The organism is Streptomyces sp. NBC_00075 (assembly GCF_045041225.1).
GTDB classification, from domain to species: domain Bacteria; phylum Actinomycetota; class Actinomycetes; order Streptomycetales; family Streptomycetaceae; genus Streptomyces; species Streptomyces adonidis.
Map to the genome: position 1 here is coordinate 4316954 of NZ_CP108243.1, position 56235 is coordinate 4373188.

The 56235-nt window shown below is 67.8% G+C and carries 56 protein-coding genes and 1 pseudogene (2 of these 57 only partly in view); 20 read left to right on the forward strand and 37 right to left on the reverse strand.

What is annotated here, in order from left to right:
• Positions 1–344: the beginning of a geranylgeranyl reductase family protein gene (locus OG787_RS18525; RefSeq protein WP_189151773.1), read on the reverse strand. It extends 940 nt beyond the left edge of the window; the window shows 344 of its 1284 coding nt (coding positions 1–344); its start codon is at positions 342–344; the stop codon falls past the left edge of the window.
• Positions 345–443: 99 nt separating this feature from the next.
• On the opposite strand from OG787_RS18525, the gene OG787_RS18530 reads away from it, so the two are divergent.
• Together OG787_RS18530 and OG787_RS18535 are read left to right on the forward strand one after the other, a co-directional pair.
• The gene (locus OG787_RS18530; RefSeq protein WP_369033584.1) at positions 444–950 is read left to right on the forward strand and encodes a GNAT family N-acetyltransferase; all 507 of its coding nucleotides are present in this window, start codon (positions 444–446) and stop codon (positions 948–950) included.
• A 128-nt stretch (positions 951–1078) separates the two neighbouring features.
• Positions 1079–1420 (forward strand): annotated as a pseudogene (locus tag OG787_RS18535) (PASTA domain-containing protein); the annotation flags it as partial.
• 36 nt (positions 1421–1456) lie between these two features.
• On the opposite strand, the gene OG787_RS18540 reads toward OG787_RS18535, so the two are convergent.
• The 4 genes from OG787_RS18540 to OG787_RS18555 form a co-directional block, all read right to left on the reverse strand.
• Positions 1457–2152, reverse strand: coding sequence for a demethylmenaquinone methyltransferase (locus OG787_RS18540; protein WP_369033585.1), 696 nt, complete (start codon positions 2150–2152; stop codon positions 1457–1459).
• Between the two features lie 68 nt (positions 2153–2220).
• The gene (locus OG787_RS18545) at positions 2221–3534 is read right to left on the reverse strand and encodes an acyltransferase (RefSeq protein WP_405535771.1); all 1314 of its coding nucleotides are present in this window, start codon (positions 3532–3534) and stop codon (positions 2221–2223) included.
• Positions 3534–6002, reverse strand: coding sequence for a bifunctional polysaccharide deacetylase/glycosyltransferase family 2 protein (locus OG787_RS18550; protein ID WP_405535772.1), 2469 nt, complete (start codon positions 6000–6002; stop codon positions 3534–3536). Before OG787_RS18550 ends, OG787_RS18545 begins: the two co-directional genes overlap by 1 nt.
• An 18-nt stretch (positions 6003–6020) precedes the next feature.
• Positions 6021–6383, reverse strand: coding sequence for a hypothetical protein (locus OG787_RS18555; RefSeq protein WP_405535773.1), 363 nt, complete (start codon positions 6381–6383; stop codon positions 6021–6023).
• 430 nt (positions 6384–6813) lie between these two features.
• Between OG787_RS18555 and OG787_RS18560 the strand changes: the two genes are divergently transcribed.
• A complete protein-coding gene (locus OG787_RS18560; RefSeq protein ID WP_369033589.1) occupies positions 6814–7875 on the forward strand; it encodes a chitinase in 1062 nt (353 codons plus the stop codon).
• Positions 7876–7951: 76 nt separating this feature from the next.
• Here OG787_RS18560 and OG787_RS18565 read toward each other — a convergent pair whose 3' ends face one another.
• From OG787_RS18565 to OG787_RS18580, 4 genes are all read right to left on the reverse strand, one after another.
• On the reverse strand, positions 7952–8401 hold the full coding sequence (locus OG787_RS18565; protein ID WP_369033590.1) for an imidazolonepropionase-like domain-containing protein: 450 nt from the start codon (positions 8399–8401) through the stop codon (positions 7952–7954).
• Positions 8402–8408: 7 nt separating this feature from the next.
• Entirely contained in the window at positions 8409–9623 is a 1215-nt protein-coding gene (gene mqnC, locus OG787_RS18570; protein WP_405535774.1) for a cyclic dehypoxanthinyl futalosine synthase, read from the reverse strand.
• Positions 9624–9691: 68 nt separating this feature from the next.
• Positions 9692–10495 carry a prepilin peptidase gene (locus tag OG787_RS18575; RefSeq protein ID WP_405535775.1) on the reverse strand — a complete coding sequence of 268 codons (804 nt, stop codon included), beginning with the start codon at positions 10493–10495 and terminating at the stop codon, positions 9692–9694.
• A complete protein-coding gene (locus tag OG787_RS18580; protein WP_405535776.1) occupies positions 10492–13548 on the reverse strand; it encodes a BTAD domain-containing putative transcriptional regulator in 3057 nt (1018 codons plus the stop codon). The genes OG787_RS18575 and OG787_RS18580 overlap by 4 nt, the downstream gene beginning before the upstream one ends.
• A 294-nt stretch (positions 13549–13842) precedes the next feature.
• Between OG787_RS18580 and OG787_RS18585 the strand changes: the two genes are divergently transcribed.
• Together OG787_RS18585 and OG787_RS18590 are read left to right on the forward strand one after the other, a co-directional pair.
• Complete coding sequence (locus tag OG787_RS18585; protein WP_405535777.1) at positions 13843–14499, forward strand: hypothetical protein; 657 nt, start codon at positions 13843–13845, stop codon at positions 14497–14499.
• Entirely contained in the window at positions 14499–15587 is a 1089-nt protein-coding gene (locus OG787_RS18590; protein WP_405535778.1) for a hypothetical protein, read from the forward strand. Before OG787_RS18585 ends, OG787_RS18590 begins: the two co-directional genes overlap by 1 nt.
• A gap of 6 nt (positions 15588–15593) precedes the next feature.
• Here OG787_RS18590 and OG787_RS18595 read toward each other — a convergent pair whose 3' ends face one another.
• Entirely contained in the window at positions 15594–16484 is an 891-nt protein-coding gene (locus tag OG787_RS18595) for a hypothetical protein (protein ID WP_405535779.1), read from the reverse strand.
• A 40-nt stretch (positions 16485–16524) separates the two neighbouring features.
• Positions 16525–16938: an ATP-binding protein gene (locus OG787_RS18600; RefSeq protein WP_369033597.1), complete on the reverse strand. Its 414-nt coding sequence runs from the start codon at positions 16936–16938 to the stop codon at positions 16525–16527.
• 190 nt (positions 16939–17128) lie between these two features.
• Between OG787_RS18600 and OG787_RS18605 the strand changes: the two genes are divergently transcribed.
• Together OG787_RS18605 and OG787_RS18610 are read left to right on the forward strand one after the other, a co-directional pair.
• Positions 17129–17980, forward strand: coding sequence for a helix-turn-helix domain-containing protein (locus tag OG787_RS18605; protein ID WP_369033598.1), 852 nt, complete (start codon positions 17129–17131; stop codon positions 17978–17980).
• An 8-nt stretch (positions 17981–17988) separates the two neighbouring features.
• A complete protein-coding gene (locus tag OG787_RS18610; RefSeq protein ID WP_369033599.1) occupies positions 17989–18192 on the forward strand; it encodes a DUF397 domain-containing protein in 204 nt (67 codons plus the stop codon).
• Positions 18193–18330: 138 nt separating this feature from the next.
• On the opposite strand, the gene OG787_RS18615 is transcribed toward OG787_RS18610, so the two are convergent.
• The 6 genes from OG787_RS18615 to OG787_RS18640 all read right to left on the reverse strand — a co-directional run bounded on the left by OG787_RS18615 (position 18331) and on the right by OG787_RS18640 (position 26045).
• Positions 18331–18537 (reverse strand): hypothetical protein, encoded by a 207-nt coding sequence (locus OG787_RS18615; RefSeq protein ID WP_405535780.1) that lies wholly within the window; start codon positions 18535–18537, stop codon positions 18331–18333.
• Between the two features lie 415 nt (positions 18538–18952).
• Positions 18953–19627, reverse strand: coding sequence for a hypothetical protein (locus OG787_RS18620; protein WP_369033600.1), 675 nt, complete (start codon positions 19625–19627; stop codon positions 18953–18955).
• Positions 19603–20052: a hypothetical protein gene (locus tag OG787_RS18625; RefSeq protein ID WP_405535781.1), complete on the reverse strand. Its 450-nt coding sequence runs from the start codon at positions 20050–20052 to the stop codon at positions 19603–19605. The genes OG787_RS18620 and OG787_RS18625 overlap by 25 nt, the downstream gene beginning before the upstream one ends.
• A 39-nt stretch (positions 20053–20091) precedes the next feature.
• Entirely contained in the window at positions 20092–20643 is a 552-nt protein-coding gene (locus tag OG787_RS18630) for a hypothetical protein (protein ID WP_405535782.1), read from the reverse strand.
• A 60-nt stretch (positions 20644–20703) separates the two neighbouring features.
• On the reverse strand, positions 20704–25308 hold the full coding sequence (locus OG787_RS18635; protein WP_405535783.1) for a DUF6531 domain-containing protein: 4605 nt from the start codon (positions 25306–25308) through the stop codon (positions 20704–20706).
• An 89-nt stretch (positions 25309–25397) separates the two neighbouring features.
• Positions 25398–26045, reverse strand: a complete 648-nt coding sequence (locus tag OG787_RS18640) for a hypothetical protein (protein ID WP_405535784.1) — start codon at positions 26043–26045, stop codon at positions 25398–25400.
• 106 nt (positions 26046–26151) lie between these two features.
• Between OG787_RS18640 and OG787_RS18645 the strand changes: the two genes are divergently transcribed.
• A complete protein-coding gene (locus tag OG787_RS18645) occupies positions 26152–26487 on the forward strand; it encodes a hypothetical protein (RefSeq protein ID WP_369033605.1) in 336 nt (111 codons plus the stop codon).
• A 66-nt stretch (positions 26488–26553) separates the two neighbouring features.
• Here the strand turns inward: OG787_RS18645 and OG787_RS18650 are convergent, their stop codons facing one another.
• The 9 genes from OG787_RS18650 to OG787_RS18690 all read right to left on the reverse strand — a co-directional run bounded on the left by OG787_RS18650 (position 26554) and on the right by OG787_RS18690 (position 33233).
• Positions 26554–27015 (reverse strand): pilus assembly protein TadG-related protein, encoded by a 462-nt coding sequence (locus OG787_RS18650; RefSeq protein WP_405535785.1) that lies wholly within the window; start codon positions 27013–27015, stop codon positions 26554–26556.
• A 2-nt stretch (positions 27016–27017) separates the two neighbouring features.
• Positions 27018–27452 (reverse strand): TadE/TadG family type IV pilus assembly protein, encoded by a 435-nt coding sequence (locus OG787_RS18655; RefSeq protein WP_405535786.1) that lies wholly within the window; start codon positions 27450–27452, stop codon positions 27018–27020.
• Positions 27452–27955, reverse strand: a complete 504-nt coding sequence (locus OG787_RS18660; protein ID WP_235475646.1) for a TadE family protein — start codon at positions 27953–27955, stop codon at positions 27452–27454. The genes OG787_RS18655 and OG787_RS18660 overlap by 1 nt, the downstream gene beginning before the upstream one ends.
• A gap of 55 nt (positions 27956–28010) precedes the next feature.
• Positions 28011–28262 carry a hypothetical protein gene (locus OG787_RS18665; RefSeq protein WP_235475647.1) on the reverse strand — a complete coding sequence of 84 codons (252 nt, stop codon included), beginning with the start codon at positions 28260–28262 and terminating at the stop codon, positions 28011–28013.
• A gap of 71 nt (positions 28263–28333) precedes the next feature.
• Complete coding sequence (locus OG787_RS18670) at positions 28334–29257, reverse strand: type II secretion system F family protein (RefSeq protein WP_369033606.1); 924 nt, start codon at positions 29255–29257, stop codon at positions 28334–28336.
• Positions 29254–30213: a type II secretion system F family protein gene (locus OG787_RS18675; RefSeq protein ID WP_369033631.1), complete on the reverse strand. Its 960-nt coding sequence runs from the start codon at positions 30211–30213 to the stop codon at positions 29254–29256. Before OG787_RS18675 ends, OG787_RS18670 begins: the two co-directional genes overlap by 4 nt.
• Before the next feature lie 68 nt (positions 30214–30281).
• Positions 30282–31592, reverse strand: coding sequence for a CpaF family protein (locus OG787_RS18680; RefSeq protein ID WP_235475650.1), 1311 nt, complete (start codon positions 31590–31592; stop codon positions 30282–30284).
• Positions 31589–32488 carry a hypothetical protein gene (locus OG787_RS18685; protein WP_405535787.1) on the reverse strand — a complete coding sequence of 300 codons (900 nt, stop codon included), beginning with the start codon at positions 32486–32488 and terminating at the stop codon, positions 31589–31591. The genes OG787_RS18680 and OG787_RS18685 overlap by 4 nt, the downstream gene beginning before the upstream one ends.
• Before the next feature lie 16 nt (positions 32489–32504).
• Positions 32505–33233, reverse strand: a complete 729-nt coding sequence (locus OG787_RS18690; RefSeq protein WP_405535788.1) for a hypothetical protein — start codon at positions 33231–33233, stop codon at positions 32505–32507.
• 510 nt (positions 33234–33743) lie between these two features.
• Here OG787_RS18690 and OG787_RS18695 point away from each other — a divergent pair.
• The 8 genes from OG787_RS18695 (at position 33744) to OG787_RS18730 (ending at position 39842) form a co-directional block, all read left to right on the forward strand.
• Complete coding sequence (locus OG787_RS18695; RefSeq protein WP_405535789.1) at positions 33744–34460, forward strand: hypothetical protein; 717 nt, start codon at positions 33744–33746, stop codon at positions 34458–34460.
• A gap of 249 nt (positions 34461–34709) precedes the next feature.
• The gene (locus tag OG787_RS18700; RefSeq protein ID WP_369033610.1) at positions 34710–35381 is read left to right on the forward strand and encodes a hypothetical protein; all 672 of its coding nucleotides are present in this window, start codon (positions 34710–34712) and stop codon (positions 35379–35381) included.
• Complete coding sequence (locus OG787_RS18705; protein ID WP_405535790.1) at positions 35378–36457, forward strand: hypothetical protein; 1080 nt, start codon at positions 35378–35380, stop codon at positions 36455–36457. Before OG787_RS18700 ends, OG787_RS18705 begins: the two co-directional genes overlap by 4 nt.
• A gap of 38 nt (positions 36458–36495) precedes the next feature.
• Positions 36496–36807: a hypothetical protein gene (locus tag OG787_RS18710; protein ID WP_369033612.1), complete on the forward strand. Its 312-nt coding sequence runs from the start codon at positions 36496–36498 to the stop codon at positions 36805–36807.
• Positions 36804–38012 (forward strand): putative T7SS-secreted protein, encoded by a 1209-nt coding sequence (locus OG787_RS18715; protein ID WP_369033613.1) that lies wholly within the window; start codon positions 36804–36806, stop codon positions 38010–38012. The genes OG787_RS18710 and OG787_RS18715 overlap by 4 nt, the downstream gene beginning before the upstream one ends.
• A gap of 36 nt (positions 38013–38048) precedes the next feature.
• Positions 38049–38627, forward strand: coding sequence for a hypothetical protein (locus OG787_RS18720; RefSeq protein WP_369033614.1), 579 nt, complete (start codon positions 38049–38051; stop codon positions 38625–38627).
• Complete coding sequence (locus tag OG787_RS18725) at positions 38624–39295, forward strand: hypothetical protein (RefSeq protein WP_405535791.1); 672 nt, start codon at positions 38624–38626, stop codon at positions 39293–39295. The genes OG787_RS18720 and OG787_RS18725 overlap by 4 nt, the downstream gene beginning before the upstream one ends.
• Complete coding sequence (locus OG787_RS18730) at positions 39288–39842, forward strand: hypothetical protein (RefSeq protein ID WP_369033616.1); 555 nt, start codon at positions 39288–39290, stop codon at positions 39840–39842. Before OG787_RS18725 ends, OG787_RS18730 begins: the two co-directional genes overlap by 8 nt.
• A 13-nt stretch (positions 39843–39855) precedes the next feature.
• On the opposite strand, the gene OG787_RS18735 is transcribed toward OG787_RS18730, so the two are convergent.
• Both OG787_RS18735 and OG787_RS18740 read right to left on the reverse strand, forming a co-directional pair.
• Complete coding sequence (locus OG787_RS18735) at positions 39856–40071, reverse strand: DUF397 domain-containing protein (RefSeq protein ID WP_405535792.1); 216 nt, start codon at positions 40069–40071, stop codon at positions 39856–39858.
• A complete protein-coding gene (locus tag OG787_RS18740) occupies positions 40068–40919 on the reverse strand; it encodes a helix-turn-helix domain-containing protein (protein WP_405535793.1) in 852 nt (283 codons plus the stop codon). The genes OG787_RS18735 and OG787_RS18740 overlap by 4 nt, the downstream gene beginning before the upstream one ends.
• 235 nt (positions 40920–41154) lie before the next feature.
• Here OG787_RS18740 and OG787_RS18745 point away from each other — a divergent pair, with 235 nt between their 5' ends.
• Positions 41155–41601, forward strand: a complete 447-nt coding sequence (locus OG787_RS18745) for an ATP-binding protein (protein ID WP_369033619.1) — start codon at positions 41155–41157, stop codon at positions 41599–41601.
• A 19-nt stretch (positions 41602–41620) separates the two neighbouring features.
• Here the strand turns inward: OG787_RS18745 and OG787_RS18750 are convergent, their stop codons facing one another.
• The 6 genes from OG787_RS18750 to OG787_RS18775 form a co-directional block, all read right to left on the reverse strand.
• Entirely contained in the window at positions 41621–42298 is a 678-nt protein-coding gene (locus OG787_RS18750; RefSeq protein ID WP_369033620.1) for a hypothetical protein, read from the reverse strand.
• 41 nt (positions 42299–42339) lie between these two features.
• A complete protein-coding gene (locus tag OG787_RS18755; RefSeq protein WP_369033621.1) occupies positions 42340–42933 on the reverse strand; it encodes a hypothetical protein in 594 nt (197 codons plus the stop codon).
• Positions 42930–43571: a hypothetical protein gene (locus OG787_RS18760; RefSeq protein WP_369033622.1), complete on the reverse strand. Its 642-nt coding sequence runs from the start codon at positions 43569–43571 to the stop codon at positions 42930–42932. The genes OG787_RS18755 and OG787_RS18760 overlap by 4 nt, the downstream gene beginning before the upstream one ends.
• Entirely contained in the window at positions 43568–44503 is a 936-nt protein-coding gene (locus OG787_RS18765; RefSeq protein ID WP_369033623.1) for a hypothetical protein, read from the reverse strand. The genes OG787_RS18760 and OG787_RS18765 overlap by 4 nt, the downstream gene beginning before the upstream one ends.
• 436 nt (positions 44504–44939) lie before the next feature.
• Complete coding sequence (locus tag OG787_RS18770) at positions 44940–46439, reverse strand: putative T7SS-secreted protein (RefSeq protein ID WP_369033624.1); 1500 nt, start codon at positions 46437–46439, stop codon at positions 44940–44942.
• A 26-nt stretch (positions 46440–46465) separates the two neighbouring features.
• The gene (locus OG787_RS18775; RefSeq protein ID WP_369033625.1) at positions 46466–46789 is read right to left on the reverse strand and encodes a hypothetical protein; all 324 of its coding nucleotides are present in this window, start codon (positions 46787–46789) and stop codon (positions 46466–46468) included.
• Positions 46790–46984: 195 nt separating this feature from the next.
• On the opposite strand from OG787_RS18775, the gene OG787_RS18780 reads away from it, so the two are divergent.
• Positions 46985–47680, forward strand: coding sequence for a hypothetical protein (locus OG787_RS18780; protein ID WP_405535794.1), 696 nt, complete (start codon positions 46985–46987; stop codon positions 47678–47680).
• Positions 47681–47798: 118 nt separating this feature from the next.
• On the opposite strand, the gene OG787_RS18785 is transcribed toward OG787_RS18780, so the two are convergent.
• Entirely contained in the window at positions 47799–48098 is a 300-nt protein-coding gene (locus OG787_RS18785; RefSeq protein ID WP_006380729.1) for a WXG100 family type VII secretion target, read from the reverse strand.
• Positions 48099–48422: 324 nt separating this feature from the next.
• On the opposite strand from OG787_RS18785, the gene OG787_RS18790 reads away from it, so the two are divergent.
• Complete coding sequence (locus tag OG787_RS18790) at positions 48423–52991, forward strand: FtsK/SpoIIIE domain-containing protein (protein ID WP_405535795.1); 4569 nt, start codon at positions 48423–48425, stop codon at positions 52989–52991.
• A 293-nt stretch (positions 52992–53284) separates the two neighbouring features.
• On the opposite strand, the gene OG787_RS18795 is transcribed toward OG787_RS18790, so the two are convergent.
• A complete protein-coding gene (locus OG787_RS18795) occupies positions 53285–54946 on the reverse strand; it encodes a serine/threonine-protein kinase (protein ID WP_369034487.1) in 1662 nt (553 codons plus the stop codon).
• Between the two features lie 56 nt (positions 54947–55002).
• Positions 55003–55851 carry a menaquinone biosynthetic enzyme MqnA/MqnD family protein gene (locus tag OG787_RS18800; protein WP_369034486.1) on the reverse strand — a complete coding sequence of 283 codons (849 nt, stop codon included), beginning with the start codon at positions 55849–55851 and terminating at the stop codon, positions 55003–55005.
• 300 nt (positions 55852–56151) lie between these two features.
• Here OG787_RS18800 and OG787_RS18805 point away from each other — a divergent pair, with 300 nt between their 5' ends.
• On the forward strand, positions 56152–56235 hold the 5' portion of the coding sequence (locus tag OG787_RS18805) for a cold-shock protein (RefSeq protein ID WP_148009945.1). It continues 120 nt past the right edge of the window; the window shows 84 of its 204 coding nt (coding positions 1–84); the start codon lies at positions 56152–56154; its stop codon lies beyond the right edge, outside the window.

Below are 56235 nucleotides of genomic sequence, written 5' to 3' on the forward strand. Positions count from 1 at the left end.
AGCTGTTCGTCGAAGTCGTCGCGCTTGCGGACGAGGCCGTAGTCCGGGAAGGAGGCGAGTTCCGGCCAGTCGAGCTGGAGGCGGACGCCGCCGCCGATGATGCGGAGGCCCTTGTTCCGCAGCCAGCCGGCCTCCTCGGAGATGTCGATGCCCATCGCGACGAGCTGCTTCGTCGCCCGGGGCGTCAGGCCGTCGCCGCACACCTTCTCGCGCGGGAAGCTGGTCTTCTCCAGCAGCAGCACGTCGAGTCCGGCCTTCGCCAGGTAGTAGGCGGTGGTGGAACCGGCTGGCCCGGCCCCGACCACGATGACATCGGCGGTGTTTTCGGAGAGGGGCTCGGTCACGGCGGGTTCTCCCCAAGACTCTCAAATCTGTGTGCCGACCGGCACTGGACATGGGCAGTCTATTCAGCAGTACTGATCACCCGGCTGAAGGGCTGCCCCGTGAACCGAGCGCTCCCCGTAGTACGCCTGCGTGTTCCCACCGACGAGGACGCCTTCGCGTGGCACCGGGTCTTCGACGACCCCGATGTCATGGAGTTCCACGGGGGCAGGTCGGCCGAAGTGTCCGCCTACGAGGAACTCACCGCGCGCCAGCGTCGGCACGACGCCGAGTACGGCTTCTGTTTCTGGACCATGCTCGACGAGTCGGACCAGGTCATCGGCTTCACGGGCGCCCAGCCGTGGCCGCAGGACTGGGGGCCCAAGGGGGAGATCGAGATCGGCTGGCGGCTCGGGCGGGCCCACTGGGGCCAGGGGTACGCCACCGCGGCGGCCGAGTTGACCCTGGAGCGGGTGCGTGCGGCGGGCGTGCCCAGCGTGGTCGCGATGGTCAACGCCCGCAACGAGCGGTCCATCGCGGTCACCCGGCGGCTGGGGATGCGGCTCGTCGAGGTCTTCAGGACGCCGGTGTCGAAGCAGGAGGGGCACTGCTATCGACTTGACCTCTGACCGACTTCGACCGATTGATCCCTGATGGAGATCCAGATCCGTGACGCACAGTAGTTATTTGGCGCAGAAAAATACTTAGCGCTTCCGGGCGGTGCTCGGCCGGGGTTACTCTGCCGGTACCGCTGGGGGTGACGTCTGTGCACTCAACACCCAACACGCCCGAGGCGCGCGTGCCGAGGCTCGTCGGCCTGATGGCCATGGACGCGCGTGAGAGGGCCAGAGCACACGGGGTGCTGCTCGCCGCGCCCGACCGGCCCGAGTTCCATCTCGCCGTCGTCGACTACGTCGTACGGCAGTACCCGCCGCCCGGCGTCGAGATTCCGCGCGGTGCCGTCGTCACCGTGTGGTTCGACTTCGGGGACGGGGAGGGCGGCGGGGGCGCGGGGGTGCGTGAGCCGCGCGTGCCGAAGCCGCCCAGGGGTGGGCTGAAGCGCGAGCACGACCGGCCCGGGGAAGCGTTCGAGGCGATCGGGTCCCGTGTCGGACCCCATGCGGGGAGGTGGGGGTCAGGCCTGCTTGAAGCCCCGGTGCAGGGCCACGACGCCGCCCGTCAGGTTGCGCCAGGCGACCTTGGACCAGCCCGCGCCTCGCAGCAGTTCGGCCAGTGCGGGCTGGTCGGGCCAGGCTCGGATGGACTCGGCGAGGTAGACGTACGCGTCGGGGTTCGAGGAGACCGCGCGGGCGACCGGGGGCAGGGCGCGCATGAGGTACTCGGTGTACACCGTGCGGAAGGGCGTCCAGGTCGGGTGTGAGAACTCGCAGATCACGACCCGTCCGCCGGGGCGCGTGACCCGGTACAGCTCGCGCAGCGCCGCGTCGGTGTCCTGGACGTTGCGCAGCCCGAAGGAGATCGTCACCGCGTCGAAGGTGTCGTCCTTGAAGGGCAGCCTGGTGGCGTCCCCGGCCGTGAAGGGCAGCCAGGGGTGGTTGCGCTTGCCGACCCTGAGCATCCCGAGGGAGAAGTCGCAGGGGACGACGTACGCGCCCGTGCGGGCGAAGGGCAGGGAGGACGTGGCCGTGCCGGCGGCCAGGTCGAGGATCTTCTGCGCGGGGCGGGCGTCGACCGCCTTCGCGACCTCCTTGCGCCACACGCGGTCCTGGCCGAGCGACAGCACGTCGTTCGTGAGGTCGTACCGTTCCGCCACGTCGTCGAACATCGAGGCGACTTCGTGCGGCTGCTTGTTCAGGGATGCGCGGGTCACGTGCCCATTGTGGCAGTACGTACCTCGCGGCCTCCCGGCGGCACGGGCGCGGGGAGGCATACGCGGGCCTACGGCAGCAGTCTCGGTTTCTTCTTGCCCGCCACGTCCTCCACCCAGCCGCAGAGCAGGATGAACACGGCGATCAGGATCCAGCCGACGCCGAACATGAACCACTGGCTCTCCAGCGGCAGGTACATCTCGAAGGCCGGGATGTTCCAGAACTGGTCGATCAGCGGGACGGCCAGGACCAGCGCGATCTCGTGCCAGAGGTAGAGGGTGACGGCGCGCGCGTTGAAGATCGTCACGATCCGGTCGAGCCGCTTGAAGCGGGTGAGCCACGCGAAGTCGATCTCGAAGTGGGCCTTCGCGTACATCAGCAGCGTCACGAAGCCCGCCGACCAGAACGCCTGCGCGAGCGGGATGTCGTCGAGGTCGTAGGAGCCCGTCTCGGCCTGGTGGGTGAAGGCGTACCAGCCGCCGAAGCCGACGGCGGCGAGCGAGAGGAGGACCACCAGCGCCGGCTTGAGCCGCTGTAGGACGCCCTCGCGGTGTGCGAAGCCGAGCATCCAGCAGAAGAGGAAGGTGGCCAGGTCGGTGAGGGCGCTGCCGAAGCGGTTGTCCGGGGGCTCCCAGAAGTTGTGGAACACCACGATCGGGGCCAGCGAGAGGAGCAGGACGGCCACCGGGGCCAGCCGGAACGCCCGCAGCAGCACCGGGGACAGCAGGACGAACCAGAGGTACGTGCGCAGGTACCAGAGGATCTCCCAGGCCTGCTGGCCCCAGGCGTTGCCCGGCGGATCGCCCAGCGGCACGACCCAGAAGACGATCTGCCAGCCCGGCATCCAGTCGTGGACCATCATCGCGACGACCACGAAGAAGCCCCAGAACCAGAAGGGGGGCAGGAGCCGGCGGATCCGGCTCCTGATCACCTTGAGGGCGGGGCGTTCCAGGGACTTGGCCATCAGGGTGCCGGCCAGGGCGAACATGATCCCCATGGAGGGGAACACCATGCCCGCCCAGGCCCAGCCGAAGGTGTGGTAGGTGACGACGCGGACGAGGGCGACGGCGCGGAGGGTGTCGAAGTAGCGGTCGCGGCCCGCCGGTTTGCTCGCCTTCGGCGGGATTTCCGGCTCGGGCTCGGGAAGGGCCGTCTCCGGTAGTTCTGGCTCCGGAAGTTCCGTCTCCTTGGTGTCGTCGGCATCGGGCGTCACGTACTCCTGCTGCCCGTAACCGAATTGGCCGTAGTAGTCCTGGCCGTAGTCGACGTACTGCTGGGGGTACGGCTCCTGCGGGTACGGCTGTTGCCCGTACTCGTAGCCATGGTTGTTGTCGCCGTAGGCGTGGTTCTGGCCGTAGCCCTGCTGATCCGTCCCCCAGCTCATCAGTTCGCCCCCGCCGGGGTGCCTACCTCGCCCGTGCGCTTCAGTTTCTGCCAGCGCAGGCGGCCGCCGGTGAGGGCGGTGATGGACGAGTGGATCAGAACCAGGTACATCATCTGGCGGTACGCCAGTTGCTGGAGCGGCATCATCAGCAGGTACCGGTACTTCTCGCGGTCCAAGCGGAACGCGTAGGCCGCGCAGACGAGTTGGATGCCGAGGACCGCCAGCCAGGCCAGCAGGGCCGCCTGGAAGTCGATGAAGATCATCGAGTAGGCGGTGAACACGTCGATCAGCGGGGCGAAGATCGGCGTGATGATCTGGAAGATGACCACCAGGGGCATGCCCACGCGGCCGAAGCGGCCCGAAGGACCCTTGTCCGTAAGGGACTTGCGGTGCTTCCAGAGGGCCTGCATCGTGCCGTACGACCAGCGGTAGCGCTGGCTCCACAGCTGCTTCAGCGAGGCGGGCGCCTCCGTCCACGCCCTGGCGTGCTCCTGGTAGACGACCCGCCAGCCCGCGCGGTGCATCGCGATGGTGATGTCGGTGTCCTCGGCGAGCGTGTCCTCGCTCATGCCGCCGACCTCCAGGACCGCGTCGCGGCGGAACGCGCCGATCGCGCCCGGGATGGTGGGCATGCAGCGCAGCAGGTCGTACATACGGCGGTCGAGGTTGAAGCCCATCACGTACTCGATGTGCTGCCAGGCGCCGATGATCGTGTTGCGGTTGCCGACCTTGGCGTTGCCCGCGACCGCGCCGACCTCGGGGTCCGCGAAGGGCTGGACGAGCTGGTGCACGGCGTCCGGCTCGAAGACGGTGTCGCCGTCCATCATCACGACGATGTCGTAACTGGCGCTGCGGACACCGTTGTTGAGGGCGGCCGGCTTGCCCGCGTTCTCCTGGCGGATGACCCGTACGTTCGTCATGCCGAAGGAGATGGCCGCGTCGCGGGCGATCTGGGACGTGTTGTCGTCCGAGCCGTCGTCGACGACGATGATCTCGATCGGGTGGGTGCTCTTCGCCAGTGACTCGAGGGTGTTGGCGATGCACTCCTTCTCGTTGTACGCGGGCACGATCACGGTCACCGGCCTGGTGACCGTCGGTCCCCAGCTGAACTTCCCGCCCTTGCCGCGTTTCCGGTTGCGTTGCCGGTAGTGGCGGCGGGCGAGGATCAGCATCATCCCGAACCGGCCCATGACGGCGAACCCGACCACCGCCAGTCCGGTCGCGAGGCCCGGTACCGCCCATTCGGCGACGGCGACGGCCGCGATGAGGGCCTTGCCCTCGTAGAGGGTCGCGCCGGTGGCGGTGCGGTGGGCGGCCTGGAGGAGGTTCACGGTCCCCGCGCCTCCCGGGCCGCCGCCCTGCTGACCGTTGCCCTGCTGGCCGTAGCCCTGCTGACCCGTGCCGAGCTGGCCGTTGCCCTGCTGCTGCCCGTTGCCCTGCTGGCCAGCGGGCGCGCCGCCGGGCTGGCCCTCGGCGGTGCTGGGAGCACTCGTGGCGGTGTCCGTGCCCGCGGTGGCGCTCGCGCTGGGGCTGGCACTGGCGGCCGAGCCCGCGACCGTGCCGGTGGCCGCCTGCTGCGCGCTCGACTGCTCCTCCTGGATCGCGCCGCTGATGGTGGTGAAGGAGTAGCCCGCCGCCTTCATCTTCTTGATGTACGTCGGCAGCGCCTTGATCGTCTGCGAGCGCTCACCGCCGGCGTCGTGGAAGAGCACCGAGGCGCCCGCGCCGTCCTCCGGCGTGGCCCACTTGATGATCTTCGAGACGCCGGGGCGCTTCCAGTCGTCGCTGTCGGTGTCGACGAAGACGCTGGTGTAGCCCTCCTCGCCGAGCTTCTTGTAGACGGGCCAGCTGTAGTTGTCGATGGCGTCCGCCTCCGACGAGTACGGCGCCCGGAACAGCGTCGTCGTGATGCCGGCCGCGCCCGCCAGGGCGAGCTGCGTCTGCTGCATCTCACGGTTGACGCGGGCGTCGCTCTGGTAGGAGAGGTCGACGTGCGTGAAGGTGTGGATGCCGATCTCGTTGCCGTCCTCGACCATCGTCTTCACGATGCTCGGGTAGCGCGAGACCATCGAGCCGACCACGAAGAACGTGGCGGGGACGTCGTACTCCTCCAGGATCTCCAGGATCTGGGGCGTCCAGGTGGGGTTCGGGCCGTCGTCGAAGGTGAGCGCGATGGTCTTGTCCGGCACGGACTGGCTCACGGCCTGTCCGTTGCGGAAGCTGAGGATCGGCCCGCCGTCGATGACCTTGTCGGGGACGTCGCTCGAACTGGCGCCGGTGCGTACGCGCTGGTCGCCGCCGACCTCCGCGCGCAGATAGCCGTCGAGCAGCATCACGCTGGTCAGCGCGAGCAGGAGCAGCATGGCGAGGATGACTCGCGGTTTCTGCAGCGCCGCGGCCTTGCCGGCGGCCCGCTGCACCTTCGAGGGGGCGCGCCTACGGCCGCGCGAGGTGGTCGTCGTAGTCATGTGGTGGCTGCGTTCCGGTCAGTTGGCGTCCGCGGAGGCGGACGCGGTGGCGGTCGCGGTCGGTGCCGAAGCGGGCGGCTCGCCCGTGGCAACGCCCGCCGGCGGAGTGCCGGAGGGCCTGGCGGGCGGGGTGGCGGCGCCGGTGGGAGCGCCCGTCGGGGCCGCTCCGAAGCCGCCCTGCGGCTGCTGGTTGCCGCCCGGTCCCTGGCTGCCGCCCGGGCCGCCGCCCCCGAAGGGCAGCAGCGAGGACGGGGTGAGCGACGTGCCCCAGCCCATGAAGGCCATGCCGAGGACGACGGCATACCCAAGGCAGACGACACCGACGAAGGTGCCGAACCGGCGGAGCAGCTTCGCCCGGCGGCCGGAGTTGTCAACGAACACGGGGCCTTCTGCGGACCCGTCGGACCCGTTGCCGCTCTTACGGCGACGGCCGCCGCGACTGGCGGCACGGTTTTCGATGGCAGGCTCGGAATGCATTCCCCGGACATTAGGAGGCGTTTATGTGACTGAAACTCTGGTTCTCATGTGAGACGCCCATGAGAAACTCCTTAACCTGTGCATCCTCTGAGAGTTTCCCCGGAAGCCTGCGCAACCCGCCCCCTATGGAAAGGAGTCGATTGTCCGGCTTGCTTGCCCCATTCGCGGCCTTCGAGGCGCGCTGCCCATGAGCCCGCTGTGTGTTCATCGCCCTCATGAAGGACAGCCTCGTGTGAGACCTTTCCACTCCGGGTCCACTTCGGAAACACACTTTGTTTCCATCCTGGGACGTTTCCATCCTGAGACGGAAATCACGAAAGCGGGTGCATGCGCCATGAGGCGTTTCCTGAGGCCGGCCGCCGGATTCACATGTCTGGTGGCGCTGACCTGTGCCGGGTGCTCTTCGGGCTCGGACAGCGATGCGGACGGCGGCTCCGACGCCGCGTCCGAGGCCCCCTCCGAGACCGCTTCCGAGCAGGCCTCGCCGAGCGCCTCGTCCTCCGAGAGCACCGCCTCGACGACCGGGTTCGCCCCGTACGTCAGCGCCACCGAGGCGAACGACAACGACAGCGCGGGCTCGCCGACGTCGTACAACCTCGCGTTCGTGATCTCGGACGGTACGACCTGTACGCCGAAGTGGAACGGTACGACGGCCATCGGCGACTCGGCCGTCAAGTCCCGCATAGCCGCACTCACGGCGAGCGGCAGCTCGGTCCGCGTCTCCTTCGGCGGCGCCTCCGGCAAGGAGCTGGCCGAGGTATGCGACAGTGCGTCCGCGCTGGCCAAGGCCTATGGCGCGGCCCTGGACGCGGCCGGTTCGACCCAGGCCGACTTCGACGTCGAGGGGGACGCGCTCACCGACTCCGACTCGGTCGAGCTGCGCTCGAAGGCGATCGCCCTGCTCCAGAAGGAGCGCAGCGACGTCAGCGTCTCCTTCACCCTCCCCGTCATGCCGAGCGGCCTCGACGACGACAGCGTGGCCCTGCTCGACTCGGCCAACAACAACTCCGTGCAGGTGTCGACCGTCAACATCATGACGATGAACTACGGGAGCGAGTACACCGACGACATGGGGCAGTACGCGATCACGTCCGCGACGGCCACGCATGATCAGCTCGCCGACGTCTTCGGGCTGTCGGACGAAGGGGCGTGGAAGGGGATGGCGTTGACGTCGATGATCGGGGTGAACGATGTCGACAACGAGACGTTTTCGCTGGCGGATGCGGCGGAGGTGCGGGCGTTCGCGGAGGAGAAGGGGGTTGCGTGGGTGTCTATGTGGTCGACATTTCGGGATCAGGAGTGTGAGGACGGGAATTCGGCGTCTGATGATGCGGCGACCGATTGCAGTGGGGTTTCTCAGGATGCGGGGGCGTTTGGGGTGGCTTTTTCGGGGTGAGAAGGGTTAGGAGGGGTTGTTTGTCGGGTGCGGGTGCGTGGGGGCTTGTCGCGCAGTTCCCCGCGCCCCTAAAAGATCACCGACGTCTGTGTACAAGGCGTCCAGTGCATACCGTTGCTATGCACACCCCGCCCCCGTCGAACACCGCCAGGTCCGCTCGTTCGCCCTCCACGATTTCCGGGGTTCGCGTGTGCCGGAGTACGACCAACTCGTTGCGCGCGGCGGCTGAGCGGAGGTCGGGGGAAGTGACGTACTCCTCCAGGACCGCCACGGCGCCCGCCTTCAGTACGGCGTGCACGCGCTCTCGTGGCGTCGGGGCGGTGGGGAGTGGGCCCTCGTGGACGAGGGCCGGGCCCAGGACTCCTCCCGGCCATTGGCGCACCCTCGCCCCCGGGAAACGCTCCGTCAGCTCGGTAAGAGGGCCCACGGCGGTGACACGGTTGCCGTCGACCGCGACGGCGGCGTTCTTCAGGTACTCCGCAGCCCAGTTGAGGCGCACCTCGTCGGCGGTGTGAATCGTCAGCACAGGGACGTCAGTTGCTGGCGAGGAGCTTCAGCTCGGGGTGGGCCGTGCCGCCCTCGATCGCGGTGGACGAGATGTGGGACATGACGCGCTCGTCGACCGGGTCGTTCGCCGGGTCGTCGTGGACGACGATGTGCTCGTACGTCGTGGTCCGCTGGGCGGGGACGCGGCCCGCCTTGCGGATCAGGTCGATGATCTCCATACGGTTGGAGCGGTGCTTGGCGCCGGCGCTGGAGACGACGTTCTCCTCCAGCATGATCGAGCCGAGGTCGTCCGCGCCGTAGTGCAGGGAGAGTTGGCCCGCCTCCTTGCCCGTGGTGAGCCACGAGCCCTGGATGTGGGCGACGTTGTCCATGAAGAGGCGCGCGATGGCGATCATGCGCAGGTACTCGAAGATCGTGGCCTGCGTACGGCCCTTGAGGTGGTTGTTCTCGGGCTGGTAGGTGTACGGGATGAAGGCGCGGAAGCCGCCCGTCCGGTCCTGTACGTCACGGATCATCCGCAGGTGCTCGATGCGCTCGGCGTTGGTCTCGCCGGTGCCCATGAGCATGGTGGACGTCGATTCGACGCCCAGCCCGTGCGCGGTCTCCATGATCTCCAGCCAGCGCTCGCCGGACTCCTTGAGGGGCGCGATGGCCTTGCGAGGGCGCGCGGGGAGGAGTTCCGCGCCGGCGCCGGCGAAGGAGTCGAGACCGGCCGCGTGGATGCGGGTGATCGCCTCCTCGACCGACACCTTGGAGATCCTGGCCATGTGTTCGACCTCGCTCGCCCCCAGGCTGTGGATGACGAGCTGCGGGTACTCGGCCTTGATCGCGGCGAAGTGCTTCTCGTAGTACTCGACGCCGTAGTCCGGGTGGTGGCCGCCCTGGAACATGATCTGCGTACCGCCGAGTTCGACGGTCTCCGCGCAGCGGCGCAGGATGTCGTCGAGGTCGCGGGTCCAGCCCTTGGCCTTGTCCTTGGGGGCGGCGTAGAAGGCGCAGAACTTGCACGCCGTGACGCAGACGTTCGTGTAGTTGATGTTGCGCTCGATGATGTACGTCGCGATGTGCTCCGTACCCGCGTACCGACGGCGGCGTACGGCGTCGGCGGCCGAGCCGAGCGCGTGCAGCGGGGCGTCGCGGTAGAGGACGAGCGCCTCCTCCGGGGTGATCCGTTCGCCCGCTGCGGCACGATCCAGGACAGCTGTGACATCAAACGGCACAAGGTCGGCGTTCTCGGTCACCGGGCGTCCCTTCGGCAGGGGTGGGGCGGACCGTTCCAGCCTACGTCAGTGACCTGCCGGGCCTCACGTCAGGCCGCGTACGCCCCGATCAGGAGCCCGACGAACGCCCCCGCGATCAGGAACGGGCCGAATGGGATCGACGTACGGCGGCCCGCCTTCCGTGCGACGACGAGCGCGAGCCCGTACAGCCCGCCGAAGAGGAATCCGGCGAAGGTGCCGAGCACGACACTCCCCCAGCCGTACCAGCCCAGGACGGCCCCCAGCCCCAGGGCGAGCTTCACATCGCCGAAGCCCATGCCGTTGGGGCTGATGAGGAAGAGCACGAAGTAGGCGCCCCCGAGCACCAGGGCGCCCAGGAGGGAGGTGAGCCAGTCCCCGGCATGCTCGGGCAGCAGCGCGGCCACGCCCAGCAGGACGAGGGCGGCGGCGGCCAGCGGGAGGGTCAGCGGGTCGGGCAGCCGCTGCACCCGGAAGTCCACGACCGCGAGCAGCACCCCGACGGGCGCGAGCAGCAGCCAGGCCCCCAGCTCGGGCCGCGTACCGGTCGCAGCTGCGAGCGCGGCACAGACGAGCGCGGTGGCGAGGGCGAGGAGGGGGGTGCTGGGACCGTACGAGGCGCTCTTGTCGTACGAGGTTCCTGCCGCGCTCGCTGTCACGTGCCCGGCGTCCGGGGCGGGCTCGCGTCCGGCGCAGGTCGCGCACCGCGCCCAGCCGACCCAACCGCCGAGCGTGTGCCCTTGCGGACAGGTGTCCCGCCAGGACTCCTCGGGCGGGACCGAGAACCGGTAGGCGGCGCGGGGTACGAGGGTCCCGGCCGCCGCGCCCCACAGCGCGGCGACCACGACGATCAGCTGGTCGATATCGATGCTCATCCCACGGCCGATGAGCCGTCGCGCCACGTCGGCAGCAGCTCGTCGAGCAGGGCCTCGGTGCGCGGCGGCAGGCCGCGGGCGCCGCTGCGGTGGATCAGGTCGGCGGCGAGCTGCTGGAGCTTGTCCGTGTCGCCGGTGGTGTGGGTGGCGCGCAGGAGTTCGTGCCACAGGCGCTCGTCGCCGGGGGCGGAGTTGAGGGCGGCGTTCAGCGCCTCGATGGCCCGTTCGGCGCGGTTCTTCACCAGGTGGAACTCGGAGAGCGCGAGCCCGATGTCGGCGACCAGGAGCGGGAGTTGGGCGTCGATGATCTCGTGCGTGAGCCAGCCGTAGCGGCCCTCGGGACGGTCGGCGAGCAGCGGTCCGCGCACCAGCGCGAGCGCGTCGGTGAGCAGCCGGCCCCGTACCACCCGGCTGTCGGCGCCCCTGCCCTGCGTGGCCTCGTGGTAGAGGGAGCGCAGTACGTCGAGGTCGGAGACGACCGACTGGGCGAGCGTGAGCCGCCCGTTGGCGTCGGTGGCGAGACGGGGGGTGCCGTCGGGGTCGGTGCCGAGCCAGACGCGGAGCCGTTCGAGGAGCGCCTCGCGTACGTCGTCGGTGACACCGCGCGGCCAGAGCGCGGAGGCGAGCACGCGCGGGTGCACGCCCTCGCGGTGCAGCAACAGCAGGGCGAGCGCCTCGTGTTGGAGCGGGCTGCGCTCCCCGTCGGGGGTGTCGAGGCCGATGATCTCGTACGGGCCCACGAGCCGCGCGTACACCGCCGGCCGTCCCTGCTCGCTGATGTCGACGAGGAACGGGGGCGTGGCCGCCGGTCCTTCGGGGGTGCGCTCGGGGTCGGCGTCGACGAACAGCTCGACGATCGCCCGCTGTTGGGCGACGGGGAGGGTCTGGGCGTCGAGTTCGAGCCCGAGGAGCGGCGCGAGGAGCTTGCCCTCGCCGGTGATCTCCATCTCCCAGGCGGCGCCGGGCAGATCACCACTGTCGGTGCCGACGAGGTATCCGATGCCCAACCGGCTTGCGTCGGCGGCGAGTTCGGCGAGCTTGACGGCGTCGTCGGCGGAGGGTGAGGCGGCGAGGAGGACGAGGTGCGGGGCCCAACGGGTGTGCTGGGCAGGGCCGGTGCGTCCGGTGAGTACGGAGTCGTGGCCGGCCGCGCCCAGCGCACCGCGCCGCTGCCTGGTCTCGGCCTCCATGGTCTCCACCAGGGCCTCGATGTCGTCGAGGTGGCGCAGCCGGTTGGGGGCGAGGGGGGTGAGGTCCTCGCCGAAGCCGACGAGGGTGATGGTCATGCGGTCGGACCACCCGTTGGTGGCCAACTCGGCTGCCACGGAGGCGAATACGGCGGCCCGGTCGGACTCGCTGCCGCTGAGCGAGACGATGCCGGGCACCGACTCCAGGTTGAGCAGCAGGCGCGAGTCGTCCATGGTCCCGAGGCTGACGAGCCCCGGGTAGGGAGCGGCGGTGTCGACATCCTCGTACCGCTCGGCGTCGGTCCGGGACAGCAGCCAGAAGGTCTGGTCCTGGCCGAGCTGCCAGGGGGCGGGCGGCTTCCCGGCGGGCTGCGCGAGCTGGAGGTGCAGGTCACCGTTGCTGAGCCAGGCGGCGTAGACGGTGGGGAGGGGGCGGGACTCGCCGGCGAGCGAGGCGGCGAGGCCGCGCAGGGAGCGGTCGAGCAGGCGTACGCCTTCGGGGTCGGCGCCGATGAGGAGGGCGTCCTGGGCGTCGGCGGCGGCACCGGTCGGCGTGGGCGGCTCCATGCCGCGCCGCCCGCCGACCGCACCGAGCGCCGACTGCCACAGGGCCTGGCGGCGCCGGCGGCCGAGGGCGCCGAGGAGACCGGCGGCGAGGAGGGGGGCGCCGAGGAGGGCTTCGGGGAGGCCGAAGGAGAAACCGGCGTCGGAGGCGGACTCGGAGGCGGTTTCGGTGGCGGCGGCCGCGTGCTGCTCGTGGTGTACGGCGGGGGTTGCGGCGGAGGTCTCGGCGGGGCTCTGCTGCTTGGGGATGCTGATGCGGGTGGTGTTGGTGTCGAGGGAGGCGGTGCTGCCGCCCGTGCCTTGGGCGTGGTCGCCGCCGGCCTGGGCGTAGGTGTTGATCTGCTGCTGGACCTGTGCGGAGACGGCGGGGCCGGCGTCAGGGGCGGTGGCAGTGCTGGACATGTCCACGAGGTCGCCGCCGCGGGCGTCGCCGGGCATCTGCATGATCCAGCCGGGCCGGATGAGGCTGGCCTCGGAGAGGCGTGAACCGTCGGGCTGCACACGGTCCTTGTTGAGCTGGTAGATCTCGCCGTACCGGCGTCCGTCGCCGAGGTGCCGTTCGGCTATCTCCCAGAGGGAGTCGTGGTGCCGGCCCTCGGGGGGCTGGATCCGGTAGTACTTCGTGTTCTCGGCCTTGACCGACGGGCCCCCGACCTCTGCGTGGCCGGCGGCGTCGGCGGCCTGCCGGCCGATCGCGGCGGCGGTGTCGGCCGCCTGCTCCTGCTGCTGCGCGAAGATCCCGCTGAGTGAACCGCCCGGCGTGGCCTGGGCGGAGGCGACGGTGCCCCGCTGGTTGTCGCCGTAACTGTTCCCGAGCTGCGAGAGCCCGGGCGTGAGCGACGCGGCGGTGGCTCCGACCAGCAGCAGCGCGGCGACGAGCTGCCGCGCGAGCAGCTGGCTGGGCCCGGCCCCAGGTACCCGGCCCGGCATGCCGACGCCGGACAGCGCGGCCTTGATCTCGACGAGGACGCACGCGGTGAACTGCGCCCAGGCGATCCACACGATGACCCCGAGCACACCGAGGAAGGTGTTGACCGTGATCTCTTCCTGTAGCCAGTCCAGGGACGGCGTGCCGTCCGGGAAGGGCCAGCCGATGGTCACGGCGAGCGCGTAGGGCACCCCGACGAGCAGAACGACGAGGGCGACGAACGCGAGAAACGCCTTGACGAAGTCACCGAAACTCCGCCGCCGGCGGGGCAGAGGCTGCGGAGTCCGGTTCCGGGGAGTCCCGGTTCCCGACGAGCCTCCCGTCGGGCTGCCCGTCGGATTTCCCGTCCGGCTTGAAGTGCTGCGTCGCGGCATGGCGGGTGTCCTGGGTTTGAGTCGTGTGGGGTGGGAGAGGGGCGCGGGGGTGTGCTGAGCCTATCGGGATCTTATTTCGGGCGTGGGGGGCGGTGGGGCGAAGTCCGGGCCGAGGTCCAGGGCGGGGGTGGGCGCCGGGTCCGGACGGCACCCGGCATACGTACCGTTCGCAACCGCCACGACACACTCCTCACGGTCCCCACACAATCCCCTGGCGGCACGCAAATGCCCTCTACGCACCCCTGATAGCTTCGTTCTCTGCCGTACACAAGCCAACCCCGGGGGAGATCAACCGTGGCCCGCCGCGCCCTGTCCGTCACCGTAGCTACGTTCACCGCGACAGCGGCTCTTCTGGTCAGCGGGTGCGGTGGAGGTGACTCGTCGCCGGACGACATCAAGGGGGCGGAGTCGGGGGCGGGGAGTGCTTCGGCGTCGGCTTCTGCTTCGGGGGCGGTGGCTGCGGGGGCGCCGGACGTGAGTGTGCCGGACGACCTGGATCTCGTATTCGACTTCGCCAAGCCGTCGGACGCACGGTCCGCGGCGGCTCTGGCCGACGCGGAGAACTACATCCGCGCGCTGGACCACGGCATCGCTGCGCAAGACCCCGAGGATCCGGCGTACAAGTACTACTCGGACGGACCTGCCGCGGAGTACGCCAAGTCTCAGATCAAGGCGTGGGTGAAGGGCAGTTGGACCGTCACCGGCACCGATCGGTACTCCAACGCGGAAACCACCACGTTGAGCAACAAGAACGTCGTCGTCACCTTCTGTAGAAACCAGGCGAAGTTCTACAGCAAGGAGATCAAGACCGGGAAAATCCTCTACACGGAGGAGAGCCCGAGCAGCTACCAGAAGTTCACCCTGCTCATGAACCCGCCGTCCGGGTCTTCCCAGGCCTGGAAGGCCATGGCCATCGAGGTCAAGGGTGAGGTCAAGGATTGCGGGGCGTGATGCCGTCCGCCCGGTCCCGGCACCTGGCATCGGCTCTGGCCGCCACCCTCCTCCTGTGGAGCGGCGGAGCAGCACGGGCCGACGGTACTCCGGGCAGCACTACACCCCCGCCTCCCACCCCTCCCGCCACCGGCGGCGCCAACGGCAAGGAGCTGTACGCGTCCGCCAGTCACTCCAGCATCGAGGTCACCCAGGTCAGCGGCCCGACCGGCGGCAAGCGCGGTGCCCTCTCCTCGGTGGACACCACGTGGACACCACCACCGTGCTGGTACGAGCCGGGCTTCACGCCCGAGCAGCTCAAGACCTTCTCGGAGACGGTGGGTGCAGGCGATGTCAGCACCCACATCGGGTGGTACGGGTCGAAGCTGTGGACGGACTTCTTCCGGGACGGCAAGTCCACGTTCAACTACTACGACACGACCGACGGAACCGCGGGAACCGTCAAGGGCTTCGACGACTACAACCTGGGCGAGAAGGGCTACTTCTGGCGCGGTGTCGCGACGGACACCACCGACCCCTTCTCCTGGGACTGCAACCGCATGATGTTCTGGGAGCCGGCCGGGGTGATCCCCAAGATCGCCCACGCCCCCACTCCCAGGACCCTGGCCGAGTACGCCTACGACAAGATCGAGGTCCCCGAGACCGAGGTGCAGTTGAAGCCGGAAGCCAGATCAACGGTGAACCTGCCTACCTGGGTCTGGCTCGACAAGGGCACCTTCCAGGAGGTCAAGGTCCGCGCCGAACTCCCCAACACGGGCCTGTGGGCGGAGACGACGGCCAAGCCGGTCGCCCTCCACCTGGACCCTGGCACGACCGACGCCACGACCTTCCCGGCCTCGGGCGACTGCACGATCAACGAGGACGGCTCGATCGGTACGCCGTACGAGGCGAGCAGGGCGTCCGATCCCCCGCCGTGCGGGATCACCTACCTCCGCGCGACCGACGGCACCCCCTACCAACTGAAGGCCTCCGTGACCTGGGAGATCACCTGGCAGGGCAGCGACGGCACCGGGGACAGCCTCCCGAACGGGACGTTCGAGACGACGCAGGACATCGCTGTTCAGGAGATCCAGTCGGTCAACCGATGAGGCGGATCAGCCCGTGTCGCCGGCGAACAGGTCCTCGGCGTTGGTCGCGTTGACGGCCCGCCGGGCCCAGATTTCCAGCTGGCCGAGGTCGGAACAGGCCTCCACTCGGTCCTTCACGGAATCCGGAATCGCGATGCCGCGCCAGTCGAGAATCCGGAGGACCATCGACGCGCGTTCCTTCTCGACGCCCTCTTCTCGCCCCTCTTCCCGAACCTTCTCAGCGACCTCGTGCCGGAAGAAGTAGTTGACCGGCATCATCAGTTCCTTCCAGATCTGCTTGGCCTGGGCATCGCCCAGACATGACTCGACAAACTGCGCGAGCATCCCCGCGCCTTCGGGGTCGGTGGTCTCCAGCGCTGCCGCCAGCGGTTTCAGTATGGCAGCGGCACCCGGGCCCTTGCCATGCGTCATCGCGGAGAACGCGGCGAGGAACACATCCCGCTCGGCCTGGGCCTGGTCGACGACGAGCGGCACGTTCTCCGGGCTCAGCACGAGCGGCCGTACGGTGAGCGAGTGCCAGCCGGGCAGGCCCAGCCGGATCGGCTGTGCCGCCCAGCGGGCCGTGGCCCTGCTCTGGGTCAGGACGATCAGCACCGGCTCCCAGCGGTACTTCGCGTACAGGTAGCTGAGGTAGTACGCCCAGCTGCTCCGTTTCTCCTTGTCCTGCTCCCCCTGTGACTCGACGACCAAGAGGTACGTACCCTCGTCCGTCTCCGCTCTCAGCAACGTGTCCACGCGTCGCTCGATCGGCTCGATCTCGGTCAGATCCGCGTTCAGCACCGCGAAGTCACGCGGCTCGGGGATCGGAATGTGCAGCACACGTTGAAGGGTGCGTGTGAAACCCGCCGGGTCCTTCTGGCAGATCCGGTGCAGGCCTTCATGCGACGAGCCGACCATCCGCTCTCCTTTCCATCTTCCGTTCGGTCCGGTCAACGAGCTAGGCCGCGACGAGGTCACCCCACACGTACTTGCCCCTGATGCCGCTCCTGCTCAGCGGCTGCCAGCCCCACAGGTCAGCGCAGGAACTGACCAGGGCCAGGCCCCGTCCCTCCTCCAGGTGCGTGAGCTGCGTCAGCTCCCCTGCCGGAGGTGGCGGGTTGGGCGGCTCGGGGTCGGCGTCCCACGCTCCGACCCTCAGGAAGCCGTCGCGCATGCGCAGGCGCAGGGCGACGGGCCCTTTCGTATGCCGTACGGCGTTGCTGACCAGCTCGGTCGCGAGGAGTTCGGCGACGTCGGTGAGTCGGATCAGGCCGTGCATCGTGAGGACGAGGCGGACGGTACGGCGGCAGACGGTGACGGCACGGAGGTCGTGGGGGATGTGGAGGACGTACTCCCAGTCGGTTTCGGGCATGCGTTGAACTCCGTTGGTGGGGAGGGGAGTTGGCAGGGCGGAGCAGCGCGCTTCCGGGATCCGGTGATTCCGTAGCGTGTGCGTCGCAGCACTGACGGTATTTCCTAACTTTAGGAATTTGCAACCCGTTGCCGTACTCTGACCCCCGAACGGGGCATACCAGCAGGACAGTTGGAACGAGGAGGAAGCGGTGCCGCCGAAGAGGCATCTCACGGCCCGCCGAGTGCGGCTGGGCACCGAACTGCGCAGACTGCGCGAGGCGACAGGCATGAAGGCCCGCGAGGCCGCAGCGCTACTCGGAGCCGACTCGGTCCAGATGAGCCAGATCGAGTCCGGAGTCGTCGGCGTCAGTGCTGAACGCATCCGCCGCCTCGCTGCGAACTACGCCTGCACGGACGAGGCGTTGACGGAGGCACTGGCGGCGATGGCGACCGATCGCACACGCGGCTGGTGGGAGGATTTCCGGGGAGTTCTGCCCCCGGTGAACCTGGACGTGGCCGAGGCGGAGCACCACGCGACCTTCCTGCGCGAGGTCGTGGTCACCCACGTTCCCGGACTCCTCCAGACTCCGGACTACGCGCGCGCCGTCTTCGGATACATGCGCCCGGAGCTGCCCGAGAGCGAACTGACGCCCCGAGTGGATTTCCGTATGAGGCGGCATACGGTCATCGAGGGCGACGCCCCCACCACGTACGAGACGATCGTCCACGAGTTCGCTCTACGGATCCGCGTGGCCGATCGCCAGGTCACTCGCGCTCAACTCCGGCAGATCCTGGACCGGATCGAGCAGGAGCACATCACCGTACGCGTCATCCCCACCGACCAGGACGGCTTCGGCGGCGCCGACGCGTCGATGCTGTACGTCTGCGGCCCCGTGCCCCGGCTGGACACCGGAATCCGGGACGGCCCGACCGGGACCGCCTTCATCGACCCGGAACCTCAACTGAGCCACCTTCGAACGCTGTTCCGTAGGGTGGAGGAGGCGACGCTGGACCCCACCGCGTCCCGGGACTTCGTCCACCGCTTGTCAAAGGAACTGTGAGGCGTCGTATGACCCAGGCCCTGCACTGGCGGAAGTCCACCTTCTCCGGCGGCGGTGAGGGCAACGCGTGCGTGGAGATAGCGAACCTGCGTGCCCGAGTCGCCGTACGCGACTCCAAGGAACCGGCGCGCGGCACGCTCTCCTTTCCCACCGGAACCTTCACCGCGTTCGTCGAGACGCTGAAGGCCGACACCGCACACACGGCCGTCTGACCTCACGTCGGCTCAGGGCCGCCGCCACTGCCGGTCACCGCTCGTGCCATGGGCCAGCCGAAGCCCATCCGACCAAGGGCAGGGTTGCGTTGCAGCGGGGAGCGAACTGCGCGGTGACAAGGGCCGGCATCCGATGGTTCACGCCTCGCACGTGCGCGATGAACGCCTCGGGGAGCAGGACGTGGGTGTCTCCACGTAGTGCGGGAAGTCCAGGCGCCAGAGCCAGGTGCCGTCGGTGACCAGTGAGGAGCAGCCCAGGGAGTGGCGGTGCGCCCTGCCGGTGATTGCGTCGTGGCCCGCTTCCATGACGTCGATGAGGACGTGGCCCACATCCAGGTAGGCCACCAGGTCTGTCTCAACTGCTGGAGCTCACACCTTGATCGTCCAAACATGCGAGTCCGCAGAAGGAGCCGGCCTCACTTCCCATGCGGAGATATCCTCGCCGGGTGCGCCGTACGGCAACTGCCCGTCCCGTGGCGCGCGGCCCGCTCCGGGCACCCTCGTACGTCGAGTTGATCCTGGCTACGGATTCGGCTCGGGAGATTCCGAACCGGCTGACCATCTCCTCGGCGATCTCACGGAAATAGTCGAGCATCTCCCCGTCAAGTTCGACTCAGTGACGGACGAGTCCGCAGCGAAGTCGGTCGAGTTTTCTGTGACTTCCACGAAATTTCTCCTTCGGACGGGACCGGACGGGACGGCTGCGGCGAGGCCTGGAGCACAATGGCACGCTCTTTGAGAGGATCTCAGGCGGTGCCCCTCAGAGTTCCTCCAGCAGTTCCTCCAGCAGTTCGTCGTACGCCCGGAAGCCCGCCTTTCCGCTCTCCGGTGCGTCCGACCCGGGACGGAGGATGCCCGGCAGATGGGCGACTCGCCACATCCTGAAGATGTCCAGCGGAGCACTGCCGCCCGTCCCGTCCGCCAAGTCCGCTGCGGTTCTGAGGAGTTCGGCTACTTTCGGCGCTCCCTGCCGGGGGTCCGTTCCGGTCGCGAGGGCGGCCGTGATCAAGGCCTGTAGGAAGTACGTCAGTTGCAGGTCGGCTGCCATCCGGCACATCCGTCGTACCACGGGCGGTTCTTCGAGCTTTTCGAGAGGTTGCGGAACTCCCGTGACCCCTGCGGACCACAGGAGCAGGAACGCGGCGGGCACCTCATGGTCGCGGAACCGGCCCAGCTCATCGACGATCGCCATGGCCGCGTCGCCGAATCGGCAGACCGACCGGATGCCGTCGAGCAGGCGCTCCACGTCGCTCTGTCTGCGATCCAGGAAAACGCCCACCGAGACATCGGCGAGTGCCCAGGTGCCTGTGGCGTTCACCGCGCCGACTTCCACCACTCCCCCGAGCGGCCCGAACACCGCTCGCGCGAGCCGTACTTCCGAAACGGGGTCGATCTGCTCGCCCATACCGTTCAGCCATGCCCTCTCGAAATCCACTTCAGGAGATCGTCCGAGAACGGCTCGGGCTGTTCTCCCCAATGGAACCCGTAGCTTCCCCCTTCGACGTCAAAGACAGCTCGTAGCCCGTGATCGGGCAGGGAGAATTCCTGCCGGATCCACCCGTCCATGGCCAACGCCGCGACCTCCGACCGGAAATGAGCGACCGGGAACTCAAGAGCAGTGACTCGGACGCGTATTCCTTGAGGGTTCCGGAGGGCCAGATCGGGTGCATGCGCCGCCAGACCGAAGGAGAGCCAAGCCGCATCCCTCCAACTGACACCCTGGGGCAGCGACAGGCTCACGTGTTGGTCGACCCGCAGGAAGAATTCATCGCCGGTGCCCGGAAGGGCGTACTCCGCTGTCAGGTCGGCGGCCAGACCACCGAGAGGGCTCTGGAAACGGTACTTGAAGGTTCTGCTCATAATTCCCTCCATAACCGCCGACCCTCCGAAACGCGCTGCCTACATCCCGCCGAGCATCTCGTCCTCGTCGAACCCGAGTTCGTCCTCAATACCCAGTTCCTCCGCCGCATGCCACCTCAGCGGGGCAGGCCATGCGCTCGGCTCGCTCGTGGCGATGTCCTTCAGGAACCGATTCGCCTCAGGGGTGCCGATCTCTCCGAGCGACTGAATTCCTTTGACGCACAGCGCGTACAGGGGCCCGTCGACGTCCTTTCGCCCCTGTACGAGAGAAATGATCGCCTCCACCGCCTCGGGGGCCCGCAGTTCACCGAGCATGTCGACCAGGTCCTCCACGTTCACACCCGGTACGCCTGAGGCGAGCACCGACGCCATGATCGGGGCAAGCCCGTCCGGATGCAGGTGCACCGCCACTCCCGCGAGCCGTTCGAACCTCCGCCAGTCTCCGCCATCGGACAGGTTACGTAGCCAGACGAGAATGCGGGTGCGCGCCTCGGGCACCGCCACCGCCACTTCAGCGGCTCTTTCCCGGCCCACGTACCCACGGCCGGCGACAATGCCGTCCGCGCGTTCCATCAGCGCGTCGTCGGCCAACTCGTCACCTGACATTCGTCTTGTCCCCTTGTTCCATATCGTTGCACCCGGCTCGCCGGACTACAGCAACTCGTGCGTCATTCTCAGAATGTTCGCGTTGAACACATCGGCCGATCCTTCGCGAAGGCCGAAGTTCAACCCGCCGCGCTCAAGCTTCACATGAACGAACTGCGTGCTCTCTCCAATCTCGTCCAGGTGGATGCCGAACGATTCACGGATGGCCGCGATGTTGTCGCCGGAGCCCCGACCGGCGGCGATGAGCGCGTCCCTGGTGCCCGGTTCCATCTCGTATCGCACGAGGTGTGTGTACTTCTGTGCGTTCCTTCCACCTCTTCTGGTGAATCGCTCCGCGATACCGGTGACGTAGTCGGCTTCCTGCGTCACAAAGTTCTCGCCCCGGGGGGTGATCTCGCCCTTGGGGCCGAGCCGGGAGAACTCCTTCTCCGACATGACCCGATAGAACGCCTCGTAGGGCGCCAGCCCCAAGGGGTCTGTGCCCGCCCAGGGGTTGGGCACATAAGCCGTGGGATGAGGCGCCGCGCTCAGCCCGAGGGGGTCGGGTGAGACATAGCGGCCGCTGTCGGGGTCGTAGTAACGGTGCTGGTTGTAGTGCAGTCCGGTTTCGGAATCGTGGTACTGGCCGGGAAAGCGGAGAGGCGTGTGCGCAGTGCTCTGCTTCGGCCAGGACGTGCTGCCCCACAGCGTCGAGCGGGACCTCCAAGCGACATCGCCCTGCTCGTCCACCAGTTCCGTCGGCGTACCGACAATGTCGGTGATGATGGCGAAGAACCGGGAATCGACTTCTTCTTGAGTCGCCGCGTCCGCCAGCCGTTCGGTCTGGGTGACGGGGTGCAGCCCGTCATGGTCCCAGGTGACAGTGACCTGGTGCGGAAGCCCGTCGCTGGTGGTCGTCTGCTCGACGAGAGTGTCACCGTCCCAGGTGAAACGCGTCTCCTCCAGGACGGACGTACCATCGACTGCCATCCGCCGTTTCGCGACCCGGCGTCCGAAGACGTCGTACAGATAGCGCCAGACGACCCCGTCGGGCGTGACCACGGCGGTCAGCCGGTCCTCGGCGTCCCACGTGTAGCGCCAGGTCTCGGGCTTGCGCGAAAGGCGAATCCTACGGCGTTCCACCATGCGTCCCGCAGCGTCGTACTCGTAGCGCACGCCTCCGGCCCGGGTCACACGAGTACCCACGTACGTTCGTGGGCCCCTCGCTTCCGCACTGGGATGGCTGTCCGGCCAAGCGGCGCCCGTCTGGTTGCCCGCCGCGTCATAGGCGTAGGTCTCGGACCAGTTCACGGCATTGACCGCGGTGACGCGGCCCACCGGGTCCAGGTCGATGCGGCGTGGTCCGTTCAGCAGGTCGTCGACAGCGGTGACATGGCCGTCGGGCCTATGGGTGTACCGACGACTCTGAATCGTTCCCCGCGGCGTGTCCGCGGTCTGCTCGACCAGAGAACCGGACGCGTCCCACCGGCTGTGCACGGTGAGTGACGCGTCCACCTCACGGCGGCTCTCGCGCCCGGCGATGTCGTACCCGAAGCGCACGGTGTGGTCGGCCATGGTCAGCGCGGAACGGCGCCCATGGGTGTCGTAGGCGTACTCCGACACCGCACCGGTCGGAGTGACGCGCCGGGTCCGACGGCCGAGGTCGTCGTACGCGAAGAGCAGGCGACGGTCGTCAGCACACTCCGCGACGATCCTGCCCCAGCGGTCCCGGTCCAGCCGGATCGTGGAGTCCGGTCCCACAGCGTTGAGCAGGCGTCCCATGGCGTCGTGCTCATAGCGAGTGACGGCACCGCCGGTGTGCTTCGCCACCACCTGTCCGAGTACGTCACGCTCGTAGGCGATCCTCTGCCCCAGAGCGTTCACCCTGCCCACGACCTGGCCCGTTGCGTCGTGTTCGTAGCGCACGGTACGACCGTCGAAATCGGACTCGGACACAATGCGCCCGGCCTGGTCGTAGGCGTATGTCCACGTCAGCCCCGAAGGGTTCGTGACCTTCGTCAGGCGCAGAGAGGCATCGTGTTCGTACGTGTAGCGTGCCCCGTCCGGGCCAGTCCGGGCCGCGAGCAGGTCGAAATGCGTGTACTCGTACGAGCTGACCCCACCGCACGCGTCCGTGTGCCGGACACAGTTGCCCTCGCCGTCGTACTCCCAGGATTCCGCGACGCCGTCCGGGCCGAGCCATCGAGCGACCTTCCCCTCGACCGTCCACCACAGGTGCGCCTCACTGCCTGTCGAGTCTCCGACGGCGCGGACCCGGCCGAAAGCGTCGTACCGACGCCACTCGTGCGTGCCGTGAGGATCCGTCAGCGTCGTGGTCAGCCCAGCGCCGTTGGCCTCGATCCGGGTCTCGTTGCCCAAGGGATCGGTGACCGAGGTCAGACGTCCGAAGTCATCGTGGGTGTACCGCACGGTGGCACCGCCGGGCCCGGCGACCGCGATGCAGTTGCCCCGCTCGTCGTACTCCCGTCGCCACGCGCTTCCGTCGGCATGGACGACTTCCGTCGGTCTTGTGTGGCTGTCGTCGTAGGTGAAGCGCGCCGTCGCCGCGTCCGGGTAGGTGATGGTGAGCGGCTGGCCCAGTTCGTTGCGGGTGTAGTTGATGGAGCGGCCGAGGGCATCCGTGACGGACACCTCGCGGTGGCGGTCGTCGAAGACCGTCCGAGTCACGTTCCCGAGGGGGTCGATCTCGGCGATGACCTGGCTGTTGTCGTTGACGACGAAGCGGGTTACGGCGCCTTCGGCCGTTGTGAGGGTGGTGATCGTCGCACCGGGCCAGGCCGGGTCGGTGCCGTCGTAGTCGAGGGTGATGGCGATGTGACCGGCCTCACCGCCCTCGGCGACACAACGGTCGCGTTCGTCGTAGGCATAGGCATAGCGGCTGCGGTTGGTATCGGTCCAGGAAGTGACGCGCAGGCGCTCGTCGTAGGTGAACTCAAGTGGCAGGCCTGACGAGTTGACTGTCTCGGTCAGGTTGCCGCCGGTATAGCCGTAGCGCTTGACGACGATGTCCGTACCGTCTTCGGCGGCGTCGACGAGACTCAGGGCTGTGACGTGTCCGGCGTCGGTGCTGAGCTTGAGGTGGTAGCCACCGGAGTGGCGGATGGCGAGGGGGGTGCCGTCCTCGTCGTAGTCGAATGTGATCGTGTTCTGGTTTCGGTCGACAATGTGAGTGAGCAGGGCGATGCCGTCGTCGGGGTGGGTGAAGTGGCGGGCGTGACCGGTCAGCGGGTCGTCGATGCGATAGCCGCCATCGGCGGTACCGGTCAGGAGCCATTCGGGGCCGCCCATTGGCCGCACCGGAAGCCCCGAAACCTCAGGATGCGGATATTCGAGGAGCATCCCGTCCTCGGTGACGAACACGATCCCGTCGTCGTCGGTCTCAAGACGCTGGTCGATCGTGGAAGCCCAGCCGGGGCCGAACCACCATCCGCAGCGGTAGTCCGAAGCGACACGGCGGCTGAAGGACAACGGCAGCACGCCGGGCAGAGTGATGTCCGTCAGCGGCAGGAACATCGCGCCGGTGGCCATGTCCACCGGGTCACTGCCCTTCACCCTGATCACGCTCTTCAACCGGTTGAAGGCTCCCTTGCCCCCGGTGGCGAGCAGGCCCCTGGCAGACTTCAGGCCTCGCAGGCCTGCGGCCATGCCCTTCAGGCCGCCCTTGACACCCTTCAGGGCGGCCATCCCGCCTTTGAGGCCCTTGGCGAGGCCGCCGAGGGTCGTCAGCCCCTTCATCCCCGGTATGCAGTCCAGCGCGGCAAATCCCACATCCCACAGAGACGCCTGTCCCTTGGAATACTTGTAGAGCGTGTCCGCGAGCACCACCAGCGCCGCGATCAGCACGATCGCGCCGAGAATCGGCCCCCCGATAATCATCGCCACGACCCCGACCACAGCGACAACGATCTTGCACACCGCGACGATGCTGTCCCAGTTGTCGGTGAACCAGTCGCCGACCTCCTCCCACCAACTCCGGTTCTGGATACCGGCGTCCGAGGCCTCGTCGATCCTCCGCTTCGCCTCGCCCGCCGCGTCCTCGCGCATCTTGCGCGCGTCCTCGGCCATCTTCTTCGCCGCATCCAGGGCCGACTGGGCGCCGTCGACGTCCGACTGGGCCGTGCTCTGGGCGGACTTGGCGTGCTGGGCATCGCGGGTGGCGGCCCGGACCTTCGCCTCGTCCGGCGGTTCGGTCGCCTTGCTGCCGGTGGGATCGTCCTTGTACTTGTCCGACTCCTTCGTGGCCCGCGTGACCCAGGAATCCGCCGACGACAGACGGGACTTGGCCGACGACAGGTCCGCCTGCGCCTCCCGCCCCTTCGCCAGCGCCTTGTCCGCCAACGCCTGCGCCCGCTCCAGCTTCGGCCAGTAATCCACCAACGCGTCACCGCACAGGTCGTACGACCGCTTCAGCTTCTTCAGATTCTTCGGCACATCCGCGAACTCGTCCTGGAACACCTCAGCGGTCTTGCCCGCCCACTCCAGCGTCTCGTTCTCCGACGCCATCCCCCTGATCAACCGCAACGCGTCCGCGACATCATCTGCGAAGTCGTGCAACGTACGGGCCAGTTGACGCACCCGGTGCGGGTCACCGGGCGTGGGGTCCTTGTCCAGGTCCAGGACATGCCAATCCGCCGGCCGATGTCCTGCCATCCCGCAACCCCCGTCACGTCACATACGCGCCAGCAACAACCGTGTGCACACGTGAACTTACAAGGAACGGTCGTTCGGAGTGAAGGAGATCAGTCGTTGAACCGGAATGTCGAGGTGATCGCGTCGAAGATGTCGAAGAACGACTCCGCGAGGTCCAGCACCTGGCTGCTGCCCGCCACCAGCGCCACCTTGCCCTCCTGGCCGGGCACCGGGATGAACGTCTGCATCAGCACAGCCCGGATGGTGCGGCCGAGTTCGTCGCCCGGTACGGCGATGTCCTCGACGCCGTACGTACGCGCCGCCGGGCCGACGCCGGGGATGTCGACGGTCGTCACCTTCCGCCAGCTGTCCCCTTCCCTCTTCGCCTCCTTGACCGCCAACTGGGCCGCGATGACCGCCGGTTCGGTCGAGAGCGGTGTGCCGTCCTGGGCCCGGCCGCCGACCATCGAGACCGTCACCGAGCCGGTGATCGGGGTGTCGCCGCCGAAGCTCTCGGCCATACAACCGCAGTACAGCGCACCCGACTTCCACGCGTCCGCCGCCGCCTTCCGCAGGAACGCGGTGTACGTGTCGCGGTGCGGGGCCAACTCCTCGCGCTGCCGCACCCGTTCGTCCACCATCCGCCGGATCGAGTCGTCGCGGGACTCGGGGCGTACGTCGAACTCCCACCACGACTCGGGCACCTTGATCCGGAACCCACCTCGCTCGACCGTCTGCGCTTCGCTGTAGCGGGCCATGTCCTCACTCCACCCCGTTGACTCGATCTCCCGTGCCGACATCGTTCCGTTGTACGGTGCCGACCAGACGCTGATCAGACTACGAGGCACTCCGGGGGACTCACACATGGGCAAGGGCAAGTCCGACCTCACGCTCCCGCTGAGCGAACTTGAGGACTACGGCAGCCGGCTGCGTTCCATCAAGACCCGGCTGAACCACACCAAGAAGCTCTTCGAGTCCTACCGGGACGACATCGGCGACGGCAGCGTGAACGACGCCCTGGAGGACTTCGAGTCCAACTGGGAGGACGGGCGCGAGGACATCACCCAGCAACTGGACGCCCTCGCCAGCATGTCCGACGCCGTCGTCCGCGAGTTCAAGAAGCTGGACGACGAACTGGCCAAGCAGGTCAACGAGAAGATGACGACCAAGGACACCAGGGGCAGCGGCGGCGACAAGTGAGCTGAGCGGTGCGGGTGTGCGTGTGGGTATGCGTGTGAGCATCGGGGCGCGTGCCCCGTACCCCACTCACCCCACCTCGTTCTCCGCCACAGCCTCGCCCCGTACCGTCACGTCCCCGCCGTAGAACAGCCCCGTGAACACCGGCGAGTACGTCAACTGCACCTCGACCTGCACCTCGTCCGCGTTCGCCGCCACGCAGTGGGACGCGCCCGTGTCCGCGGCGGACATGCCCATCTCCTGAGCGAAGGCCTTCACGCGGGCGTCGCAGTTCTGGAAGTTGATCGGGGCGCCGCCCGCCGCGTTGCCGTAGAGGGCTTCGAGGTCGATGTCCTGGGCGGCGTAACGCGCCGCCTGTTCCGCGATGTCCGCCGCGCGTTCCCGCTTCGAGATGGACATGCCGCCGTCGATCACGAAGGCGGAGAGGGAGAGGAAGAGGAGGGCGAAGATGATCACGGCGCCGGCGCCCGAGCCGCGGTCGTCCAGGCGGGCCCACCTACGCTCACACCAGTCACGTACAGCAGAGTGCACCGTCACACCGTCCTCCGGAACGGGTCCAGCGGTGAGCTGAAGGTCGCTGTCAGGGTGGTCGGGATGTCCAGGCCCAGCATCGCCAGGCCCCGCACCTCGCAGCTCACCTCGACGCTGAAGATGGTGTCGGCCTCGAAGCCGACGCTGGTCTGGGTCACCGTGACCGGGCCGGAACAGACATCTGTGAGGTCGGCCTCCGCCGCCTCCCTGGCCTCCGCCATCGCTGTCACGTGATCCTTCTGGATCGAACCGGCACGGGCGGCGTCCCGCGCCGCCCCGTCAAGAGCCCCACGCCCGTCGACCAGTTGCCCAAAAGCCACCAGCACCAGGATGAACATGATCATCACCGGGGCGAGGATCACCACCTCGATGGTGGACAGGCCCCGGTCGCCGTACTCCCGCACGCCGCGGCTCCGTACATCAGAAGGCGAGTTCATCAGTTCTCCCCCTCCCGCACGAACCGCTCCACCGGCCCCACCGACTGCGCGTGCACCGTCAGATCGAACCCGGGGAACACCGTGGGCACCCGTGCCGTGATCTCCACGCCCACCGTGTTCACCTCGGGCTGGAGCATCGTCACGTTCGGCGACAGGACCAGGCTCGGGCCGAGTTGCTGGATGTAGCTGTCCACCACGTCCTGCGCCTCGCCGCGCCAGGCGCCCGGCTGGTCGTGCGCCATGGCGCGGGCCTTGCGGGCGCCGGCCTGGGCCGCCGCCTGGGCCACATGGTCCGCGAAGAAGTACAGCGCGAACTGCACCGTCGCGAAGATCATGAAGAAGAGTACGGGCGTCAGCAGCACGAACTCGATCGCGGTCATGCCGGAGTCGGACCTGCCTGCCCCGGACCTGCCGGCGCCGGACGTGCCGGAGTCACCGCGGGCGGACGCCGACTCCCGTGCGGCCTCCACCCTTCGGCGTACCCATCTGCCTGCGCCACCCACGAGCAACAACCCCGTCAACCGACTCGACCCCGTACACCCCGTTTTCGTACGACGATCAGCAGGTGCCGCTCGCCTTGGCGCCCTTGATGCAGTCGCCGACCTTGTTGGCGCCGTCGCTCAGCGCGGTGTTGATGATCGCGGCGACCACGCCGACGATCGCCACGACGACCGCGGAGATGATGACCCACTCGACCGCGGACGCACCGCGGTCCAGCTCGCCGGAGCGCGCTCGCTCCACCCGGGCCTGGAAGAAGGTGACCAGGAAGTCCATTGCCGGGATCCCGGTGCTGAAGTTCCGTCCGTTCATGGTGAGTTGTCCTCTCAAATCAAAAAGCATCTTGGGGCATGGGCAGTACTGGAATCAGCACTGGAAATGACTCAGACCTGGAACACCCGCATCGCCGCCGGGTAGATCAGGAACACCAGGAAGCCTGCGCACAGCAGCAGTTGGGCCACGAGCATCGACTGGGACTTCTCCCCCGCGCTGCCCTCGATCTCGGCGAGTTCGCGGTGCCGCATGGTCTCGGCGCGGGAGGCGAGGGACTCACGGACCTTGGCCCCGTCGTCGGCGACGAGCGCGAGGGAGGCCGACAGATCCTTCAGCTCCTCCACCCCCAGCTCCTCGCCGAGCGAACCGAGCGCCTGCCACTGGCTGGTACCGGTGATACGGGCGTCCGCGAGCGCGTTGCGGATGCGCTGGGTGGCCCAGCCGTCCGACACCTCCGCCGCCGCCATCAGTGCCTCGGGCAGACCCCGGCCGCCGGCCAGGCTCATCGACACCAGGTCGAGATACGCCCCGATCACCCGCCGCAGGTCACGCCGCTTGTCGGCCGCGTCCCGCCGTACCTCCAGGTCGGGCAGGAAGAAGAAGACCAGCGCGAAGAGCAGCGCCAGCCAGACCGGGACGGCCGGGCTGCTGGCCATGCTCAGCGTGTAGACGATGGCGAACAGGAACGGGCCGAAGAACAGACCGGCCGCCCCCAGCAGCACCTTCGTCGCGAGGAAGTTCTCCCAACTCCGGTCCAGGACGGCCAGATCGGCCCGCAGCGAGCGCTGCTCCCACCCCTGCTGGAAGTAGAAGTCCGAGACCCGGACGCCCACTTGGGCCCGGAACGAACCGATCCGCCCGGCGTCCTGCGTGCGATGTGCCGACTCGTACGCCGCTCCCCGCGCCCGCATCGCGTCGATCCGCGCGACCTGCGCGACCGCACTCCGCTTCGACGGCATCAACGCCCGTACGAGGACGTAGATACCGAGGCCCAGGACGGCGCCGACCAGCACGGGCATGGTCAGGTCGTTCATCGACGTACCCCTTCCTCGGCGCCGTACGGCGGCTGTCCCTGCGCACCCGGGTTCGGCGCCTGGGGCGGCCGTACGAACTTCACGGACGCGTCGTCCCGCACCAGGAAGCGTTCGGGTGTCTCGATGGTCGACAGCTTGCGCAGCCACCAGAAGCCGAGCGCGAACAGACCGCAGACACCGGCGAGTACGACCTGACCGATCGGCGTGCCGTACGGCTCGACGAACTCCCGGTTGAAGATGGCGAGTCCGAGCACGAAGGCGACCGAAACCGCCACAACGATCTGCACGGACCTGCGAGTTGACGACCGCTGCGCCATGACGCGCTGCCGCATGTCGACCTCCTCGCGCGCAGACTTCGCGAGCGCGCCCAGGACTTGACGCAGACCCGGGCCGCGCAGCCGCGAGTTGAGGATGAGCGCCGCGACGATGATGTCGGCGGACGCGTCATCGATCTCGTCGGCGAGCTGCTGCAATGCCTCGGGGAGCGGGGTACGGGAGCGGAGCCGGTCGACCATCGCGTCCAGATGCGGACGCAGTACCGGTGCCGCCGCGCGCGCCGACGCCGGGATCGCCTGCTCCAGACCGACAGCGCCGGCGATCGTGTCGCGCAGCGACTCCGTCCAGGAGGCGAGGGCCTCGACGCGCCGCATGCCGGCCCGTTCCTCCGCCGCGCCGCCGAAGAGGCGGTCCCAGAAGAAGACGAGGACGCCGGCCGCGATTCCGGCCACCGCCCACCGGGTGAGCACCAGCACGGCGAGTCCGACGAGGGCGGCGAGCGAACCGCGCTGCCCCGCGAACCGGATGAGTTCGTTGGCCCGCTCGCTGGCCTTCTGCTTCTCGTGCTCCGGTTTGGCCGGCAGCCCCCGGATCGCGACGACGAGCAGCGCGAGCCCGCCGCCGACGGCGATACCGGCCACGAGCGAGTAGAGGACCTCGGTGGAGAACAGCCCGCCCATGGAACCGAGCGAGCCGACGGCCGCCGAGTACGTATCGCCGTACCCGTCGATGTTGGTGTTGATCATGGTCACCCCCAGTTCCCGCCGGGCAACCGGTACCCGTGCGCGACCAGATCGTCGAGGCAGGAGATGGGCGCGTGCGGCACGATGCGGCCGTCCGGGGTCTCGGCGAAGACCTCGCTGGACAGCACCCGGCCGTCCACGCCGTTGACCTCACGGACCGAGGTCACCATGCGCTGGAGCCGGCCTCCCGTATGGAAGTTGTTGCGCCGCGTGATGAAGACGACGAAGTTCACGGCGCCCGCGACGAGCATCTGGCTGGCCTCGATGGGCAGCCGCTCCGTCGCCTGGAGCGCGTACGTGGAGATGCGGTTGAAGACCTCGTGCGAGCTGTTGGCGTGGATCGTGGAGAGCGAGCCGTCATTGCCCTGCGACATCGCGTTGAGCATCGTCACGATCTCGTCGCCGAGCACCTCACCGACGATGACGCGCGAGGGGTTCATACGCAGCGACCGCCGCACCAGCTCGGCCATCGAAATCATGCCCTGGCCCTCGGAGTTGGGCAGCCGTTCTTCGAACGCCACGACGTTGGGGTGGAGTTCGGGGAACTGGTCGAGGCCCAGCTCCAGCGCACGCTCGACTGTGATGAGCCGCTCGTGCGGCGGGATCTCGTTGGCGAGGGCCCGAAGCAGCGTCGTCTTACCGGCGTTGGTGGCGCCCGCGATCATGATGTTCTTCCGGGCGCGCACGGCACAGGCCATGAAGTGCGCGACCTCGGGGGTGACGGTCCCGTTCCCGACGAGGTCCGAGATGAAGACCTTCCCCATACGCGCACGACGAATGGAGAGCGCGGGGCGGCGCGTCACATCCATGACCGCGGAGAGTCGGGACCCGTCCGGCAGCCGCAGGTCGAGCTGCGGATTGGCGGAGTCGAAGGGCCGGGAGGAGAGCCCGGAGTAGGCGCCGAGCACCTGGATCAGCTCGATGAGTTCCTCGTCGGACTCGGCGACGGGATCCCCGGCCACTTCCCGCCCATCGGAATACCCGACGAAGACCTGGTCGTACCCGTTGATGTCGATGTTCTCGACGTCGGGGTTGTCGAGCAGTGGCTGGAGCCGCCCGACGCCGAAGAGCGCGGCGTGCACGGCGGCCGCGTACTGCTCCTCGGTCTCGGCATCCAGCGGCGTACGCCCGGCGTTGATCTCGGTCCGGGCGTAGTCCTCGAGGATCTGGGCTATGACTGCGCGCGCGTACTGCCGCTCGTCCTCGCCGGACATCGGCGTGACGTTGGAGGCCTGGTCGAGCCGACGCTGCTCGGAGATCCGGTCACCGGCGTCCTGCCGGAACCGCTTGACCAGCGAGTGGTCGACAGCGGTCATCGGCCGGCTCCGGCATGGCCGGAGTAGCCCGCGTGGCCGGGCTGTTGGCCGCCCGGCTGCTGGATCTGCTGAGCCTGCTGGACCTGACCGGGTACGGACCATGCGGCGCCGTACTGCTGATACAGATCCGAAGTCACCTTGCGGGCCGACCTGATGAGCATCGACTTGTCGAGCCGCCCGCGCTTGCGCCCGGCCAACTGCTCGGCCCCGGCGGGGTCTTCGGCGAGCGTGCCGACGACCCGGGCACCCGTCTGCGCGTGTACGAGCATGTCGTTGACCTGGTTGACCAGCTTGCCCGAGTTGTTCGGATCGGCGATCAGGATGACCCCGATGAACGGCGTACCGAGGCTGGCGGCCCCGCGCGGACCACCGTGCAGCTTGGTGGAGAGAGCGGCGGCACGATCACGCACGCGAGCGATGGCCTCGGGCTCGGTCCGCGAGATGAGCAGCACGAGGGCGGCATGCGGGAACAGTTCGACGACAGGGGTGTCCCCGCTGATGCGTCCGCAGTCGGCGATGACGTCGGCGGGCGCGTTCGGGGAGTCGGCGAGCTGCGCGAAGGCGCTGCCGAGAGTGGGCCAGAGTCCCGCGAGCCCGGCGGCCTGCTCAGCAATTCCGAGCCCGACGAGCACTTCGAGTCCACCGCTCAACGGCTGTACGTGGTCCCAGAGTTGATCGGGAACGAGCCCACGCCGCGCGGTCGCGGCGATGGACAGCATGCCGGTGTTGGGGTTGAGCATCCCGCCGTGCGCGGCGGCACTGCGGTACACGAGGTCGCCCCCGGCCGGGTCGGTCTCGGCGAGCAGGGCCCGCCGCGGCCAGACCGCCGCGAGAGCGACGGCCGCGGTGGTCACGCCGGGGGAACCCTTGTCGGCGGCAAGAACGATGAGCGCCATTGTTCTGGGGCCGCCTTCAGCTGCTGGGGATGAGCACGAGAGCCACTTGGCCTGCGGCGGCTGCCTGAGCGAGATCGGCGGCCTTGGTGCTGTCCACGGTGAGGGTGACGGGGAGGTTGGTGCTGCTTATGACGTCGCCACTGCTCGCCGCCGGCTTCACGTAAGTGACCTTCGCCTTGTCCACGATCAGCGTGGTGCCGGCGCCGGACGAGGAGGAGTCGCTGGAGCCGGTGGTGGAGCCGGTGCCGGTGGTGCTGCCGACGCGGTAGGCGGCGACAAGGTCACCGGCTTCGAGACCGTTCGGGTACTGGCCCTCCTTGAGGGAGAGACCGACGGTGGCCTGCCCGGCGGCGACGCCGGTCTCGGCGGCGAACATCTCGCCCACGGGGACGACTCCGGCGGGGATCGCGTTGATGGCCTTCAGCTTCATCAAGCCGTCCAGCTGTTCCCACGGGATGTAGTGGATACCGGCATCGGCCGCGACCATGACGGACGCCGTGTTGGCCTTGGTGACGGCCCCGCCGGCCGGAATGTCACCGGTGACCTTGACGACCTCGATCCGGTCCCCCGCCCGCAGCACGAGCATCGTCGCGCCCAGCGCGCCGACCAGAATCAGAAGCACCGCAAGAGCGGCAAGAGCCGGTTTGCGCTCGCGAGGCGGCGCCGGAAGCCGCTCTCCGGCCATCGGCTGAGCGGGTACCGAGGAACGGCCGCCGCCCGCACCCGTACGCTCTTGGATCTTCACGCAACAGCTCCCCGTACACCCAAGAAAAATTCTGCCAATTTAAGTGCCAAATAGGACACTTCACTCGCGAATACGCACGATGTACGCGATGCACGCGATACGCCCTTACTGCTGGACGTACCGCCCGACCCGGCCAATTAGCCAGCGCTGGAGTGAGTGTCAAGCCATGGCACCGTATCAGCCGCACATAAGCCCCTCAAGGCGCGTTCTGGATCGTGAACAGCGCCGGGCACAACGTTATTCACGTGCAACTACGGCCGTACGGTTCCCCGTTGAGCACAGCGATCCGGTTACGGCACCTGCTGTGCACGCGTGAATCTGTTGCCGACCCGACATTTGCACGCCACCCAGCCCCGGCCACCACGACCGCCGGTCGCCACGGCTCGGCCATGAGGCCTGCACGATTCGCTCACGCGACGCCCGGCTACCCCCGGAGCGGCCGTGCCATGATCCTTGACCGCCCTCCCTCGGGAACCACCCGCCAAGCAGAGAACCGCAGGAACACCCCCCATGAAGCGAACCGCACTGCCCCTTTCCCTCCTCTGCCTGGCGGCGGCGCTGACCGCCTGCTCAGGGGACGGCGAGGACGGCAAGGAAACCGCCGACAAGCCCAAGGCGTCCGCCCCGGCCTCGCAGACCAAGCAGGCGGGCCCGGCGGAACGGGTCGCACAACTCCTGGTCACCAAGGCCGAGGCCGGCGGCTTCAGCATCTCGGAGCCCGCCGCCAACGACGCCCTGGCCAAGTCCCAGTCCGAGCTGACCTCGAACAAAACGGACTGCGCTCCCCTGGCGTACGCGCTGAACGAGCTACCCATCGGCACCCCGGAAGCCTCACTCGTACGGGTCACGAACTCGGACAAGGGCATGCTCACGTACATCACGCTCGCCACGTACGCCACCGGCAAGGCGGAGGCAGCGATGAAGGGGCTGACCGCGGCGGCCGACGCGTGCGGAGGCGGCTTCACCGCGAAGTCGTCCGCCGGGACCACGGCGTACGACTCGGTGACCGTGGAGACGGCCCCCGCCGGCGGCGACGAATCCCTGGCCACGGCCGCGACGTTCACATACCGGGGCGCCACCCAGACCCTCCGCACCCAGACCTTCCGCTTCGGCGACACGATCGCCAACTACTTCACGCTGAACACCACCGCGTTCGTACAGGGAGGCCTGGGCAACGGAGTGATCCCGACGGCCCTGGTGAAGGCGCAGAACGCGAAGCTCGGCTGAGCTCCCGTACCCACCAGCCCAGATAGCTGCCGCGAAGGCGGACGAAGCAACACGACCCCGGACGCTGCCCGCTGTCCGGGGTCGAGCACATCTCCAGGTGGACACGATCAGGACACAGGACGTATCGAATTTGCACCGATAGATTCACAAACACCCTCGCTCCGAAGGCATATCAGCCTGGCAGGACCACAAGCCCCCCAGATACCGTCAGGGCTCTCAGCTGTATCGACATCTCACGGGGAGCCCACCTTGAAGCGCCGCTCTTTGCCCGTTGCTGCCGCGCTCACCGCGACCGCAGCCCTATTGCTGACGGCCTGCGGCAGCGGAGACAACGAGTCCACCGCCAACGACAAGATCGCCGGCGCCGAACAGAGCACGGCGACTCCGACGAAGTCGGCGGAACCGTCGGAGGCATCGGCGGAGGACAAGCCGGACGGGGTGGACTTGTCCCTGCCCAAGGACATCAACCTGGTCTTCGACTGGACGAAGCCGTCGAACAAGAACGAGGCGGCGGCGATGGATGACGCCGCGAACTTCATCCGCGCGATCTACCACGGCGTCGTCAAGCGAACGGCCGACGACGCGGCCGTGACCACCTACTCCACCGGTGGCGGACTGACCTACGCGAAGACACAGATCGAAAGCAGGCTCAAGGGCGACTGGACGGCCACCGGCACCCGGCGCCAGTACCAGGCCACCACCAGGTCCACGTCGAACGGCAACGCCGTGGAGGTCGCGTTCTGCGTCGACTCAAGCAGGTTCTACGGCAAGGAGGTCAAGACCGGGAAGGTCCTGGAGACCACGCCCAGCATCTCGGACTTCGCGTACTTCAAGATCATTATGGTCAAGTTCCCTACGGGTGACAGCCTGTGGCAGGCGTCCAAGGTATTCGTCGAGACGAAGGCGGCGCAGTGCCAGTGAGCAGGTCGCGACGCATCCTTCTCCGCGCCACAGCGCTGACGCTGGCCCTCGGCATCGTCACCCTCGCGCATCCGGCCTACTCCGAGGAACCATCGGCCTTCGATGAAGGCGCCGACTCGGAACAGCAAGGCGGCAGCGACACCACAGGCATCTACGCAGCCGCCAAGATCCAGTACTCCGGATCCGTCGCCAAGGGCGGCGGCACCGGCAACGTGACGTCGGCCGACGTCAACTGGACGCCCCCGCCCTGCTGGTACGCCCCGTACCTCGGCGCCAAGGACTTCAAGAAAGAAATGTCCGGGAGCCTTGACGAGGCCCTGAACAAGCCCGGCATGGGCGGCACCGCCAGCTCGGCGATCGGTGAGCTCCAGCGCCACTACGAGGACGACTACGGCTGGACCGACACCCCCGGCTACAAGGACTACAACGTCGACAAGGACGGCGAAGGGATGTTCTGGGCCGCTGTCGAGAACCCCAACGAGGCGGACGTACTCAAGCGGACGTCCTGCACCGACATCCCCTTCTGGGTCGACAACGGCGAAGCCCCGCCACCCCAGTACGAACAGGCCATCAGCCCGGAGATACTCGCCGGCCTCGCCTACCAGCACATGCAGCTCCCCGACACCAAGGTCACCCTCGCCCCGGCGGCCAACACCAAGGTGAACCTGCCGACTTGGGCCTGGCTGGACAAGGCCGTCTTCGACGAGGTCCAGGCGACGGCGGCCCTGAACGCCCCGGGCTTCAACATCCAGGCCACGACCACCGCCAAGCCGGTGTCCCTGAAGCTGGAACCGGGCACGACGGACGCCGAGACCTACCCGGCCTCCGGCGAGTGCGTCATCAACGCGGACGGCTCCATCGGCGAGCCCTACGCCCAGGGCAAGGCGAGCCAGACCCCACCGTGCGGACTCAAGTACCTCCGCTCCTCGGGCGACGGCACGTACAACCTGCGGGCCACCATCACCTGGGACATCGCCTGGACCGGAACGGGCGGCGCGGGCGGCGACCTCCCGAACGGCACGTTCGGCAGCGAACAGGCGATCACCGTCCAGGAGATCCAGGCCGTCAACCGCTGATTTCAGCACGCCAGATCGAACATTAACGGGGGACCCCTATGGCCGACAGAACAAGAGCTGACCTTGATCTGATCAGAGACTGCTCGGACTCCTTGTACAGGATTCATCGCGAGTTCAAGGACAACGGCAACCCTGCCGACGACTACGACAATGCCCTCGGCAGCGACAAGCTTCGTGATGTCTTCGACGAGTTCTCCGACACCTGGAAGAAGACTCGCAAGAAACTGATGGACGACATCGAGAATCTTGCCAAGTACACCAAGACCGCCGCTGACACGTACGACAGCGTCGACGGGGAACTCGCGAAGGCTCTTCGGGACTCCCGCAAGCAGGCCAAGGGGAAGAAATGAGTTCGCGTCCGAGAGACTGGGAGCCATTGCATGACGGGGACCCCATACCCGGTGATCCCTACGAAGTCGCGCGGCTCGGCAAGCAGTTGCGCAGGATGGCCGATGAGATCGACAAACAGGCCGAAAACATCAAGGCACTCGCGTCGGTCGAGAGCTGGGACAGTGACGCCGGTCGGGCGTTCCACGAGATAGCCGACGGCGCGTCAGGGCGGTTGAAGCGTTCCTTCGAGCGTTACGACGAGGCGGCCAAGGCCCTCGGCACCAAGGTCGTCGACGGGGGCGGCGAATCCTCCGAGTACGCGAGTGAACTCCACCGAGCACAGCAGATCGCGGACAAGGCTCTACAGAAGTACCGAGACGCGGAGACCGATCTCAAGGGTGCCACCGGTGATCTCAAACAGTACGAGGGCACAGTTCCGAGCCGTGACGACGTTACGGACCGCACTCGGCTTGAGAAAAAGCAGGAAGCCGCGATGGATGTCATTCGCGACTGCCACAGCGAAATCGGGCGAGCGAAAATAATTCGCGATGACGCCGCGAGCGCTGCCGCGAAGCACATCAAGAACATCGTCCACCACGACGGCGTCCATGACCCCGGCGGAATCATGAATTTCCTGGCGGACTGGGCGGACAGACTCTCCAACCTGTCGGCTATTTTTTCCATTCTGGCCGTGATCTGTGTGTTCGTTCCTCCTCTCCAGGCGCTGGCACCGATCTTCGCGACCCTGGCCGTGGTCACCAGTGCCCTCGCCCTTGCCGGGCACGTCTACGACATGACGGCTCGCGGAGGAAAATTCAGCGCGTCCAAGCTCTTCTTCGACGCGCTGGGGGTCATGCCGGGACTAGGCGCCCTGAAGGGCTTCCGGGCCATCAAGGGGCTCAAGGGGTTGTCCAGGCTGCGTGGAATCGGCTTCAGTGGCGGTGCTGCGCTCGAAGGCGTGGGCTTCAAGTTCTTCAACGGGATCGCCGTCAACGCGGTGAACAAGATCCTGGTCAAGGCTGGAAAACCGGCGATCGCGGGAGAGAAGATCACAGCGGGCATCAAGACCGGCAGCTTTGTCAGCGCCATGGTGAAGATCTTCTCCGGGCACAACGGCAAGGCGACCGGCGACCCTGGTGACCTGCCGAAGGCGACCCCGAGCCCGTCTCCTCAGCCGGCTCCCACGCCTCGATCGGCGCCGTTCCACACCGCCCTGGCCCAGTAGTAATCCCGATCCCCCACACAAAGGAGAGCGTCAGAGATGTCGGACGAAGACCGTGAGCCCGGCCCCGGTGAGTACCGGGCTCGGGGCAGCATCATCAGGAAAATGGTTCCTGGCCAGGTACTGGCCTCGGTACCTGCCGCGCGGGAGGTGGCCGAGGCGGAGGGTCGTCGGGTTCACTTCGATTTCCTCGATGACGAAGCCGTACTGAAGCTGCTTCGCCTTCGTCATCTCGACGAGGCCAGGCTGCACAGCGCCGGAATGAAGTTGGGTGTTCCGTCCGCTCTGGTCCTTGTCGGGCTTTTCCTCTATTGGGGCGGCTATGTCCAGTACTGGGAATCGTCGAAGTCCCAGACGCTCTACTACGCGGCGGCCGGAGGCGTGGTCGCCCTCATCGTTCTGCTCTACGTCATCACCCTGACCCGGCACTGGGGAAGCCGCCCCCGCCAGAAGGTCCGGGCCCGGGCAGCCGCCTACCGGAAGTTCGCCCATGCCGCCGCCGGTGGCGGCGCCGACCTTCCGGATTTCTACCCGCACTACGGTCCGTATCCTTTCGCCGCCAATTTCCACGCGGACGCCGCAGACCTCGAGTTGCCCAGTGAGGCAGAGACTCGATGAACACAGTCACGCCGGAGACCGAAGTCGCCTCTGTCGTGGACGGCGAGGCCGTCCACGTCCGCTGGATCATGCCGGAGGGCTTCTTCGAGCTGCCCATGGACGTGGAGTCGATCGACGAGCTCGCAGACGAGCTCGTCGAGTTGGCGAAGCAGGTGATACCCAAGGGCACATCCGACATGCAGTACCAGTGGGCCGCCCTGTGCGCCGGCAACTACGACGCCTTCGTCGAAGGTGGTGTGCAGTACTCCGGCTTCGTCGTCACCGAGGTCGAGGGGACCCGCTGCACTGCCACGGTGCACGTATCCATCACCGACATCGCGGAGGAGGCCCGGTTCAACCCGGTCCGCGCCACTGCCGACGCTCTGAGCGCGCTCGGCCAGGGCGAGGTGGCCGAGATCAGCCTGCCCTGCGGCCCGGCCGTGTCGTGCATCGGCGCCCGGCAGGCGACCATCGACGCGTCCCTCGCACCGTCAGGTCAGGACGAGCCCTTCTGGACCTCGTTCATCCAGGTACACGTGCCATTGCCCAACGGCACGGTCGTCGTGCTGGAGATGGTGACGCCGTCACAGGAAGGCTGGGACGTCTTCTCTTCCATGTTCGCGGGCGTCCTCAAGAGCCTGAGCGTTTTCGACGACCAGGGCAATCTCCTGGGGCCTCCGCGTGACTGAGCCGACGCGCCCGGAAGCACCCGAGGACTACAAACTCCTCGTACCCCGCGACTGGTTCCGAATCGACCTCACACTCGACCGCTGGCGTCCCCAGCTGAAGACGTTCGTCGATCAGCAGGCCGCCCGTCGGCCGATGTCCGCGGAAGCCAAGCAGGAACTCTGGACGAACCTGCGCAACACCGCGGAGAGCGGAGTCGCGCAGGGCGCCCTGGAACTCTTCCTGCGTACGGAATCCGCTGTCGGCGTGGCCACCCCTGCCACGCTGCTGATCTCCCTGCTTCCGATGCGGGGAGCCCTGAACGCCCCACCGAACGAGTTCGCCGAGGCGCTTTCGGCTCGCAGGGAAACCGCCGCAGACGTGTCCGTGGTCTCTCTCCCCGCCGGAGAAACGGTTCGTGTCGGCACGACAACGACACTGGATCTCTATGTCCAGATGCCCGGGGAGGTTGGGTATCTGCTTCTCGCCTTCGCTGTTCCGCTGAGCGGGATCAAGAGCCCTCTGGGCGAACTGTGCGAGGCGATAGCCGGCTCGTTGCGCTGGGTGTGAGAGACGAAAGCCGTCAGGCGGCCGTGCGCGAGGTATCGGCCTTGAGTACTTCGACGAACGCTGCGAAGGCTTCGAGGGGGACGGTGAGTGTGGCGTCGTCCGGGGCTTTTGAGTCACGTATGGCTACTTGCGTGGGGCGGGGGGCTATCTCCACGCAGTTGTTGCCGTCGGCACCGCCGGAGTAAGACGACTTCTGCCAGATGTCTGGGGTGGGCACGGCACGCCTCACAGTTCCTTCGCCAGCCTGTGGATGAAGTCACGCGAACCTGCCGGTTCGAGTGACACAGCCTCCACCTTACGGAAGAGCGTTCGAAAAGCGGCGAGTTGGGCCTCGGAGTCGATGAAGGCCGTGCCGTGAGCCGTGTCGCGAAGTGCGGTGTCCAGTTTGGGTACGACGCCACCCGCGTACGTCATCGTGCTCCAGGCTCCGCCGAAGTCGTCCAGGTCGAAGGGGATGACGCGCACGGTGATGTGGTCCGCCTCGGAAAGTTCCAGGATGCTGGCGAACTGGGCGCGCGCGGTGACCCGGTCGCCGACCCTGATACGCAGAGCAGCCTCATGGATCACGGCTTCGTACGGGACGGGGCTGGGGCCCGTGATGACCGCCTTGCGCTCCATGCGGTGACTGACGCGCAACGCGAGGTCGCTGTCGGGGAGTTCGGGTACACGGTACGAGAAGACGCCGCGAGCGTAGGCCTCCGTCTGAAAGAGGCCAGGGACATGCAGGAACTCGATGTCGAAGCGGTACGTGGCGTGGTGTTCCAACTCGGCGATGTCCAGGAACGAGACCGGTAGCAGGCCCTGGTATTTCTCCCACCAACCGCGTGTCCGGTCGGTCGCCATCGCCACCAGCGCCTCCGTCAACTCCTCATCCGTACAGACGTAGTTGGCGGCAAGGCGGCGCACGGTGTCCTCACTCATACCCACGACCCCGGACTCGATCTGACTCAACCGCGCCGAGTCCGTCCCCAAGGCCGCAGCGGCCTCGCGCCCCTTGAGCCCCGCGGCCTCGCGCAGTTTCTGCAGCTCAGCACCGAGGCGCATCTGACGGGCGGTGGGTTGCCGCCTCCTTGCCATGGGCTTCTCCTCGTTCCAACGGCTTTGGACGGTGGCCTCGTTCGAGGGCAGATTACGGCAACGAGTTGCGTGAGACCAATTTTGGTCTCTACTCTCGGTGACGCAACGCACACCCTGCGGACCCGGGACCTCCGGAAGCGCACCACTCCGTCCTGCCACGACGGCTGCGGCACTGCCACCGCCCGACACCCGTCGGCCCAGCCTTAACTCCCCTCCCCACAAAAGGAGTTCACCCATGCCCGAAACCGAAGGAAACGCCCTCGCCCCCACCGCGAACGAACCCTGGGAGTACGTCCTCCACATCCCCCACGACCTCCGCGCGGTCACCGTCTGCCGCCGTACCGTCCGCCTCGTCCTCACGATGCACGGCCTGATCCGACTCACCGATGTCGCCGAACTCCTCGCGACCGAGCTGGTCAGCAACGCCGTACGGCATACGAAAGGGCCCGTCGCCCTGCGCCTGCGGATGCGGGACGGCTTCCTGAGGGTCGGAGCGTGGGACGCCGACCCCGAGCCGCCCAACCCGCCACCTCCGGCAGGGGAGTTGACGCAGCTCACGCACCTGGAGGCGGGGCGCGGGCTGGCCCTGGTCAGTTCCTGCGCCGACCTGTGGGGCTGGCAGCCGCTCAGCAGGAGCGGCATCAGGGGCAAGTACGTATGGGGCGACCTCGTCGCAGCGTGACGTGCTGATCGCAGACGCGTCAGCCCTGCCCGCCCCCGGCGTCGTACTCCCGGTCCCATCGGCTCTGCCGTACGCCACCCCACGTACCCATCACCACGGCCGCCACGATGAGATACGCGAGCGGCATCCCGTACGAGGTCGTGTCCACGTCCTCGACCGGGCTCGCGACGCCCTCGGGGTCGTACCGGACGCGCAGGGTGTCCCCCTCCGACACCCACTCTCCGCAGCCGTCTCCCTCCGACAGCGAGGGCGAGATCTCACGCCCGCCGGACGCTCGCATCGTGCACTGGTCGGTCTTGCGCTGTTCCTTGTGTACGACCACGGCCTCGGTCCACCGGCCGCGGTCCGCCAGAGCGGCCTGATCGCCCGCCTGGTTGCCGAGCACGCCCAGGACCACCCCCGCGATCACGGGCACGAGAAACTGCCACGCGACCTTTCGCTGCTTGCGCGGAACCCGGCGCAGCCAGAACAGGGGTACCAGTACGGTCGCAAGCGGCAGCACGAGCCAGGCCAGCAGCAGTGCCGCAGCGCCGAAGGGGTTCGGCAGAGGTGCTGCGGGGACGAGCCAGCCCAGTCCCGCGGAGCCGCCGGCACACACGAGGGCACAGAGCGACCAGCGGATCATTGCGACCCGTCGCCAGGAAACCTTCTCCACAGGCCCTGGCTGTACCTCGGTCCGCGACATGTTCGCTGTCATGTTCTCCCCCTGTATGTGGAACAGACCCATCGACGGTCGGTTCAGAACGCCACAGACAGCGTCTTGACCATGTCGGCTGCGGCCTGCTCCATCTCCTCGGCGATTCCCGGCACGGTCCAGGACATGAGGAAGACCACCGCGCTCTCGGCACCGGTCGGCAGCACTCCGTACATGAGCGTCTCCAGCAGGATGCCGGGGCCGCCGGGTGAGGCGCCGCCCGCGGCGAAGTTCTGCCGGATGCGGACAGCGGGCCCGATGGGCACGTCCGTACGGGTGATCAGTGGCGGCCCGAAGTCGTGGGCGCTGAAGGTCTCGGCCAGCCAGTCCAGGGTGATCCGGGGCACCGAAGCGTCGGGATGGATGAGGTCGATCTCCAGGGTGCCCAACGCGTTGTCGAAGCCGTCCGGGTAGAGGGCGAAGGCGTAGAAGGGGTCGCGTCGTCGGCTGTCCTCGGTCTGCCTTCGGAGATCCTTCTCCAGGGCCTTCGCGTCGATCTCGTGTCCCGCTGCCCTGCTCCGCTCCCGAAGATCGGCAGCCGTACTCCTGGCCCAGCGCTTGACGTTGTCGGTCGGCTCGATCGCGAGCTCCACCCAGTCCGTGGGGCAGACGATTCCGCATTCGCGAAGCTCACTCATGCCGCGTCCGTCCAACTGAGAGATCCGGCGACCGCGTCGAAGAGGTCGACCATGGCATCGGCGATCTGGACCAGTGGGGTGGAGAAGGTGAGGAGCAGGATCGCCTGGGCCCTCGGTACCTGCACCTGATAGTCCAGCGTTACGGACGGCAGCGCGTAGTCGGCTTCCTTCTGCGTCTCTGCTGTGGGTGGGCGGTCGCGAGTCGGGGCATATTCCTCGCGGACGCGCAGGGCCGGTCCTGCCGCCAGCTCGACGACCGACACCTCCCGGCTGTCATTCCCTTCGGCAGCCAGTCGACCGGCGATGTCGTCCAGGGCCGGAAGACGCCCTCCCTGGGGAGGGAGGCCCAACGCGATCAGCAGCGAAGCCGGGACCGTGAGCGGGCCTGCCTGCTGGAGGCTGAGGTAGAGCTCGATGCCGCCTTCGTCGAAGGCTTTGGTCGCCTGGTCGATCAGTTCCTGTCTGACCTGCGCCTTGATCTGGGGCGCGTTGTCGATCCCGTTGAACTGCCTCTCCACGAGGGCATCCACAGACCGCTCGCGTCGTTCCGGATCGATATGAACCCTGAACCAGCCTTCTGGTAGCAGCAGTTGATAGTCCGCAGGCGGCATGGGATCGCTCTGGGGCGTCAAGGTCATGATGTCTCCGAGACACGGGGCGAGACATGGGGACGGTCCTGGGTGAGGCGGCTGGCAAGCTGGTTGGCGATAGCCGGGCCCAGCGCGCCGACAATGGTCAGAGCAGAGAAGACTCCCGCAACCTGAGCCGGCCCCCTGTCGGAGAAGAGACCCCCCAGCAGGAGCGCGCTGAAGATGGGGAGCAAGATCACCTCGCTGCCTCCGGCCACCGACTCGTCCCAACTGGTCGCCCTGCGTGCGGCCTTGCCCTCCATCGGCGACATCTTCCTTGCGTCGCTCGCGAGTTCATGGGCTCGATACCAGAGGTCCGGGCCGTCCTTGCTTCCCGTCTTTGACGCATGCCTGAACTTCTCATCGGAAACCGGGAGTTCCAGGGCAGCCACAAGCTCGGCCCAGCGTCGGTCACCGTCCTGGCCCGCGAACCACCACCGCCACGGCAACAGCACGCGTGCCTGCCGGTTGTCGTCCCGCAGTTCCACACCCAAGCGGGCGCCTGTCTTCGGATCTGTCAGCCGTACCAGCTGCGCGATGCCATGCGCTCCGCGCCGCGCGTACCACCGTTCCTCACCCACGGTGTTGGTCAGCACCACCTCGCCGGGCAGTACCCGCACAGCCGCGGTCTCCAAGAACCGGCGAGTCGCAACAGCACCCGATTCAGGGGAAGGGGTGATGACAACGGCATCGGCGAGTCGCGTGTCCCTACTCTTGCGCCACCAGGCGAGAGCGCAGACAACCGCATCACTGCCGGGCAACAGGAAAAGTGCGCCCGCCGCTACGACTAGGCCCAAACTGCCGATGCTGTCCACACTGAAGGCGAGGACCAGAGTGATGAACCATCCTGCGATGCCGATACCTCGGGCCCAGCCGTTCCAGACGGGCACATCGGATTCGATCGCCGAGTCGTAGTCACCCCCTCCGGGGCTTTCGATCACTTCTCGCCCCCAAGGCTGCGGGCTCTCCGACAGGGGAATTCCGAGACGGTCCGAGAGTTGTCTCAGTCCGGTACGGCTGAGGCAGTCCTGCGGACTCAGGTCCGCCGTCCCCAACTCCGTCGCCTCGGGAAGCCACTGTGCGAGCGGAACCCGAAGCACATAGCGCCCTTCGGAATCCTGGAAGACAACTACTCCCCACCGTGTCGCAGGCCGCTTCATGGCGGTTCCCAGGACATTGGCCGGCGGGAAGAAGACGGCTTTCCGGATTCCCCCGTCTCCAACGGAGTACCGGCGTTCACGCCCGCGCCGATTCCGTACGACCAGACTCTTTCCGTCCGCATAGACGCGTGCGTTGCGTACGATGTCGAGGCCTGGGCCACGCATGCTCTTCGGCCGCAACACCGGCTCTCGTGGTGCCGTGGTGCTCTCCAACTGCTCAGCCATCACTTGTCGTCCACGCATCCTTGATCCCAGTCGCCGACCAGAGGCCGTCATCCAGTCCGTCGACGCCGAAGAGGCCAGCGATCCCGCCCACAATCGGACCCTTGTCCAAGCCGTCCGTAGCCGAGGCTATAGCCGTCGCTCCTTGCCAGATTCGTGTCTGCGCTTTGAAGGTGTCGGACAGATCCGAAACCGCATCGGCAGATCGGACGGAATCACCGATATCGCCGATATCTTTCTTCAGCGAGTCGAGCCCGGCATCGCCGACTCTGAAGCGCACACCAAGATCCCGCGCCGCGGACCAGGTATCCGCCTTGAAGAGATCTCCAGCATCCCTGAACGCCTTGAGATCTTTGAAACTGTCGACCATTTCCTTGCCGATAGCCTTGGGACTGAACGCCTCGGCCAGCCGCCCCGCGCCCGGGAACCATCCCTTGGGAGCATTGGCGATCGCTTCCGCACCCGCCTTGCCGCGCAATGCGCCACCACTCAGCCGGTTTGCTTCCTTCCACGCCGCTTGAACTGCCTTGTTGTACGCGGCAGTCCCCCGCTTCGCGGTCACCCCCACCATGGCGTTTCGGAACGCAGTCGAGCGAGCGACACCCTTCGCTCCCGCCGCGGCTCCCCGTGCCCCGGCGATGGCCCCGCGACCGATACCGAATGTGGCCAGCCCCACGACGTCCAGCGCGACGTCGAACCAACTCCCCTCCCCCGCAAGGGCTAGCACGATGTGGCCGACCAGGGAGATAACTGTGGCGATCAGTGCGATCGTGCCAAGAACCGCCGCAAGCGCCTGGCCAACGATAGGAATCCAACCGACCAATAGGGACAGAGTCCCGCAGATGGTCGCCACCCAGCCAAGAACGTCGACCAACTGCTTGATCCAGCCGGCATTGTCGTGCACCCAGTCCTTGAACTTGTCCCAGGTGCCGTCCTTCAGACCGTCGTTGTCGATCGCGGTCCGAATGGCCTCACGCGCACGCTTGACCGCCGCATCGCGGACATCCTTGGCCGCTTCGAGGTCCCTCTTCGCCCGCTCCATCGCCGAAGTCGCCGCCTCCTGGCGCTTCTCCAGCTTCTTGCGGTCGGGGTCGTCCTCCGCCGTGTCCTTGGGCAGCCCGTCGATCGCGCCGGTGTTCGCCTTCTGGTCCGCGTCCGCGTCCTGGGCGTCACGGAGCGCCTTGTCCGCCATCGTCTGTGCGCGATGCAGCTCCGAGGCGTACTCCTTCGAGGAGCCGCCCTCCATCACCTTCTCACCGAGAGCGTCCGCCGCCGCGTCGTATCGCTTGAAAGCCTTCCTCAGTTTTCCCTCGGCCTCTTCGGCCTGCCCACGGAACTCGTCAGCCGTTTTGCCCGTCCAGGCAGCGACAGACGAGAGCGCCTTGATCTCGTCCGCCTGCTTCTTGATCGCTTCTGCGGTCCTACGGAAGTCGCGGCCAAGGCCGGCGACTTGCTCCGGATCGCCGGGAAGCGGGTCCGACGACTCCCCGATCACCGTCCACTCATCAGCCCGAGGGCGCGTCACTTCGCACCCCCGCTACCGCTCTTACCCTGCTTGTCCGTGCTGCGAAGGGCCTCTGCGAGCTGGTGATCGATGTCCTCGTAGGCCTGAGCCGCAGTGGAGAGAATCTTCGAGAGCTTCTCGATCTCGTCCGTGAGTCGCTCTCGATGGATCTTCCAGTTGTCGCCGAAGTCGTCGAAGGTCTCGACCAGACTCCGGTCGCCGATCACATCGACACCGAGACCGTCAGCCGGATTCGCGTTCCGGGTGAACTCCCGGTGGATCTTGGAGAGTGATCGTGCGCTCTCCTTGATGCGCGTGACATCGGCAGTCTGGTCCGACATGGTTCCCCCTGTTGAGAAGCCTCGCGGAGCGCGACCGGAGCCGACTTCCCGCGTCCTCCATGGCTGCGTCGCGTGCGTCTCTCAGCCATCCATATGAGCAGGATCTTACGGGTGGGACTGTTGGTTCCCAGGCCTGCGCGACAACAGGATCGTGACGGTGGGCAGCCCGTCCACGTCGGCAAGGAGACCCTCAACGTGACACGCAGAGGCAAGCAGCGCCTGTTTACGGACCGCCTCGGCATCCAGGCCGAAGTCGAAGCAGCCGAATGGTGCTGGATCGACAAGATCCCGCAGCCCCCGGCTGACGTGCTCACGGCCACCCCCCGCCTCCGCCCCGCCAGAATGCGCCCGTTGGGCATGGTCGGTGCGGTGCTCGGTGCCCCTTTCATACCCGTCATCGCGTTCTTCGAGCTGCTGGCGAAAATGGAAGCAGCAGTCATGCGATCCCTTGACACCAAGGAAGAAAAGGAGCGGTGGCAAGCCAAGAAGGATGACGAGAAGCGCCGGGACGCCACCATCGCCCAACAAGGCCTCGACAAGGTCTTCGACGGGAACTGGGGCGCCGACGCCGGTCAGTTCCTGCTGCGTTGGTACAGCCACTCCACCCACCACCAGCGACTGCTGCTCGCCACCGAGGACGGGATCGTCCTGGCGGCTCCGCCGCAGCGGGTCAGTGTGGGGCGGGAGAAGCACATGCAGATCGTCGCCCGACTGTCCGCCACCGAAGCGACCCTCGTCGACCCGTTCTCCGGTGAGTTCGAGACGAGGATGCTGCTGATCCGTTTCCGTGACGGATCCTGGCTGCGAGTCGAGACGGAAGAGCTGCGTAGCGAGCTTCACATGTACGCGCTCCGGCATCCCCTCGCTGACGGATCCCGCCCCGACAGCTGACGGGGCCGGGACCAGGACCGGGACGAAGACCGGGCGCCGCCCGGTGCGTTCACAGCGTGCGCTGTCGCACCGGGCGGGCGCCTCGCAGGGCCTGACTCGCCGACCGACCGGCCCTCGGCTACTTCTTCGCCGACTTCGCCAGTTCCTCGTCGATCTGCTCGAACTTGTCCGCGGCCATGGTCAGGTAGTCGCCCATGCCGTCCAGACCGTCCAGCGTGTCCTTGGCGCCGCGCGTGAACTCCTCGAAGTTCTCGTCGAAGGCCTTCGACGAGCTCTTCGTGACGTAGCCGGACTCGACCAGGTTCGCGATGTACTTGCGCAGGCCGTCCAGCTTCTCCTGGAGCTTTTCCTTCTCCTTCACGACATGCTTGGCAGCATCCCGCATGTCCTGATATGTGACATCAAGGTCCTTGGCCATGAAGCCGCTCCCTCGTGAAAGTGCCGCAGGGCCAACCCCCGTGGCTTCCCTGTTCCAACCGATCCAACCGATCCAACCGACCGACCACAAAGGCGCAGACCGGTGTGATCGTCCGTTCTTGAGGCAGCAGCTTACGGGTGTGGCACGAGTGGAGACATCTCGGTTCTGGAACAAGACTGTTCAACACCGTTCCGTCACCGATTCACCATAGGGAAGAGCCCGATCCCTACCCGTTGCCCTTCTGTCATACCGAGCGGATATCGTCACTCCCTACGGTGGCCGGCGATGCGGAAGCGGCCACGGGGGCCGTTGGGGAGGACAACCGTGCGCCTGACTCTGACCGTCGTCGATCCGTTCGGCGGGGGCACCGCCGACGTCGTGCTCGACGCGGATCCCGAGTCCACCGTCGGGGACATCGCACAGGAACTGGCCAAGCAGGTCGGTCACAGCGGTGCCCAGATCATTCCGCTCGGGCATCACGGACAGGTGCCCGCCAACAACTCCCCCCTTGTGTATGTCGATGGGTACGCCGTCGATCCGAGCTCCAACGTCGTCGGGTCGCCGTTGCGCGAAGGTGCCGTCGTCAGCCTTCAGGATCCGGCCGGGTGTCTGCCCGGGGAGCCGACCGGGCTCGTCGAACTGCGGGTCGTCGGCGGGCCCGTCGCCGGGTTCGTGCACCGGCTCGGGGTCGGGCGGTACGACATCGGCAGCGGGCCCGCCTCGTACATCAGGATCGACGATCCCGAGGTCGACGCCCGCGCCCTCACGTTGTCAGTTGCAACCGATGGCACCTGCCAGGTCGCCGTCCATGGGGACAAGGAAAGCGTCACTCTTGACGGCAAGGCGGTCGCCGACATCGACGGTGACTCCTGGCCCCTCGGCGGCCAGATCTCCATCGGCAACTCCCTCGTCGAACTCGCCCGCTACACCCCGCCCAACGCCGCCCTCAAGTGGTCCGAGGACGGAGTCGGACTCGACTACAACCGGCCGCCCCGCCTTCGCGCCCCCGACCGGCAGACCAAGTTCCGGCTGCCGTCGCCGCCGCGCGACTTCGAGGCCCGGCCGCTGCCCTGGCTGATGGCGCTGACGCCGCTCGTCGGGGCGATCGTGGCCGTGGCCATCTTCGGGCGCTGGTACTACCTGATCATGGCGGGCCTCAGCCCGATCATGCTCTTCGCCAACTACTTCATGGACAAGAAGCACGGGCGCAAGTCCCATGCCAAGCAGGTCAAGGAGTACAAGGAGCAGAAGGAGCGGATCGAGAAGGACGCCCAGGACGCCCTGGTGGCCGAGAGGCAGGATCGGCGGCATGCCATTCCCGACCCGGCCACCGTCCTCTCCCTCGGCACCGGGCCCCGTACGCGGCTGTGGGAGCGGCGGCGCACGGACCGCGACCATCTGCTGCTGCGGGTCGGTACCGGGCAGATGCCGTCCGAGGTCGTGCTCGACGACCCGGAACAGGACGAGCACCGGCGTCAGGTGACCTGGAAGATCGAGGACGCGCCTGTCGCGCTCTCGCTGCGGTCCCTCGGGGTTATCGGCATGGCCGGCCCTGGGGATTCGGCGCGCGCTCTCGGGCGGTGGGCCATCGCCCAGACCGCCGCCCTCCAGAGCCCCATGGACGTCCAGTTCTATGTGCTGAGCGAGAGTACGGCGCAGGAGAGCTGGGACTGGGTCCGCTGGCTGCCGCACACCAGGCCGTCCGGCGGGCAGGACGTCAACGTCCTCATTGGCACGGATGCCGAAACCGTCGGCGCGCGCATCGGCGAACTGACGCAGATCCTCGACGCGCGCAAGAAGGCCCTGGAGCAGAACAAGGGGCAGCGGGCGTCGTTCAGCGACCCGGACATCGTTGTGGTGTGGGACGGGTCTCGGCGGCTGCGGTCGCTGCCGGGTGTGGTGAAGCTGCTGCGCGAGGGTCCGGACGTGGCGATGTACGCCCTCTGCCTCGACGCCGAGGAACGGTTCCTGCCCGGTGAGTGCCAGGCCTTCGTCGTGGCGGAGCCCAAGCCCGAGGAGCACGCCGATCAGGCGTACCAGCCCCAGGGGCAGGCTCAGCCGCAGGTCGCGGGCGGGTTCCCTTCCTTCCACGCCTGGCACAACACCGGCAGCGAGCCCGATCAGCGAGCCCAAGCCGACAAGCTGCGGCTGCGCGTCGAGGAGGAGAGCGCGGAGCGACTGGCCGACGTACGGCCCGACTTCGTCTCCGCCGCCTGGTGTCTGCGCCTGGCCCGGTCCCTGTCCGCGCTGCGCGACATCAGCGGCGAGACCGAGGACTCGGCGCTGCCCGGGTCGAGTCGGCTGCTCGACGTGCTTCAGCTGGAGCCGCCTACGCCCGACGCGATCTCCGCGCGCTGGCGGATGGGCGGGCAGTCGACGATGGCGGTCATCGGAGAGTCGTACGACGGGCCCTTCGGTATCGACATCCGGAAGGACGGGCCGCACGGGCTCATCGCGGGTACGACCGGTTCGGGTAAGTCGGAGCTGCTCCAGACCATCGTGGCCGCGCTGGCCGTCGCCAACACCCCCGAGAACATGACGTTCGTGCTCGTGGACTACAAGGGTGGCGCCGCGTTCAAGGACTGTGTGCATCTCCCGCACACCGTCGGCATGGTGACCGACCTCGACGCCCACCTGGTCGAGCGCGCCCTGGAATCGCTGGGCGCCGAGTTGCACCGCCGCGAGCACATCCTGGCCGCCGCCGACGCCAAGGACATCGAGGACTATCAGGACCTGGTGCGGCGGGACCCCTCCCACGCGCCCGTCCCCCGACTCCTCATCGTCATCGACGAGTTCGCGTCGATGGTGCGTGACCTGCCGGACTTCGTCACGGGACTCGTCAACATCGCCCAGCGAGGCCGCTCGCTCGGCATTCACCTGCTGCTGGCCACCCAGCGGCCGTCGGGTGTCGTGTCCCCGGAGATCCGCGCGAACACCAACCTCCGTATCGCGCTACGGGTGACGGACGGCGGTGAGTCGTCGGACGTCATCGACTCCCCCGAGGCCGGGCACATCTCCAAGAACACCCCCGGTCGCGCGTACGTCCGACTCGGCCACGCCTCCCTCGTCCCGTTCCAGTCCGGACGCGTCGGCGGACGCCGCCCGGGAGCGGCGGACCCGGCGGTGCTGATGCCCTGGTCGGGGCCGCTGGCCTGGGAGGATCTCGGGCGGGCCGCGCTCAAGAAGCCCAAGGTCGAGGCGCGGGAGGAAGAGGAGATCACCGACCTCAAGGTGCTCGTCGACGCCGTACGCGACGCCAACCGGTCGCTCGGTATCCCGCCCCAGCACAGCCCCTGGCTGCCCGCGCTCTCCGAGATGCTGCTGCTCGACGAGATCGAGGTCCCGGCCTTCGCCGACCACGGCACGGGCAAGCTCGCGCCCGTCCCGTACGGCATCGAGGACCTGCCGGCCGCCCAGGCGCGCCGCCCGGTCGTCGTCGACTTCTCCACCTTCGGCCATCTGATGATCGGCGGCGCCCCGCGCAGCGGACGCTCGCAGATCCTCCGTACGATCGCGGCCTCCCTGGCCCGCACGCACTCCACGGCCGATGTCCACCTGTACGGCATCGACTGCGGCAACGGCGCGCTCAACGCGCTGAGCCGGCTGCCGCACTGCGGTGCCGTGGTCAGCCGTAACCAGACCGAGCGCGTGATTCGGCTGGTCAACCGGCTGAAGGGTGAGATGGCGCGCCGCCAGGACCTGTTGGCGGAGAAGGGGTTCGCGGACATCGGTGAGCAGCGGGCCGCGTCGGCGGAGCAGGAGCGGCTGCCGCACATCGTGGTGTTGCTGGACCGGTGGGAGGGCTGGGTGCCCACGCTCGGCGAGGTCGATCACGGGTCGCTGACCGACGAGTTGACGACGATGATGCGTGAGGGTGCGAGCGTCGGTATCCACCTGGTCCTGACCGGTGACCGCACCCTTCTCGTCGGCCGGATCGCGACCCTCACCGAGGACAAGTACGGGCTGCGGCTCGCCGACCGCAGCGACTTCTCGACGCTCGGTATCCCGCACCGCAAGGTTCCGGAGGAGATTCCGCCGGGCCGTGGCTACAAGAACGAGTCGGGTATCGAGACCCAGTTCGCGTTGCTGTCGGAGGACACGACGGGGCAGGGCCAGGCGGCGGCGATCACGGCGATCGGCGAGGCGGCTGCGGCCCGGGACGCCCAAGTCCCGCGCTCCCGGCGCCCGTTCCGCGTGGACAGTCTCCCCTCGCGGATCTCCTTCGCGGACGCGTGGGGCATGCGCGACCCGGAGACGTCAGGCTCGCGCCTCTGGGGCCTGGTCGGCATCGGCGGCGACGACATCACGGGCTTCGGGCCCGATCTCGCGGCGGGCGTACCGACGTTCGTGATCGCGGGGCCGGCCAAGTCGGGCCGCTCGACGGTGCTGATGAACTTCGCGCAGTCGTATCTGTCGCAGGGTGTACGTCTGGTCATCGCCGCGCCGCGTCAGTCGCCGCTTCGTCAACTGGACGGTACGGATGGGGTGTTGAAGCTGTACACCGGCGACGACATCGACGAGGACGACTTCGAGGAGATCATCGACCAGGCGTCGCTGGAGGAGCCGATCGTCGTCCTGATCGACGACGGGGAGATCCTGGAGGACTGCGATGCGGCGAGCCAGATGAAGAAGATCGTGTCGCGGGGGGCGGAGCGGGGGCTCGGGCTGGTCATCGCTGGTGACGAGGAGGACGTCTGTAGCGGGTTCAGTGGCTGGCAGGTCGACGCGAAGAAGGGCCGACGGGGGATCCTGCTCTCCCCGCAGGAGTCGTCGAGCGGGGATCTGATCGGGTTGCGCATCAACCGGAGCATGGTGGGTGGGCAGGTCGCGCCGGGCAAGGGGATGTTGCATCTGGGGGATGGGGAGTTGCGTACGGTCGTCATTCCTGGGTGAGGTGGGGGGTGCGGGCGGTAAGTGTTTTCGCCCCCGCCGCCCCTACCCGTCCCATCCTTCTGGGGGCTGCCGCCCCCAGACCCCCGCTCCGGCCCTGAACGGGCCTTGTCCTCAAACGCCGGACGGGCTGAAAGATCAAGCTCCGGCCGGCACCACATCTAGCCCGTCCGGCGTTTGAGGACGAGGCCGTTCAGGCCGAAAGGGGGGTCTGGGGGCGCAGCCCCCAGGGATGGGAACGGGTAGGGGCGGCGGGGGCGAGACAACCCGGCCCGAGCCAGAACCCTGGGGCTCGCCTACTCCACCCGCGACATCCGAGCCACCGGATCCCCCGCCTCCGGGTTGTCCGTCTCGTACTTCAGGTCGTTGCCGACCGGAGTGAGCAGCACCCGGTGTGAACCCGTCGTGCACACGTCCCTGTTCGACTTGTCGGCGATCGACGTGACGACCAGGTGGGTCGGTGTGACCTCCTTGAGGATCAGTTCGTCGTCGCAGGTGCCGCCGATCTGGTCGGTCTGCCGGAAGGTGCCCAACTTGGCGCCCACGGCGGCCTGTTGCACCGTCACCCGGAACGTTCCCATCGGCAGCGTGCCGCCGAGGGCGACGGCCGGGCCCTCCCAGGTGCCGACGTAGGACGTGGGCACGGTCAGCGTGCCGCTCGCCGGATCCGGCACCATACTGGCCGCCTGGCTCGGCGTCGTACCCGCCGTCGTACCCGGGGGCTCCGCGGCCTGGCCGCTGTCCTTGTCGGCCGACGCCTCGCTGCCTGTGCTTCCGGCCCCGCCCGGCAGCAGGTCGAGCACCCACACCGAACCCACCGTCACCGCCGCCAACGCGCCCGCCACCGCGAGGGCGACCGTGCAGCTCAGCCTCCGTCCACGCCCGCCGGCCACCGGCACCGAGGTCGCCGCCACACTCACGGAGACCTTGCCCGGCGTACGGTCGGACGGCGCAGCCACAAGCTCCTGTTCCGGCTCCGCGTCCCTGGGGCCCGGCATCACCGGCGGCGGCCCGAACTCCCCCAGCCCTTCTGGCTCTCCCGCCGATGACACCTCCGTCTCCGCGACCTCCAGGTTCAGCAACGCCACCGCCCCCCTGCTGACCCGCTCCACCACCGCCCCCGGCAGCCACCCGCCCGCCACCAGCCGCGCCGCCCCTTCCGGAGCGAGCCGCCGAGCCACCTCACCAGGGGTCGGTCGGGACGCCGGATCCTTCGCCAGGCACCCCTCGACCACCTCCCGCAACTCCCCGCCCAAGCCGTCGAGTTCGGGCTCCTCGTGCACGACCTTGTACAGCAGGGCCGCTGAGGAGTCGCCAGGGAAAGGGGATCTGCCCGTCGCCGCGTACGCCAGTACCGCGCCCAGGGAGAAGACGTCCGCCGCTCCCTCCACCGGCTTGCCGAGGATCTGTTCCGGGGACATGTAGCCCGGCGAGCCCACCGAGACGCCCGTCGACGTCAGCGACGCCGTGCCGTCCGTGGCCCGGGCGATCCCGAAGTCGATGAGGAGCGGACCGTCGAGGGTCAGCAGGACGTTCGACGGCTTCACATCCCGGTGGACCAGGTTCAGCGCGTGTACGGCCGTCAGCGCCTCCGCGAGGCCCGCGCCCAGTGCCCGTACGGAATCCAGCGGCAGTGGGCCGTCCTCCGTGACCGCCGCCGTCAGCGAGGGGCCGGCCGCGTACGCCGTCGCCACCCATGGCACCGGGGCGTCCGGATCCGCGTCCAGGACCGGAGCCGTCCACGCACCACCCACCCTGCGCGCCGCCTCGACCTCACGGCGGAACCGCGCCCGGAACTCCTCGTCGAGCGCGAAATGCGGGTGCACGATCTTGACCGCGACGGTACGGCCGCCCGCGCTGCGCCCCAGATAGACCCGGCCCATCCCGCCCGCACCGAGCCGCCCCAGCAGCCGGTAGGGCCCGACCACGGCCGACTCACCGACGTCCAGCGGCTGCATGACCCCCACCTCTCCCCCGTATCCCCCCGTACCCCTCATACACGCTGCCCAGCAGCCTACGGCTCCAGCAACTCCACCTTCACGTCCGACGGGAAGCCCGTCGTCGGGCCCACCCGGCGGGCGAACTCCTGTACCGCCGCCAGTTGCGGGACGCCGAAGCGGAAGTCGAGGGTCGTGAAGTAGCGCTCCAGGACCGTCGCGTCGAACTCCTCCCAGCGGGCCGCCTGTTCGGCGACCTTGCCGACCTCCTCCAGGGAGAGGTCACGGGAGGCGAGGAACGCCTCGTGGACCTGCCGGGTGAGGGTCGGCTCGCGGTCCAGGTAGTCCCGCCGCGCCGCCCACACGGCGAAGACGAACGGCAGGCCGGTCCACTCCTTCCACAGCGCGCCCAGGTCATGCACCTGGAGGCCGTAGCGCGGGCCGTCGAGGAGGTTGGCACGCAGGGCCGCGTCCCCGATCAGCACCGCCGCGTCCGCCTCCTGCATCATCAGGCTGAGATCGGGCGGACACGTGTAGTAGTCGGGTTGTACGCCGTACCGCTCGGCAAGGAGCAGCTGGGCCAGGCGTACGGAGGTGCGGGACGTCGAGCCGAGCGCCACCCGTGCGCCGTCCAGGCGGTCCAGCGGGACCTGGGAGACGATCACGCACGACATCACCGGGCCGTCGCAGCCGACGGCGATGTCCGGGAAGGCGACCAGGTCGTCGGCGTTGCGGAGGAACTCGACGAGGGTGATGGGCCCGATGTCGAGCTCGCCGCGCACCAGCCGCTCGCTGAGCTTCTCGGGGGTGTCCTTGGTCAGCTCGAAGTCGAGGAGCGTGCCCGTTCTCGCGAGCCCCCAGTACAGGGGCAGGCAGTTCAGGAACTGGATGTGGCCGACGCGCGGCCGGGTGCGAGAATTGTCCACATCGCGAGGCTAACGGGCGCGGGGTACGGTGCACCCTCTTGGGGGTTGCCCGGAGGGTTGTCAAGACCGCGCGCCGCCTCTCAAACGTCCGGGTGACGTGATCTTGCCCTCTATTGCATTCGCCTGCCCGAGTGCTAAGCTCACCGCAAGTTGCAGTTTGGTTTCCCTTGCAGTACAGAGCCTGCGGAGCATGTGACCGCGGGCTCTCGTCGTTTTCAGATGAATGCAGTTGTTTACAAGTTTTTGTTTACACCTTGCAGGTTCTGGAGCAGGGCAACCCTTTGGGCCCAAGGAGGGCTTATGGCTACCGGAACCGTGAAGTGGTTCAACGCCGAAAAGGGCTTTGGTTTCATTGCCCAGGAAGGCGGCGGCCCGGACGTCTTC

What these genes read in the sequence shown, in the direction of transcription:
- OG787_RS18545 (WP_405535771.1), bottom strand. Translation starts at nt 3,534, where the DNA reads ATGAGCTGGGGGACGGATCAGCAGGGCTACGGCCAGAACCACGCCTAC.
- OG787_RS18550 (WP_405535772.1), bottom strand. Translation starts at nt 6,002, where the DNA reads ATGACTACGACGACCACCTCGCGCGGCCGTAGGCGCGCCCCCTCGAAG.
- OG787_RS18560 (WP_369033589.1), top strand. Translation starts at nt 6,814, where the DNA reads ATGAGGCGTTTCCTGAGGCCGGCCGCCGGATTCACATGTCTGGTGGCG.
- OG787_RS18575 (WP_405535775.1), bottom strand. Translation starts at nt 10,495, where the DNA reads ATGAGCATCGATATCGACCAGCTGATCGTCGTGGTCGCCGCGCTGTGG.
- OG787_RS18580 (WP_405535776.1), bottom strand. Translation starts at nt 13,548, where the DNA reads ATGCCGCGACGCAGCACTTCAAGCCGGACGGGAAATCCGACGGGCAGC.
- OG787_RS18590 (WP_405535778.1), top strand. Translation starts at nt 14,499, where the DNA reads ATGCCGTCCGCCCGGTCCCGGCACCTGGCATCGGCTCTGGCCGCCACC.
- OG787_RS18595 (WP_405535779.1), bottom strand. Translation starts at nt 16,484, where the DNA reads ATGGTCGGCTCGTCGCATGAAGGCCTGCACCGGATCTGCCAGAAGGAC.
- OG787_RS18600 (WP_369033597.1), bottom strand. Translation starts at nt 16,938, where the DNA reads ATGCCCGAAACCGACTGGGAGTACGTCCTCCACATCCCCCACGACCTC.
- OG787_RS18610 (WP_369033599.1), top strand. Translation starts at nt 17,989, where the DNA reads ATGACCCAGGCCCTGCACTGGCGGAAGTCCACCTTCTCCGGCGGCGGT.
- OG787_RS18625 (WP_405535781.1), bottom strand. Translation starts at nt 20,052, where the DNA reads ATGAGCAGAACCTTCAAGTACCGTTTCCAGAGCCCTCTCGGTGGTCTG.
- OG787_RS18635 (WP_405535783.1), bottom strand. Translation starts at nt 25,308, where the DNA reads ATGGCAGGACATCGGCCGGCGGATTGGCATGTCCTGGACCTGGACAAG.
- OG787_RS18640 (WP_405535784.1), bottom strand. Translation starts at nt 26,045, where the DNA reads ATGGCCCGCTACAGCGAAGCGCAGACGGTCGAGCGAGGTGGGTTCCGG.
- OG787_RS18645 (WP_369033605.1), top strand. Translation starts at nt 26,152, where the DNA reads ATGGGCAAGGGCAAGTCCGACCTCACGCTCCCGCTGAGCGAACTTGAG.
- OG787_RS18655 (WP_405535786.1), bottom strand. Translation starts at nt 27,452, where the DNA reads ATGAACTCGCCTTCTGATGTACGGAGCCGCGGCGTGCGGGAGTACGGC.
- OG787_RS18665 (WP_235475647.1), bottom strand. Translation starts at nt 28,262, where the DNA reads ATGAACGGACGGAACTTCAGCACCGGGATCCCGGCAATGGACTTCCTG.
- OG787_RS18670 (WP_369033606.1), bottom strand. Translation starts at nt 29,257, where the DNA reads ATGAACGACCTGACCATGCCCGTGCTGGTCGGCGCCGTCCTGGGCCTC.
- OG787_RS18675 (WP_369033631.1), bottom strand. Translation starts at nt 30,213, where the DNA reads ATGGGCGGGCTGTTCTCCACCGAGGTCCTCTACTCGCTCGTGGCCGGT.
- OG787_RS18680 (WP_235475650.1), bottom strand. Translation starts at nt 31,592, where the DNA reads ATGACCGCTGTCGACCACTCGCTGGTCAAGCGGTTCCGGCAGGACGCC.
- OG787_RS18685 (WP_405535787.1), bottom strand. Translation starts at nt 32,488, where the DNA reads ATGGCGCTCATCGTTCTTGCCGCCGACAAGGGTTCCCCCGGCGTGACC.
- OG787_RS18695 (WP_405535789.1), top strand. Translation starts at nt 33,744, where the DNA reads ATGAAGCGAACCGCACTGCCCCTTTCCCTCCTCTGCCTGGCGGCGGCG.
- OG787_RS18710 (WP_369033612.1), top strand. Translation starts at nt 36,496, where the DNA reads ATGGCCGACAGAACAAGAGCTGACCTTGATCTGATCAGAGACTGCTCG.
- OG787_RS18715 (WP_369033613.1), top strand. Translation starts at nt 36,804, where the DNA reads ATGAGTTCGCGTCCGAGAGACTGGGAGCCATTGCATGACGGGGACCCC.
- OG787_RS18720 (WP_369033614.1), top strand. Translation starts at nt 38,049, where the DNA reads ATGTCGGACGAAGACCGTGAGCCCGGCCCCGGTGAGTACCGGGCTCGG.
- OG787_RS18725 (WP_405535791.1), top strand. Translation starts at nt 38,624, where the DNA reads ATGAACACAGTCACGCCGGAGACCGAAGTCGCCTCTGTCGTGGACGGC.
- OG787_RS18740 (WP_405535793.1), bottom strand. Translation starts at nt 40,919, where the DNA reads ATGGCAAGGAGGCGGCAACCCACCGCCCGTCAGATGCGCCTCGGTGCT.
- OG787_RS18745 (WP_369033619.1), top strand. Translation starts at nt 41,155, where the DNA reads ATGCCCGAAACCGAAGGAAACGCCCTCGCCCCCACCGCGAACGAACCC.
- OG787_RS18750 (WP_369033620.1), bottom strand. Translation starts at nt 42,298, where the DNA reads ATGACAGCGAACATGTCGCGGACCGAGGTACAGCCAGGGCCTGTGGAG.
- OG787_RS18755 (WP_369033621.1), bottom strand. Translation starts at nt 42,933, where the DNA reads ATGAGTGAGCTTCGCGAATGCGGAATCGTCTGCCCCACGGACTGGGTG.
- OG787_RS18760 (WP_369033622.1), bottom strand. Translation starts at nt 43,571, where the DNA reads ATGACCTTGACGCCCCAGAGCGATCCCATGCCGCCTGCGGACTATCAA.
- OG787_RS18775 (WP_369033625.1), bottom strand. Translation starts at nt 46,789, where the DNA reads ATGTCGGACCAGACTGCCGATGTCACGCGCATCAAGGAGAGCGCACGA.
- OG787_RS18785 (WP_006380729.1), bottom strand. Translation starts at nt 48,098, where the DNA reads ATGGCCAAGGACCTTGATGTCACATATCAGGACATGCGGGATGCTGCC.
- OG787_RS18795 (WP_369034487.1), bottom strand. Translation starts at nt 54,946, where the DNA reads ATGCAGCCGCTGGACGTCGGTGAGTCGGCCGTGGTCGGGCCCTACCGG.